The sequence below is a fragment of the Sphingomonas trueperi genome, assembly GCF_011927635.1.
Taxonomy (GTDB): Bacteria; Pseudomonadota; Alphaproteobacteria; order Sphingomonadales; family Sphingomonadaceae; genus Sphingomonas; species Sphingomonas trueperi.
In genome coordinates, this window is sequence record NZ_JAATJB010000012.1 from 1 (window position 1) to 57071 (window position 57071).

Below are 57071 nucleotides of genomic sequence, written 5' to 3' on the forward strand. Positions count from 1 at the left end.
GGCGCCGGCGGCCTTGGCCTGCTGCTTCATCGCGTCATCGCTCTCGGTGGTGAGGAACAGGATCGGCGTGCCGCACTGGGCGGGATCTTTGCGCAGCTCGCGGATCATCGTCAGCCCGTCCATGTTGGGCATGTTCAAGTCGGTGATGATCAGGTCGAACGTCGCGCCCTTGGCCTTGGCCAGGCCCTCGACGCCGTCGCCGGCCTCGGTGACGCTGTAGCCCGCGCCGGTCAGCGCGATCTTGATCGCCATACGCAGGCTGGGCGAATCATCGACGGTGAGGATCGAGGCGGTCATTGGGCACGTTCTCCGTGAAACCAGAAGTCGAGATCTTGGGGGGTGGCTGCGGCGAGAAAACCGGCACGCTCCAGCAGCGCAGCAACCGCCGCAGGGGCGGGGCTGCGCAGGCGAACCTCGCGACCCGTCTCCGCCGCGGCCGTGCGCAGCGCGCAGAGGATCTGGACGAAACTAAGATCAGCATCCGTTACGCCTGCGACATCAATGTGGATCGTGCCTTCTTCTGCCAGTGCATCGATGCATTGCTGACGAAGATCGGCAGCACTGCGCATGACGGCGGAAGATGCGACGTGGAGTTCTATTTCCATTTATCCCCCGGTAAGATTTCTTAGCGCGAGCTTCATGGTCCGCACCGGCGGTCTTGGATCCAACCGCGACATGGGAATTATAGGCAGAATACCGGAGGAACGTTCTGTTCAGGGAGCAAAAAATTCGCAGGATCCGGTCGTTCCCGCGTGTTGCTGCCGCCGATCGCCCCGCCGCGACCGCACTTTTCAAAGACGCACTAGGTAGTTACACAGGGGGAACAAACCTTTGCACCGATCGCTTTTGGCGCCGCGCTATGGCTGGCCCTGACGCGCCGCATCGGCTAGGCGCTGGCCGATCATGCTCAATCTGACCGACATCACGGTGCGCCTGGGTGGCCGCACGATTATCGACGGCGCCACCGCCAAGCTGCCGCCGCGCGGGCGCATCGGCCTGATCGGCCGCAACGGCGCCGGCAAGTCGACGCTGGTGAAGGTGATCGCCAGCCAGCTCGAACCCGATGGCGGCAGCGTCGACATGCCGCGCGGCGCCAAGCTCGGCTATATCGCGCAGGAAGCCCCCGGCGGCACCGCGACGCCGTTCGAGACGGTGCTCGCCGCCGATCTCGAGCGCGCCGCGCTGCTCGAGGAAAGCGAGACCAGCCACGATCCCGATCGCATCGGCGAGATCCACGAGCGGCTGATCGCGATCGACGCGCATGCCGCGCCCTCGCGCGCCGCGCGCATCCTCGTCGGCCTCGGCTTCGACGAGGAGATGCAGCATCGCGAGCTGGAGAGCTTCTCGGGCGGCTGGCGGATGCGCGTGGCGCTCGCCAGCCTGCTCTTCTCGCAGCCCGATCTGCTGCTGCTCGACGAGCCCTCGAACCACCTCGATCTCGAGGCGGTGCTGTGGCTGGAGGACTTCCTGAAGTCGTACCCGGCCACGATCGTGCTGGTCAGCCACGAGCGCGACTTCCTCAACAATGTCGTCGATCACATCCTGCACCTGGAGCGCGGCAAGCTGACGCTCTATCCGGGCGGCTATGACGCGTTCGAGCGCCAGCGCGCCGAGCGCCAGGCCCAGCTCGCCGCCGCGCGCGCCAAGCAGCAGGCCGAGCGCGAGAAGCTGCAGGATTACATCGCCCGCAACTCGGCCCGCGCCTCCACCGCCAAGCAGGCGCAGAGCCGTCAGAAGGCGCTCGCCCGGATGCAGCCGATCGCCGAGCTGGTCGACGATCCCTCGCTCAGCTTCGACTTCCCCAATCCGGACGAGCTGCGCCCGCCGCTGATCACGCTCGACATGGCGAGCGTCGGCTATGGCGACACGCCGATCCTCCAGCGGCTCAACCTGCGCATCGATCCCGACGATCGCATCGCGCTGCTCGGCCGCAACGGCAACGGCAAGACCACGCTCGCCCGGCTGCTCGCCGCGCAGCTGACGCCGATGGACGGCGCGATCAACAGCAGCGGCAAGATGAAGGTGGGATACTTCACCCAGTATCAGGTGGAGGAGCTCGACCGCGACGACACGCCGCTGCAGCACATGACGCGCAACATGGCGGGCGCCAGCCCCGGCGCAGTGCGCGCGCAGCTCGGCCGCTTCGGCTTTTCGGGCGACAAGGCGACCACCAAGGTCGGCAAGCTTTCGGGCGGCGAGCGCGCGCGGCTTGCCCTGGCGCTGATCACCCGCGACGCGCCGCATCTGCTGATCCTCGACGAGCCGACCAACCACTTGGACGTCGATGCGCGCGAGGCGCTGATCCAGGCGCTCAACGGCTATTCGGGCACCGTGGTCGTGGTCAGCCACGATCGCCACATGCTCGAGATGACCGCCGATCGGCTGGTGCTGGTCGACCAGGGCACCGCGAAGGAGTTCGACGGCAGCCTCGATGATTATATCGCCTTCGTGCTCTCGAAGGATTCGAGCGGCAGCGGCAAGGGCGGTGCCTCCAAGGCGGATCGCAAGGAAGCCCGCCGCGCCGCCGCCGAGGCGCGCGAAAAGGGCACCGCGCTGCGCAAGGCGGCAAAGGCGGCGGAAACCGAGCTCGCCCGGCTGCAGGCGCAGCTTTCGGCGCTGGAAAAGGCGATGTTCGATCCGGCCAATGCCGATGCGGCGCTCACCAAGCTGACGATGACCGATCTGATGAAGCGCCGCGCCGAGGTGAGCGCGCAGATCGAGACCGCCGAGCTGACCTGGATGGAAGCGAGCGAGGCGCTGGAAGGGCTGGGGGGCTGATAGCCTGAAGTCCTTCCCTCCCCCTGGCGGGCAGGGCTATCGCATTTGAACCCGAAGGATATCGGTGCATCGAAAACCATCGTCATCCCGGCTTCCGCCGGGATGACGGGAGTCCTTGGCCATATGCGATTGCCCTCCCCTGGCTGGGGAGGATCTCAATCTTGCCTCACGCGATCGTGGGCACGATTCCGCCTTCGACGCGGATCGCCGCGCCATTGGTGATCGCCCCCAAGGGACTCGCGAGCAGCGCCACCTGCGCGGCGATCTCCTCGGCCTCGATCAGCCGGCGGATCAGCGACAGCGGGCGCAGCTTGGCGAAGAACGCGGCCTCGCGCTCGGCTTCCGGCGCATCCCTGTTGTCGACCACCGAGCGGATGAACTCGACGATGCCTTCCGAACGCGTCGGCCCCGGCAGCACCGCATTGACCGTCACGCCCGTGCCGCGGGTCTGCTCGGCAAGGCCGCGGGAGATGGCGAGCTGCGCCGTCTTGGTCATGCCATAGTGGATCATCTCGCTGGGGATCACGAGCCCGCTCTCGCTGGCGATGAACAGTACCCGGCCCCAATCGCGCGCCAGCATCCGCGGGAAATAATGCCGCGCCAGCCGTGCGCCGCTGACCACGTTGACCTCGAACAGATGGTGCCAGTCTTCGTCGCTGATCTCGGTGAAGGGCTTGGCTTCGTAGATGCCGAGATTGTTGACGAGGATGTCGGTGTCGGGAACCGCCGCGATCAGCGTCGCCGCGCCTTCGGCCGTCGCGGGGTCGGCGAGGACGGGGTTTACGGTGCCGAGCTTGGCGATGCGCGCGGCGGCCTCGTCGAGCTTGGCCTGGCTGCGGCCGGTGATCGTCACCGCCACGCCTTCCTGGGCGAGCCGTTCGGCGATGGCGAGGCCGATGCCGGCGGTGGAGCCGGTGACGAGGGCGGTCTTGCCGGTAAGCTGCAGGTCCATGGGAGTATCTCCTTCCAATGTCGGAACGAGAAGTAGGCGTCGCCCGCATTGCTGAGTAGATTGCCAGGCAGCATCACAGAAGTGCATCGGAATCATGGATGGACAATCGGCTTGGCGAGATGGAGATGTTCCTGGCGGTGGCGGCCGAGGGCAGCCTTGCGGGTGCCGCCAAGGCGCTGCGCATCACCCCCTCCGCCGTCAGCCGCGGCATGACCCGGCTGGAAGCGCGGCTCGGCGTCCAGCTCGCCACCCGCACCACCCGCGCGCTGGCGCTGACCCCCGAGGGCCAAGCCTATCATGCCCGCGTCGCCGGGCTGATGGCGGAGATCGACGCGATCGAGCACAGCTTCGAGCGCGACCAGGTCCCGCGCGGGCCGCTCCGGGTCAATGCCTCGGTGCCGCTGGGCATGCAGTTCCTGATCCCGATCCTGCCCGCCTATCTGCGGGCGCATCCGGGGGTGACGGTGGACCTCACACTATCCGACGCGCTGGTCGAGCTGGTCGAGGAGCGTGCCGATGTCGCGATCCGCGTGGGACCGTTGCGCGATACCGGCATCAAGGCGGCGAAGCTCGGGCGCAGTACGATGGTGGTGGTCGCGAGTCCCGACTATCTCGCGCGCTGCGGCACGCCGCGGCACCCGAACGATCTGGATGCGCACACCTGCCTGCGCTTCAACTTCCGCCGCTCGATCGACAGCTGGCCGTTCCGCATCGACGGCGCCGTGGTGCAGCGGACGATGGACGGGCCGTTCCTCGCCAATTCGGGCGAGGCGGTGCGGCTGATGGCGCTGGCGGGCGGCGGCATCGCGCGCATGGGCCGCTTCCATGTCGCTGCCGACCTTGCCGCCGGGCGGCTGGTCGAGCTGCTCGCGGCGTTCAACCCTGGGGACGGGGAGGACATCCATGCGCTGTTCGTCGGCCATGCGCGGCTGGCGCTGCGGGTGCGTTCGTTCGTCGATTTCCTCAAGGCGGAGCTGGTGCTCTGAGGCACGCCTAACCCGCTGTTAACCTTGCCCCTGTAAGCCGCAACGGCCCTGCCGGGCGTGGTGCAAGGACCGGCCAGTTGAACGACATTCGCGTACTCGACAATTTCCTCGGCGATGCGCGCCGCCAGCGCGTCTGGGACTATCTCGACCAGCCGGGCTGGGCGCACGGCGCCTATTCCTCGGGCGCGCCCGATGCGCCGCGCTATTTCTACAAGCATTTCGCCGGCTATCAGAAGAGCGCGCAGGAGGATCGCGATCCCAATGCGATCGGCAACGAGTTGCAGGCCGCCGCGCCGCTGATCGCCGAGGTGTGGGAGGCGCTGCTGCACAAGCCGCTGCGCGCCCAGCGGCTGTCGCGCTGCTATGCCAACCGCATGCCGGCGGGGGTCGGCGGCGGCGTGCATCTCGATTCGGACTGCAAGGACCACCTCACCGCGATCTATTATCCCCAGGCCGGGTGGAACGCCGACCAGGGCGGGGAGACGCTGTTCTTCAACCGCAGCGGCAGCGAAGTGGTGAAGGCGGTGGTGCCCAAGCCCGATCGGCTGGTGATCTTCCCCGGCACCATTCCGCATGCCGCACGGCCGATCTACGCCGCCGGCCCCGATGCCGTGCGGATCACCCTCATGTTCAAGACGCTGGGGCGTCGCGCCTGACAGATTGCTCCCCCGTGCGACTCCTGTAGAAGCACAGCGAGACAGGCGGGGGACATAGAGGATGGCCGACGAGGTTTGCGAACCGAGCGCCAGCGAGATGCGGATGGTGATCGGCGCGTCGTCGCTGGGCACCGTGTTCGAATGGTATGACTTCTTCATCTGGGGCACGCTGACCGCCACCGGTGTCCTCGGCCGCACCTTCTTTCCCTCGGGCAACGAGAATCTCGCGACCCTGCTCTCCTGGGCGACCTTCGCGATCGGCTTCGGCTTCCGCCCGCTCGGCGCGGTGCTGTTCGGCTATCTCGGCGACCGGATGGGGCGCAAATATACCTTCCTCGTCACCATCACGGTGATGGGGCTGGCCACCGCCGGCATCGGGCTGATCCCCGGCTATCGCGAGATCGGGGCGACCGCGCCGATCGTCATCCTGGTGCTGCGCATCGCGCAGGGGCTGGCGCTGGGCGGCGAATATGGCGGCGCGGCGATCTTCGTCGCCGAGCATTCGCCCGAGGGGAAGGCGGGCCATTACACCAGCTTCATCCAGGCGAGCGTGGTGGGCGGGTTCATCCTCAGCCTCGCGGTGGTGCTGCTGTTCCGCTTCGCCGCTTCCGGCGTGTGGGAAAGCTGGGGCTGGCGGCTGCCCTTCCTCTTCTCGCTGCTGCTGCTCGTCATCTCGCTGTGGATGCGCGTGCGCCTCTCCGAAAGCCCGGTGTTCCGCGCGATGAAGGAAGCGGGCGAGACCGCGCGCAACCCATTCGTCGAGAGCTTCACCTATCCGGGCAACAAGAAGCGGCTGCTCGTCGCCTTGTTCGGCATTGCCGGCGGGCTGACCGTGGTGTGGTACACCGCGATGTTCTCGGTGCTCGCCTTCCTCTCGGGCCCGATGCGGCTCGACCAGACCGCGGCGCAGCTGATCACCGGCGCGGGCGCGGTGATCGGCGTGGGCTTCTTCATATGGTTCGGCAAGCTGTCGGACCGGGTCGGCCGCAAGCCGCCGATCGTGATCGGCTATGCGCTGACCCTGGTGCTGCTCTTCCCCTGTTTCTACGTGATCGGCAGCGCCGCGAACCCCGGCCTCGCCAAGGCATCGAAGCGGGAGCCGGTGATCGTCGCCGGGCCGCGCTGCGCCTATGACCCCTTCGCTACCACCCAGGCCGACGAATGCTGGCGGATGCTCGACCATCTCTCGCGGCTGGGGGTCAGCTACAAGACCGCCGAGGCGCCCACCGTGGTCGTCACCATCGGCGGCCAGGTCGTCGAGAGCAACGACCCCAAGGCGGTGAAGGCCGCGCTCGAATATGCCGGCTATCGCTTCGATCGCATCGTGCCCGAGCCGATCGACATCGCGATGATCCTGGTGGCGATGACGGTGCTGATGGCGCTGTGCGGCGCCACCTATGGTCCGGTCGCGGCGCTGCTGAGCGAGATGTTCCCCAGCCGCATCCGCTATTCGTCGATGTCGATCCCCTATCATATCGGCACCGGCTATTTCGGCGGCTTCCTGCCCTTCATCAGCCATTACATCGTCGCGCGCACCGGCAACCCCTATGCCGGGCTGTGGTATACCTTCGCGGTGGTGGCGATGGCGCTGGTGGTGACCGCGTTCGGGCTGCGCGAGACGGTGGCGCTTCGCGCGGCGCGGCGCTAACCGACGGGGGATGACCGACTCCCCCCTCCGCCTCCGCCTCGATGCTGCCGCCCTCACCGCCAACTGGACGCTGCTGTCGCACCTGAGCGGTGCGGCGGCGTGCGGCGCGGCGGTGAAGGCGAACGGCTATGGGCTGGGCGCACGCGGCGTGGTCGCGCGGCTGGCGGCGGCGGGCTGCCGCGACGTCTTCGTCGCCACCTGGGCCGAGGCGCGGGACGTCGCCGGTCTGGGCGTATCGATTTCGGTGCTGCACGGCGTGCGCGCCGAGGACCTGGCCGAGCGCCCGGCCAACGCGCGGCCGGTGCTGGCGAGCGTCGAGCAGGTCCGGCGCTGGCGCGACGCGGGCGGGGGCGCGTGCGACGTGATGGTCGATACCGGCATGAACCGGCTGGGCGTGTCCCCGCAGCACGTGGCGGACGGGCTGCTCGACGGGCTGACGATCGACACGCTGATGAGCCACCTCGTCTCCGCCGACGAGGACGTGCCGCTCAACGCCCGCCAGCGCGACAGCTTCGCTGCGCTCGCCGGGCGGACGTCAGCACGACGGATGAGCCTCGCCAACAGCGCGGGCATCGCCTTGGGACCGGACTATCATTTCGATCTCACCCGCCCCGGCATCGCGCTCTATGGCGGCCGCCAGCGGCAGGCGCATGCCGGCATCCGCCAGGTGGTCACGCCCGAGGCGCAGATCCTCCAGCGCCGGCGGGTGCCGGCCGGCGAGACGATCGGCTACAACGCCACCTACACCGCGCCGCACGACATGGAAGTCGCGATCCTCAACCTCGGCTATGCCGACGGCTATCTGCGCTGCTTCTCGAACAAGGGGGGCGCGCACGCTGGAGACGCTGTGTTGCCGGTGGTCGGCCGCGTCTCGATGGACCTGACCGCGCTCTGCGTCGATGCCGCGCCCGATCTCGCCGAAGGCGACTGGGTGGCGATGGACTATGCCCTGCCGCAGACCGCGGCGCTGAGCGGATTGTCGCAATATGAGCTGCTCACCGGGCTCGGCGCGCGGTTCGATCGGGTCTGGGCCTGATCAGCCCGCGGCGAGCGTCCAGGGATCGACCGGCGCCTGCCGGATCCAGCGCGTCGCGATCCATTTCGCCCCGGCTCGGACCGGCTCGCCGCTGTGCACCAGCTGCGGATCGGGTGACCCATCCGGCAGCAGCGTCTCGAACAGGATGGCATCGCCCGCACGCGGCTGGACGGTGACACCGATCGCCGGGAAGCTTGTCTCGCCGCCGGCAAAGCCCTGGTTGAGATAGAGGATCAGCGTCGCCATCCGCTGGTTGGCGGCCCCGGCGATCGTATCGAGGTGGCGGCGATATTGCTGGCCGGGCGCATAGCGCAGCACGGTCAGCGGCTCGCCGTTCTGCACGTCGGTGCCGGTTGCCGCCGCGATACGCAGGTTGATGGCGCGCACGACCAGATCCTCGCGCGTCGGCCCGATCGCGCCGCCGTCCGAGGTGCGGATCGGGTGCGGCATGGGCCGCCCGCTGCGCGGATCGAGCACGAAGGAAGGCTCGAGCAGCGGCTGCGCCGTCGTGGCGAGGTGGGCGCATTCCTCGGGGGTGAGCAGCCTTGGGAAGCGCTGCAGCCGGGGCGCGTCGTGGAGTATTTCGCCGACGGGTGTGGCCAGCGGGGTACCGTCGGGCCGGAGCGCCATGTTCGCGAGCAATGCCCGCTGTGCCGCCGCGACCGGATCGTTTTGCGCGGCGATGTCGAGCGCCCGCAGCGCGCGCGGCCAATCGGGCGCAGTCTGGCCGCCATTGCCGTTGGCGAGCAGCGCGATTTCCATCAGCGCACCGTCGACATGGCCGATCGCCACCGCCTTGGCGAGGCAGGTGCGCGCGCGATCGAGGTCGCGCGGAACGGGTGCGCCGATCAGGTACCAGACGGCCAGTTGCATCCAGGCCTCGGCGCTGCCCTGCGCACCGGCATCGGCGAGGAGCGCGCAGGCCTGCTCGGTCTTGCCGGCACTGGCGAGGGACAAGGCGAGGTCGATTGGGTTGCGGTGCATGGCTGCTTCTAGCCCGGCGGGGCGGCCAAAAAAAAGGCCGGAAGGATTGCTCCTTCCGGCCCGATGCTGCGGTTTCCGCGATCAGAAGTTGGCGCGGAAGCCCATGTAGAAGAAGCGACCACGGTTGTCGTAGAGGCCCGAGCCCGTGCCCACGCCGGTGAGGCCGTAGGGCGGGTTCTTGTCCGCAACGTTGTTCACGCCGCCATAGAGGTTGAAGCTCTTGTTCACCTCGAGCGCAAAGCGGACGTCGTTGTAGACGACCGAAGGATACATGCGGATGTCCGCATAGTCCGGGTTCTGCGGCGGCTCGCCGTTGACGCTGTTATAGTCCTCGAACGTGTTCAGGTACATGCCGCTGATGTAGCGCAGCGTGTGGCCAATCGTGAACTTGCCGAACGTCACATCGGTGTCGACGGTGAAGCGGTCCTGCGGATCGTTCAACTCGCCGGTGATGACGTTCGCGTAGTTCGGACGCGACGGATCGGTGAAGTTGTCGCGCTGGATCACATGGGTCCACTCGCCCCGCATCCGCACCAGGCCCCAGTCGAACCGGTGGTTGTAGGTGACGTTCGCGTCGATGCCGCGCGCCTTGTAGCGGGCATAGTTCTGGGGCGCGTCCTGATACGAACCCTCGATGATGCGGAACGGCTGCTCGCCGTTCGGACCACCATTGGCACCCGCACGCTGGAAGAGACCGCAGAACTGGTTGTTCAGCGACGGCGCGTCATAACAGGCGTTCAGTGCGGCCTGCACCGACGGCGACGTGATCACGTTCTTGACCGTGATGTCGTAATAGTCGCCCGAGATCGACAGACCCGGCACCCAGTGCGGCTCGAAGATGCCGCCCAGCGTCCAGGAACGCGAGCTTTCTTCCTTCAGGTTCGGATTGCCGCCGCTGAGAATCTGTAGCGACGAGGTGTAGACATAGTCGTACGAGGCCGGGATGCCAGCCGCAGCGCAGTTCGCCTTGCGGTTGGCCGACCCGGTGTTGATGTTGCGCAGCGAGCAGGGATCCGCCGGGGCGGGGGTGAAGTTCTGCCCCGCGACCGCGTAAAGATCGCCCACATACGGCGCACGCACCGCACGCGAATAGCTGCCGCGGAAGCCGAAATCGCGCACCGGGCGCCAGATCGCGTCGCCGCTATAGGTGAACACGGTGCCGGTCGCGCCACGATAGTCCGAGACACGGCCCGAACCGCTCGCGGTCAGTTCCTGGAAGAACGGCACGTCCTTGAGGATCGGGATCGAGATTTCGCCGAAGGCTTCCTTCACTTCGAACGCCGGCGAACGGAAGGACGGGATCGCGTTGTAGAACGCGTAGCCGGCCTGGGTCAGCGGATCGAGGTCGTAGCGCAGCGTCTCGCGACGATATTCGCCGCCGACCGCAAGGCTCACCGCGCCGCCGGGCAGTTCGAACAGGTTGCCGGCGACGTAGCCGTTGGCGACGAACTGCGTCGCGCTGCCGGTGGCGGTGGTGTTCATCAGCAGATAGTTGCGCGCTGCGCTGCTCACCGAGCCTTCGCCGAACGGATTGAGCGGCACGCAGGCCGCGACGTCCGCCGCGAGGACCGCCGGGTTGCCGGCGCGATCACTGCCGGCATAGGCCGGGGTGACCTGCGAACGGCAGACGATGTTGCCATTGGCATCGCGGGTCGTGTCGTTCGCGAGCAGGAAGCGCTGGCGATTGACGTTGCCCTGGATGACGTTGGTTTCGCGATGCTCGCTGTATTCGGCCGACACTTCATAGTGCCAGCTGCTGGCGATCTCGCCGCGGACGCCGCCGACGAAGCGGTACACCTCGCGCTTGATGTTCTCGTCGCGCGTACCGAGATCGACCCAGTTGCGACGCAGCGAGAAGCGATAGGTGCCCGCCGCGACCTGCGCCAGCGACGCCGCCTGCTGCGCAGCGTTGATCGCAGCGCCGGTGTTCGGATTGACGCCCGTTGCGATCGCTGCCTGCAGCTGTGCGGCGATCGTGCTCCGCGCGGCACTGTTGAGGTACGGGTTGTCGAGGCGGATGCCTTCGCGGTTCACGCGACCGTTGCTGAAATAGGACAGGTCGCTGAGGCCGGTGCCCGCGACCTGATCGCTGAGCGTCTGGCCCTGCGAGAAGAACGGTCCGCTCTGCGAACCGAAGGCTTCGGTGCGGACATACTTCGCTTCGAAGAACGGCACGAACGCGCTCGACACTTCGAAATGGCCCAGCGCATTGAACGCGTAGCGCTTCACGTTGGGCGACAACACCAGCAGCTTGCCTTCGCGGCTGGTCGAGCCGTTGCCGCCGACGAAGCTGCCGTTCGGGCCGAGGCCGACGCGCAGGCCGGTCTGCGGCGTGAGGGTACCGCCCGGCTGGAACAGATAGGCGCAGGTGAAGGCATTGCCGACCGCGTCGGTGCCGCACGGGCGGCTGCCGGCGTTGCCGTAGCGGAAGCCCAGCTGGCCGCCCAGCGAGATGGTGGTGCTGCGCAGATCACGGAAGAAGAGGCGATCCGGCACGTCGTCGGACGAGGCGCCAGTGTCGGTGTCGACCACGACGAACCCGTCGTTGTGGCGCAGCGCCGGACGGTCGGAAGCATAGTAATCCGACTGGTGCGAATATTCCGCAGCGACGACGATGTTGCCGCGGCCCTCGGCGAAGTTCTTGCCCGCCAGCAGCGAAACGGTCTGGTTGCCGGCATCGCCATAGTTGCTCACGCCGGCGCGGGCATTGAGCTGGAGACCGTCGAAATGATCCCGCAGGATGAAGTTGACGACGCCCGAGATCGCGTCCGAACCGTACACGGCGGACTTGCCGCCGGTGACGATCTCGACGCGCTCGATCAGGTCGAGCGGAATCGTGTTCACGTCGACGGCGTTGCCGTTGTTGATGATGTCGCTGGTGACCTGGCGACGGCCGTTGATCAGCGTCAGCGTGCGCGAGGTGCCCAGGCCGCGAAGATCGAGGAAGTTCTGGCCGCGGCGGCCGAGGCCCGAAGTCGAGTTCTGCGAACCGACGGTGCTGCGCAGCTGCGGCATCGTGTTGAGCACGTCGCCCACCGAGATGCGGCCGCTGTTGGCGATCTGCTCGGCGGTAACCGTGGTGATCGGAACCGGCGAATCCTGATTGGCCGAGCGCAGGCGCGAACCGGTCACGACGATCGACGTGTCTTCGTCGGCAGCGGCTGCACCGCTTTCATCCTGCGGCGTGGTCTGCGCCAGTGCCATGGTCGGGATCAGCATTGCGCTTCCGACCAGCGCCGTCGCGCCCAATAGCTTGGAAAATTTCATGAGTTGCCCCTCACAGGCGGGATGCCTGACGGGGCTTTGATCCTCTCCGGCACGATTCTTACAAGGGGTTTGGTTGCGAATTTTACATCTTTGTTACGGGCTGTTGCAGTGGTGCCACAGCTTGCAACGAATTGTTGCCAAAATGTCTAAAGGGGACGTAATTAAATTTCAAACACTTGCTTAAGAAATGGCGCACGTGTCGCCCGGCCGTGCCGCAACGAAAACAGCCGGGGCTTTCGCCCCGGCTCCATGCTGCTCGGTGCGGCGCTGAAGGCTCAATCGCGCTCGACGCACATCGCGATGCCCATGCCGCCGCCGATGCACAGCGTCGCCAGGCCCTTCTTGGCGTCACGCTTGTTCATCTCGTGGAGCAGGGTGGTGAGGATGCGCGCGCCCGAGGCGCCGATCGGGTGGCCGATCGCGATCGCGCCGCCGTTGACGTTCACCTTGTCCGCATCCCAGCCCAGCTCCTTGCCGACCGACAGCGCCTGTGCGGCGAACGCCTCGTTGGCTTCGATCAGGTCGAGGTCGGCGATCGTCCAGCCGGCCTTTTCCAGCGCCTTGCGGCTCGCGGTGACCGGGCCGATGCCCATGATCGACGGGTCGACGCCGGTGCTCGCCCAGCTGCGGATGGTGGCGAGGATCGGCGCGCCGCGCTTCTCGGCTTCCTCGCGGCGCATCAGCACCAGCGCCGCGGCGCCGTCGTTGAGGCCCGAGGCGTTGGCGGCGGTGACGGTGCCGTCCTTCTTGAACGCGGGCTTGAGGCCGGCGACGCTGTCCACCGTCGCGCCGGCGCGGATATATTCGTCGTCGGCGACGATCGTCTCGCCCTTGCGGGTCTTGACGGTGACCGGCGCGATCTCGTCCTTGAAGCGGCCGTCTGCACGCGCCTTCTCGGCGAGGTTCTGCGAGCGCACCGCGAAGGCGTCCTGCTCGCTACGGGTGACCTGGTACTGTTCGGCGAGATTCTCGGCGGTGATGCCCATGTGATAGCCGTTGAACACGTCGGTCAGGCCGTCCTTGATCATCGTGTCGACTAGGCTCAGGTCGCCCATCTTGGTGCCCGGGCGCAGCGACTGGGCGTGGGTGCTCATCGACATCGATTCCTGGCCGCCCGCGACAATGATGTCGGCGTCGCCGTTGCGGATCGACTGGAAGCCGAGCGCCACCGCGCGCAGGCCCGAACCGCAGACCTGCTGCACGCTCCACGCCGGCACTTCCTTGGGCACGCCCGCGTGCATCGATGCCTGGCGGGCGGGGTTCTGGCCCTGCGCGGCGGTGAGCACCTGGCCGAGAATGACTTCGGAGACTTCCTCGCCCGTCACGCCCGATTCGGCGAGGGCGGCCTCGATGGCGACGCGGCCAAGCTCGTGCGCGGGGGTGGCGGCGAAGGCACCGAGAAAGCTGCCCACCGGGGTACGCTTGGCGGCAGTGATCACGACGTCGGTCATGCTGGTCTCCTGGGGTGTGTTTGCTCGCTATCTAGTGCGGGGAAGCGCGGTTAACCAGTCGGCAAGCGGCGCCCACACCGCCTTTCGCGCGCGGCCGCCGACGATCATGCCGACATGGCCGAGCGTCATCTCGCGCACCTCGCCCAGCCGCGCGGCGCTGGCGGCGGGAACGATGCGATCGGTGGTGGAGATCAGCGAGAGGGCGGGGACGGTCAGCGTCTCGGGCCGCGCGGTGATGCCCGCGACCTCCCAGCGGCCGCTGCCGGGCAGGTCGGCCGAGAGGAAGTCGTCGAACAGCTGGCGACCGGCGCCGAAGCTGAGCGGCGCGCCGGCATTGGCCCAATCCTCGAGCACGACGAAGGCGCGCGCTTCCGGGTCGCGCGGGCGGAGGCGGCCGAAGCGCTCGTACTTCACGATCGTGCGGCGGGGGTCGAGCTGCCAGAAGCCGGCCTGCAGTACCTCCATCGGCACCACGCCCAGCCGCTCGCAGGTGGGATAGGCCCCGTCCCAGAGCGCCGCGAACCGCTCCAGTGCCGCGCCATAGCCGGCGAAGTGCCAGGGCGCGGCGATGGTGACGAGGCCGGCGGTCTCGATCGCCTGCGCCGCCGCGATCGCCATGGTGCCGCCCAGGCAATAGCCCGCCAGCACCGGCGGGCGCCGCAACTGCTGCAGCAGGGGGAGCAGCAAGCGCTCGACATGGCCGTTGACGTCGAGCTGGGCTTCGTCCGGCGCCGGGCTCCCCCAATCGACCAGCAGCGGGCGCACGCCCTGGCGCGAAAGCCAGCGCAGCAGCGAATTGCCGCGGGCGAGATCGAGCACCACCGGCGGGTTGATCAGCGAGGGGACGAACACGACGGGCTGCCCATGCCCGCCATAATCGCGCAGCACGGCGCGGCCGGCGCGCGCAATGATGGGCTTTTCGGGGCGCGGCGCGGGGCGCGGGGCACGCTGATAGGCGGCAAGACCTGCCAGTGCGGCTGCCCGCCTTTCCGGCGATGCTGCCGTTTCGTTGCGCAGCAATGCGAGAAAAAGCGGCAAAGGGCGCGGTCCGTGTTGCGGCGCGTCAGAAACTGTAGTTAGGTGCGCATCTGTCACGCGCGGGGTTCCCCATGAAGAAAGCTGCACCTGGAAGCGGTCCGGTCATTATCAAGAAATACGCGAACCGCCGGCTCTACAATACCGAGACTTCGTCCTACATCACGCTCGAGCATCTCGCAGCGATGACGCGCGAAGGCCGCGACTTCAAGGTCGTCGACGCCAAGACCGAGGAGGACATCACCCATAACGTCCTCACCCAGATCATCATGGAAGAGGAAGCCCGCGGCCAGACGATGCTGCCGGTGAACTTCCTGCGCCAGCTCATTTCGCTGTATGGCGATTCGATGCAGGCGATGGTGCCGGGCTATCTGGAAGCGTCGATGGACAGCTTCCGCCGCAACCAGGAACAGTTCAAGTCGGCGGTCGAGGGCGCCTTCGCCAACTCCCCCTTCGCCGAGATCGCCAAGCGCAACATGGCGATGTTCGAAGCGGCGGCGAGCGCGTTCCAGCCGGGCGGCGCAGCGAATCCGACGCCCGGTGCTGCGCCTGCCGCAGCGCCGGCTGCGCCCGAGGCGAGCAGCGACGGCGACGTGTCGTCGCTCAAGGCCGAGCTGGCCCGGCTGCAGGAAAAGATCGAGAAGCTGGGGAAGTAAGGGCAGCGCGGGCGTGGTGCCACGCGCGGTCCCGCCCATCAAAATCGGGAGTAGCGATGCATGACGCTATGGCTCGGTGCGCTGGTAACGCTGCTGTTGGGGGCGCCGGTCGTGCCGGATGACCCACGGGAGCGGGTGCATCAAGCCAAGGAACTGGTTTTTGCCAGAGCCAATGCTGAAATCGCGTTGAAGACCGAAGTCTTCCAGCACATGGTGGGTCGAGAGGCGTTCGACTGGAGCGTCGACCTCGACGAAGGGTTCATTCGCTTCACTGCCCCAAGTTATGTCGCCAGCGCGCCGGTTCAGGTCATCGGCACCTACAACACGCGCGACGGCACCTTCCTGTGGGCGTGGGACCATCCCTCGATACCGGAAAGCCGGCGCGCCGATGCGAAGCTGGCGCGGCAGTTCGGCGAACTGCAGAATCTTTCGCAATACACCACACGCAAGGTGTCGTGCACCGAAGGAGAGGCGTGGCAGTTTACCGCGGTGGCCTCGTACCTGGCAGGCGCAACGGGTACGTATCGCGGAAAGTCGGGGCCCACGCTGATCTACATGACCTTCGGGAAACTCACGGTCAGCCCGAAAAAACCTTCTTAGGCATGCCGCTACGCCATCCGCCGTTGCGGATGGCGTAGCGTGCAGCATCAGGGCTTGCGGAACTTGAGCGTCATGCGGTCGCTTTCGCCGATCGCGGCGTATTTGGCCCGGTCCTGGTCCTTCAGCGCATAGCTGGGCGGCAGCGTCCACACGCCGTTCGGCCAGTCGGCGGTATCGGCCTTGTTGGCATTCACTTCTGACGCGCCGACGAACTTGAAGCCCGCCGCCTCGGCGAGTCGGCGCACGGTCGAGACCTTGATATAGCCGCTCTTGGTCTCGCGCTCGTCGCTGGCGCTCTCGGGCAGGCGATGGTCCTCGATGCCGAGCGTGCCGCCCTTCTTGAGCATCGCGTACATCTGCTTGAACGCCTCGGGCGAATAATCCTGGCCGCCCTGCTGATAGCCCATCCGCCAGTTATGGACGTTGCGGAAGGTGAGGACCACGTCCGCCGTGCCGTCCGGCACCTTGGCCTGGCCCGCGGCGGCGGGGAAGCTCACCACGCGAATCGGGCCGTACAGCGCGGCGTCCTTCGCCTTCAGCGCCTCGACGCCCTTGGCGTTGCCGCTCGGCACCGCCGCATAGAGCGTGCCCTTGCCCTTGGTGAGCGGGGCGAGGATCTCGGTATACCAGCCGCCGCTCGGCCAGATCTCCACGACCGTGTCGCCGGGCTTCACGCCGAAAAAGGCGAGCGTTTCGGCGGGGTGGCGATATTTGTCGCGCGCGCTATTGGCGGGGGTGCGGCTGGGCGCCGCGACCGCGGCGTCGATCGCCTGGCGCAGCGACGCGGGTTGCTGCGCAGCAACGCTGGCGACGGCGGCGAGGGTGGTGATGGCGGCGACGGCTACAAGACGATGGCGCATACGCGATGGCTCCCTGCTATCGATGTGCGACTGTGACGCAACAAGGTGACGATGCAACTACAATTCTGGATCGCTGCGGGGGTTGCGTTGCTGATCGCGATTGTCGCCGGGGTGGCCGAGCATCGCCGCCGCACGCGGCGCAACCTCGAGCAGGTCGGCTGGGTGCCGTGGATGGCGATCCAGATGGCCGGACTGTTCGCCGCGCTGGTGCTGGTCAGCGTCGCCTTGCACGCGGGGTGAGGCTTCTGTCTCCCCTCCCGCAAGCGGGAGGGGGATTTTCAGAGGCACGCCTCGAGCAGCGCTTGGTCGAAGCCGAACTGCTTGGCCTTGTCGAGCGTATAGGGGCGCAGGCCCATCGAGCGATACTCGCCGATGATCTTCCCGTCGGTGCCCTCGTCGAGATATTCGAACTTGAACAGCTCCTGGGTGACGATCACCGGGCCTTCCATGCCGATCACTTCGGTGACGTTGGTCACCCGGCGGCTGCCGTCGCGCAGGCGCTTCACCTGGATGATCAGGTCGACCGAATCGGCGATCTGGCGGCTGATCGCTTCCTTGGGTACCTTGATGTCCGACATCATCACCATGTTCTCCATCCGCGCCAGCGCCTCGCGCGGGCTGTTCGAGTGGAGGGTGCACATCGAGCCGTCGTGACCGGTGTTCATCGCGGCGAGCATGTCGAAACACTCGGCGCCGCGGATTTCGCCGAGAATGATGCGATCGGGGCGCATGCGCAGCGCGTTCTTGACGAGGTCGCGAATCGAGATCTCGCCCTGGCCTTCCAGGTTCGCCGGCCGAGTCTCCAGCGGCAGCCAGTGCGGCTGCTGCAGGCGGAGTTCGGCGGCGTCCTCGATCGTCAGCACGCGCTCGCCGGGGTCGATCATCTTCGAGATCGCGTTGAGCATCGTCGTCTTGCCCGAGCCGGTGCCGCCCGAGATGACGATGTTGAACCGGCTGGCCCCCGCAATCTTGAGCGCGGTCGCCATCTTCTCGGACATCGATCCGCCCTTGGCCATCATGTCGAGCGTGATCGGCTTGGCGGAAAACTTACGGATCGAGATCGCGGTACCGCGCAAGCTGAGCGGGGGCACGATCACGTTGACGCGGCTGCCGTCCTTGAGGCGCGCGTCGGCGAGCGGGGTGGTCTGGTCGACGCGGCGGCCGACCGAATTGCAGATCCGCTGGGCGATCTGGAACAGATGCTCCTCGTCGCGGAACTGGATGTTGGCCAGCTCCAGCTTGCCCTTGCGCTCGACATAGGTCTGCTCGGGGCCGTTGACCATGATGTCGGTGACGGCGGCGTCGGCGAGCAGCTCTTCCAGCGGGCCCAGGCCGAGCAGCTCGTCGACCAGCACCTTTTCCAGCGCGAACTGCTCGCGCCGGTTGAGGGTCAGCTTGAGCTCGGCGAGCACCTCCCCGATGATCGGGCGGAATTCCTCGGCGAGTTCGTCCTTGCTCAGCGTCGCCGCCGCCTCGGGATCGACGCGCTCGAGCAGGCGCGGCAGCACCTGTTCCTTGATGCGGTGGATCGAGGCCTCGAAGCCCTCGTTGCGCGAGCTGCCCTGGTCGGCGGGCGCGGCCTGGCGATCGGCGAGCCGCTGCATCGCGTCGGCGCTGGCGGCGCTGGGGCCGAGCGGGTCGCGCTCGAGCATCGGGTCGGCGAAGTGCTGGCCGGGCAGGGGGACCGAATCGAGCGGGGGGAACTGCTCGCCGCCGAGCGGCAGCGGCTCGGGGCGCTGGAAGCCGCCGCCCTGCATCGGCCGCGCGACGCCAAAGGTCGGACGTCCGCCGGTTCCCCCCCCAATGCCGCCACGACGCCCGAACGCGCTCATCGAACTTCAGTCCTCCAGAAGACACGGGGACTAAAGGAGAAGCCTTGCGATTTGGCTAACTATGCGCGGCGCCCCAAACGCAAACAGCCCCGCTCGCGCGGGGCTGTTGCAGGCCGGCGACTGGGTGCCGGGCTTATTCGGCGCGTTCGGCGAGAACGGTCAGGCCGCGCTCGTTGACCTCGGCGAAACCGCCTTCGACGCGGATCAGTTCGGGCGTGGTCGCGCCGGGCTTGTAGAGCTCGATATTGCCGTCGCGGATCGTCGACATGATCGGCGCGTGGCCTTCGAGCACGCCGAAATCGCCCTCGCTGCCGGGGACGACGACCATATGGACCTCTTCCGAGCGGACGAGACGTTCCGGGGTGACGAGTTCGAAGTGCAGCATGTTCTTACCTTACTCCCTATCCCCATCGGGGAGAGGGTGGGGGAGAGGGGGAGAGCGATGCACCTCGTTACAGGCCCCTCTCCCCAACCCTCTCCCCGATGGGGAGAGGGAGATTGTCGTTACGCCTCGTCGGCGAGCTTCTTGGCCTTGGCGATCGCGTCGTCGATGCCGCCGACCATGTAGAAGGCCGCTTCCGGCAGATGGTCATATTCGCCGTCGACCACCGCCTTGAACGAACGCACCGTGTCTTCCAGCTGCACGAAGGCGCCCGGAATGCCGGTGAACACTTCGGCGACGTGGAACGGCTGCGAAAGGAAGCGCTGGATCTTGCGGGCGCGGGCGACGGTCAGCTTATCCTCTTCGGAAAGCTCGTCCATGCCCAGGATCGCGATGATGTCCTGCAGCGACTTGTACTTCTGCAGGATCGCCTGCACCGCACGTGCCGTCTCGTAATGCTCCTGGCCGACGACGCGCGGCTCGAGCACGCGGCTGGTCGAGTCGAGCGGATCCACCGCCGGGTAGATGCCCAGTTCGGAGATGGCGCGGTTGAGCACGGTCGTCGCGTCGAGGTGGGCGAACGACGTGGCCGGTGCCGGGTCGGTAAGATCGTCGGCGGGCACGTACACGGCCTGCACCGAGGTGATCGAACCCTTGGTGGTGGAGGTGATGCGCTCCTGCAGCGCGCCCATGTCGGTCGACAGGGTCGGCTGATAGCCCACCGCCGAGGGAATACGGCCGAGCAGTGCCGACACTTCCGCGCCCGCCTGGGTGAAGCGGAAGATGTTGTCGACGAAGAACAGCACGTCCTGGCCTTCGACGTCGCGGAAATATTCGGCGATCGTCAGGCCCGACAGCGCGACGCGGGCGCGGGCGCCCGGCGGCTCGTTCATCTGGCCGTAAACCAGCGCGACCTTCGAACCTTCCGAGATCGCGTTGCCGTCGGCGTCCTTGGCGATGACGCCGGCGTCGAGGAACTCGTGATAGAGATCGTTGCCCTCACGGGTACGCTCGCCCACGCCTGCGAACACCGAGGTGCCGCCATGGCCCTTCGCGATGTTGTTGATCAGCTCCTGGATGAGCACGGTCTTGCCCACGCCGGCGCCGCCGAACAGGCCGATCTTGCCGCCCTTGGCGTAGGGCGCGAGCAGGTCGATCACCTTGATGCCGGTGACGAGAATCGCGCTGTCGGTCGACTGCTCGATGAACTCGGGGGCCTTGGCGTGGATCGGCGCCTTGAGGTCGGTGGCAACCGGGCCGCGCTCGTCGATCGGCTCGCCGACGACGTTGAGGATGCGGCCGAGCGTCGCCGGGCCGACGGGCACCTGGATCTGGTTGCCGGTGTCGGTCACGGTCTGGCCGCGGGTCAGGCCTTCGGTCGCGTCCATCGCGATCGTGCGGACGGTGTTCTCGCCCAGATGCTGCGCGACTTCGAGAACCAGGCGGTTGCCGTTGTTCTGGGTCTCCAGCGCCGAAAGGATCGCCGGCAGGTTGTTCTCGAACGTCACGTCGACGACCGCGCCGATCACCTGGCTGATGCGGCCGACATTGTTGGTGCCCGTGGTCGGGGTGGTGTCTACAGCGGCGGTTGCCATTGTTGCTTTCCTTGCTTCGTGCAGCTTTTAGAGCGCTTCGGCGCCCGAAATGATTTCCACCAGCTCGGTCGTGATCGCGGCCTGGCGGGAACGGTTATACTGGATCGTCAGACGGTTGATCAGGTCGCCGGCGTTGCGCGTGGCGTTGTCCATCGCGGTCATCGACGCACCCTGCTCGCTGGCCTGGTTCTCCAGCAGCGCCTTGAAGATCTGCACCGTCAGGTTGCGCGGCAGCAGATCGGCGAGGATCGTCTCTTCGTCGGGCTCATACTCGACCGACGCACCCGCGCTCGCCACCGTCGTCTCCGGCACCGAGACCGGGATCAGCTGCTGCTCGGTCGGCACCTGGGCCAGCGCCGAGCGGAAGTGCGAGTAGAACAGGGTCGCCACGTCGAACTCGCCCGCGAAGAAGCGGTCGGTCACGTCCTTGGCGATCGCACGCGCCTCGTCGTACCCGGGGGTCCGCACGGCGGTCGTGTCGAACTGGCCGACGATCATGCCGGGGAAGGTACGGGCGATCACCGCGCGACCCTTGCGGCCGACGAGGTAGAACTTCACCGTCTTGCCCTCGGCGATCAGCGTGCGCGCCTTGAGGATCGCCGCCTTGACGATGTTGGCGTTGAACGCGCCCGACAGGCCCTTGTCGCCATTGGCGACGATGAGCAGCTGCGTGTCCGCCTTGCCGGTGCTGGCGAGGAGACGCGGCGCATTGTCGCTGGCCCCCACCTTGCTGGCGAGGCTGGCGACCACGCCCTCAAGGCGCTGGGCATAGGGGCGCGCGGCTTCTGCGGCGGCTTGCGCCTTCCGCAGCTTTGCCGCCGCGACCATCTGCTTGGCCTTGGTGATCTTCTGGGTCGACTTGACCGAGGCGATCCGGCCCTTGAGTTCCTTGAGGTTGGCCATCCGGCGGCAGTCCCTTAGGCGAAGGTCTTGGTGAAGGCGTCGAGCACGCCCTTCACCTTGTCTCGCGTACCGTTCTCGAAAGCCTTGGTGTCGCGGATCTCGGCGAGCACATCGGCATGCTGCGAACGGAAGTGCGCGAGCATCGCGGCTTCGAAGCGGACGACGTCCTTGACCGCGACATTGTCGAGGTAGCCGTTGGTGCCGGCGAAGATCGAGATGGTCTGCTCTTCGAACGACAGCGGGCTGAACTGCGGCTGCTTGAGCAGCTCGGTCAGGCGCGCACCGCGGTTCAGCAGCTTCTGGGTCGAGGCGTCGAGGTCCGAACCGAACTGCGCGAACGCGGCCATTTCGCGATACTGGGCGAGCTCGAGCTTGATCGAGCCCGACACCTTCTTCATCGCCTTGGTCTGCGCCGACGAGCCCACGCGCGACACCGACAGACCGACGTTGATCGCCGGACGGATGCCCTGGTAGAACAGGTTGGTCTCGAGGAAGATCTGGCCGTCGGTGATCGAGATCACGTTGGTCGGGATATAGGCCGACACGTCGCCTGCCTGGGTCTCGATGATCGGCAGCGCGGTCAGCGAGCCCGAGCCGTTGGCGTCGTTCATCTTCGCGGCGCGCTCGAGCAGGCGGCTGTGGAGATAGAACACGTCGCCCGGATAGGCTTCGCGGCCCGGCGGACGGCGGAGCAGCAGCGACATCTGGCGATAGGCGACGGCCTGCTTGGAAAGATCGTCATACACGATCACGGCGTGCATGCCGTTGTCGCGGAAGAACTCGCCCATCGCGCAGCCGGTATAGGGCGCGAGGAACTGCAGCGGCGCCGGCTCCGAGGCGGTGGCGGCGACGACGATCGAATACTCCATCGCGCCATTCTCTTCGAGCTGGCGGACGATCTGCGCGACGGTCGAGCGCTTCTGGCCGATCGCGACGTAGATGCAGTAGAGCTTCTTGCCTTCGTCGCCCGAGCTGTTCGGGCCCTTCTGGTTGATGAAGGTGTCGATTGCGACGGCGGTCTTGCCGGTCTGGCGGTCGCCGATGATCAGCTCGCGCTGGCCACGGCCGATCGGCACGAGGGCGTCGATCGCCTTCAGGCCGGTCTGCACCGGCTCGTGCACCGACTTACGCGGGATGATGCCCGGGGCCTTCACTTCGACGCGGCGACGCTCGGTATATTCGATCGGGCCCTTGCCATCGATCGGGTTGCCCAGACCGTCGACGACGCGGCCGAGCAGGCCCTTGCCGACGGGGACGTCCACGATCGTGCCGGTGCGCTTGACGGTGTCGCCTTCCTTGATCTCGGCGTCCGAGCCGAAGATCACGACGCCGACGTTATCGGCCTCGAGGTTGAGCGCCATGCCCTGCACGCCATTGGCGAATTCGACCATCTCGCCGGCCTGGACATTGTCCAGCCCGTGGATGCGCGCGATGCCGTCGCCGACGGACAGCACCTGGCCGATTTCCGAAACCTGCGCTTCGGTGCCGAAATTGGCGATCTGGTCCTTGATGACCTTCGAGATTTCTGCGGCGCGGATATCCATCTTCTTAGCCTTCAGCCTTTCATCGCGTGCGCGAGGGAGTTCAGTCGGGTCTTGATCGACGAATCGATCATCTGGCTGCCGATCTTCACGACCAGGCCGCCGAGCAGCGAGGGGTCCACCGACAGGTCGACCGAGACCTCGCGGCCGATACGGGTGCGGAGCTGCTGCTTGAGCGCGTCGACCTGTTCGGCATCGAGCGGGTGTGCCGAGGTCACTTCCGCGGTCGTCTCGCCGCGGTGGCTGGTGGCCAGCGCGCGGAAGGTGCGGATGATCGCGGGCAGCTGCGCCAGGCGACGGTTCTCGGCGAGCACGCCGAGGAACTTGGTCGTCGTCGCATCCAGGCCCATCGCGCCCGCCGCAGCGGCCACGGCCTTGCCGGCGTCCTTGCGGCCGATCAGCGGGCTGGTGGTCAGCGCCTTGAACTCGGGCGACTCGTCGAGCGCCGCCCGCACGGTCGCAAGGCTGGCTTCGACGGCCTCGATGGCCTTGGCGTCACGTGCCAGCTCGAACAGCGCGGTTGCGTAGCGTCCGCTTAGACTGGCCTGAATACCGCCGGAATTCTCCACGCGATTCGTTTCCTCTCGGAGGGTCGGAAGTGACCCCATGCACAAAAGGGGGGCGACGCATACTGCGCCCCCGATGGGTTGCCGGGCTGCTAGCATCGCGCTTGGCCGTATGCAACCCGAGTCGCCGAAACGTCACACGCTCGTTTCATCTTTGTGGTTCGGCGTGTCTGGATGCGGGCAAGAAAAAGGGCAGGCGATGCGCTCGCCTGCCCTGAAATCATGCACATAGAAGCTGTCAGGCGATGCGGGCGACCGCCACGCGCTTGCGCCGGAACATCCCGCCGACCAGCGCGAAGCCGCCGATCATCGTTGCCCAGCTGGAGGGTTCCGGCACCGCGCTCAGGAACACCTGGCTCTGCTGGTCCTTGGAGAAGAGCAGCTGCAGCTTGTGCCCTGCGATCGCGGTCCAGCCGCCCGTGGTGATCTGGGTCAGGTACGAATTGGCGAGCGCGCGCGCATCGTCGCTGTTGCCGCCGACGGTGTAGAACTGGCCGCTGGTGGTGTCGTAGCTGCCGCCATGCTCCTCGAGAATCTCCCACACCGCGAGCTGGGTGGCGGCGGAGATCGTCTTGCGGGCGAGCAGGTCCTGTTCGTTGCCGAGCAGGACGTCCGAGTGGGTGAGCAGGGTGAGCAGCTGCTGCTGGCGAGTGGTGTCGCTCAGCACGGCGGAAATGCCCGTGCGCTCGAAGCTGCCGGTGCCGATCGCGGTGAAGGCATCGGCGCAATAGGTGAGGAACGCCACCGCCTGGCCGTTTTCGGTGCCAGTGAAGCGGAAGCGGCTCATGCCCGGCCAATAGCCGACAAAGCCGGTGGGGGTGTAGACCATCGCGTCCGCGGCGAGATAGCCGGGATCGTCGTCATAGCCGGTGATCACCACCGTGGCATGGGCGGCTGCCGGCACCACCGCGCCGAGCGCCAGGGCTGCGGCCATCAGGGCATTGCGCATTATCGTCTGTTCCCACCTGTTGTGGGGACCAGCGCTAGCGGGCGCGCGGGGGAGGCCGCCAGCTTATCGAAATTGGTGAATGACCGGCTTTGGCACAGCCGTGCCGGGTTGGGACGAACGGCATTGCCTGCGCCCTAAAAGTCGTCATCCCCGCGGAGGCGGGGATCCATTTGCCAGGACGAGTCAGCAAACGCCGCGCCGTCTCCATCAATGGATCCCCGCCTTCGCGGGGATGACGATCGTCTAGGTGGACGCCGTCACCTGCAGCAGCAAGCGACGGCGCCCTTTGTCCTCAGCTCAGCGCGAACGACCCGCGCCGCCGCCCTGGCCGCGATTGCCGCCGGGGCGACCCTGGCCGCTGCTGGCCGGACGCGCGTTGAACTTGCGCTTGGGTGCACCCGGACCGCGACCCGCGCCGGCCCCGGCACCGGCATGGCCGGCACCTTCCTGGCGACGCGGCTGGTCGCTGCGCGGACCGCCTTCGGCCCGGCGCTGCTCGCCACCGCGCGGCGCATCGCTGCGCGGACCGCCACGCCCGCGACCGCCCGGCTGGCCGTCGCCGCGACGACCCTGGGCATGCTGCATCGCGCGGCCGTTGCGGCCGTTCTGCTCGTCGCGGCTCGCCGGCATCGGCGAGCGGGTCGACTTGATCTTGTCGGCCTCGGCCATGAAGTTCTCCGGCAGCGGCTGCACGGTGAGCTTCTGGCGGGTCAGCCGCTCGATGTCCTTCAGATACGGACGCTCGTCATCGGCGCAGTAGCTGATCGCGATGCCGTCCGCCCCGGCACGCGCGGTGCGGCCGATGCGGTGGACATATTGTTCCGGCACGTTCGGCAGCTCGAAGTTGAACACATGGCTCACCCCCGACACGTCGATGCCGCGCGCGGCGATGTCGGTCGCCACCATCAGCTTGACCTTGCCCGAGCGGAACTCGCCCAGCGCCCGCTCGCGCTGCGGCTGGCTCTTGTTGCCGTGGATCGCATTCGCCGCGATGCCGTTGCCGGCGAGCAGCCGCACGACGCGGTCGGCACCATGCTTAGTGCGGGTGAAGATCAGCGCGCGGTCGATCTCGAGGTTGCGCAGCTGCATCGTCAGCAGCGCCTGCTTCTCGGTCTGGTTCACATAGGTGACGAACTGCTCGACGCGCTCCGCCGTGGTGGCGACCGGGGTCACCTTCACTTCCACCGGGTTGTGGATGAACTGGCTGGCCAGCTCGCGGATCGACTTGGGCATGGTCGCCGAGAAGAACAGCGACTGGCGCTTGGCCGGCAGCTCCTTCACGATGCGGCGCAGCGCATGGATGAAGCCGAGGTCGAGCATCTGGTCGGCTTCGTCGAGCACCAGGATCTCGATGCCGAGCAGGATCATGTAGCACTGGTCGAGCAGGTCGACGAGGCGGCCCGGGGTGGCGACGAGGATGTCGACGCCGCGCGCCAGGTCGGTCTTGTTCTTGTGGACCGAGGTGCCGCCGAACACGGTGGCGATGCGCAGGCCGGTGCCGCTGGCATAATGCTTGGCATTGTCGGCGATCTGCGCGGCGAGTTCCCGCGTCGGCGCGAGGACGAGCATGCGGCAGCCGCGCGGCTGGGCACGCTTGCCGCTGGCGACGAGGCGGTCGATCGAGGGGAGCATGAACGCGGCGGTCTTGCCGGTGCCGGTCTGGGCGATGCCGAGCAGGTCGCGGCCTTCGAGCAGCGCGGGGATCGACTGCGCCTGGATCGGCGTAGCCTCGTTATAGCCCTTCGCCGCGAGCGCAGCGAGGACGGTCTCGGAAAGGCCGAGGTCTTTGAATAACATGGTAGTACCTTATGGATGCGGCCGGCGCGCACGCATCTTCAAAGGGCGCACGCGAAGGCGGGGTCAACAAGTGACGCCCCGCGTGATTTGGGAAGCCGATAAGCGACGAAGCAGAGCCTAGCGGAGCAGGTCCCCAGAAGGGGCGCGCCGCCGATCACGCTGCATGTAAATGCCTCGTCGTGATTTCGCATATGGCAGCGATGTTGCGCCGCGTCAAGGATGTGGTCGCCTGTTGGTCAGGCGTTAACCCCGATTGCGGTAGGTGTGGAGGTCTGGGGCAAGGGAACAGGTGCTGGTGCTCGTCGCGAGACTGGAAGTGTGGGGAAGCATGGATGCGCGCGGCGCGGTGCGCTTCCTGGTGAATCGGGAAACCACGGTGCGCGGCATGGACGGCCGCCCGTTCGACGCGGTGGTCGAGAATTTCTCGCGCACCGGCTTCCTGTTCACCGCCGATGTCGACTTGCCCGAGGGCACGCTGATCTGGATCGGCATGTCGGGCGCCGGCGCGCGCGAGGCGCGGGTGGTGTGGCGCGAAGGCCAGCGCCATGGCTGCCAATTCCTGATGCCGCTCGGCCAGCGCGACCTGCAGCATGCGTTTCGCAGCCGGGAGCGCATGGTGGAGGATCTGGAGGCGCGGCTGCGGCGGGCGAGCATGTTGCGCGAGGGGGAGTAGTGGGTTGGGTCGTCGAGGTTGAGCATCCAGAGGGCGCGCTCCTCTATGTCGTAGCCGTCGATGAGCCATCCGACGCCGAGGACAGGCTTCGTGCACTATTGGCCATCCCGGCTGATCGAGACGTTTGCGTGCACCGCCGCTTGGCGACTCTGCCGTTCGACATGGAGGCCGGTGCTATCAAGGGGCCGATGTAGGGCCGCAAATGTGCCGGGCGAGGCCTGCTGTGATTTATCCCGAGCCTACATAGGGACGTTGTCCCGAGACCTTTCGAAGAAGCCGGACATCTCGAAAAGGTACCTCGAAAGCGCCTCCACATCGCCGGAGAGATCCACGATCATCCGCACATCGCCCCACCTGCTGACGGCATACGCCCAGTCGGCCAGTAGCGACTGCTCCGGCGGGACCGAAATGTCCTTGGCCCGAAAGAAGAACCAGCAGTTGGGTGCTTCTGCATGTTCCTCACGGAGATATGCGTCACGATTCCCGGCGACGCTCCGCAGGCAGCCGCGAGCGTGCGCCTCGGCAAGAGCGCGCGCAGAGGCGATCTCGATAGCCATGATCTAGCTTATAGCCGGATCCACCACGAACGCCCGCTCGCGATACGCAAACCAATCGAAATCCGCCGGTGCGCCCGTGCCGCCCATGTCCTGGCAGGCCATGCCGATGAACGCGCCGGTGAAGTTGGGCAGGCCGGGGGCGCTCGCCTCGTCGGAGAGGATCGAGGCGTCGAACAGTTCGGGGAGCCAGTGCCAAGCCTCGCTGCCCGCCGTCCGCCAGCCGAAGCGCAGCCGCTCGTAATCCACCTCGCAGCGTAGCTCGACCGGCCCCGCCGGCAGCGGGATCGGCGCGGTGAAGGCGTCGCCCTGGGGCGCGTCGGGCAGCGCTGTCATCACGCGGAGATGGCGGCCCACGTCCTCGTCATGGCTGACATGCAGGTAGTGGAACTTGGTGCTGTTGTAATAGACCACCAGCCCCGCCGCCTGCTGGAAGTCTTGCGGCTCGAAGTCGAGCACGCAACTGGTCGAGGTGCAGAAGGCCTGGAGCCGCCGCGCGACCAGCGCCTGGGTGAAGACGCTGCCGATCGTCTCGCGCCCGAACAGGCGGAGATGGCCAGGCCGCGCGGTGAGGCTGAAGATCCGGTCGGGCTCGGGAGTGCGCAGCCATTGCAGATCGATCGGCAGCGTGGCCGAGTCGAAGTCGTGCCGCTCCTCGGTCTGCCGCCGCGGCGAGGGGGTGTTGCTGAGCGCGGGCACCTCCAGCTCGGGCAGGCCGCGGCCGTCGCGGGTGTAGAGCCAGCCGTCTTCGGCCCAGCGCATCGGCTGGATCGCGGTCTCGCGGCCGAGCACGCAGCGCCCGCGCCCCGGCAGCGGGCGCCCGCACAGATAGGCGAGCCAGGGTTCGCCGTCCGCCGTGTGGACCAGATCGGCATGGCCCGCGCGCGCCAGTACCGCGTCGGGGCGGGTGCGGCTGGAGAGGATATAGGTATCCGGGTGGAGCTCGTACGGCCCCGTGATCTCCCGCGACCGCGCCATGGTGACGGCATGATTCCAGCCGGTGCCGCCCTCGGCGGTGAGGAGGTAGTAGAACTCGCCGCGGCGATAGAGGTGCGGGGCCTCGGTCAGCCCCAGCGCGGTGCCGGGGAAGATGTTGGTGCGTGTCCCCACCAGCTTCTCCGCCGCAGGATCATATTCCTGCAGCACGATCCCGGCGAAGCGGTTGCGGCCGGGGCGGTGGTCCCAGAGCTGGTTGACCACCCATTTGCGGCCGTCCTCGTCGTGGAACATCGAGGGGTCGAACCCGCTCGAATTGAGGTGGATCGGATCGGACCACTCCCCGTCTATCGTGTCGCAGGTGACGAGATAATTGTGGAAGTCGCGCAGCGACGCGCCCGAGGCGCCGCCCATCGTGGTGCGGCCATAGCGCTTCACATCGGTGTAGAGCAGGTGGAAGCGCGCGCCGTCATGGGTGAGGCACGGCGCCCACACGCCGCAGCTGTCCGGATCGCCGCGCATGTCGAGCTGGGAGGCGCGCACCAGCGGCCGGGCGACCAGCGTCCAGTTGGCGAGGTCGCGGCTGTGGTGGATCTGCACGCCGGGGAACCACTCGAAGGTCGAGGTCGCGATGTAATAATCGTCGCCGACGCGGCAGATCGACGGATCGGGGTTGAAGCCGGGAAGGATCGGATTGCGGATCATCGGGGCGCCTTGACGAGGGTCCAGAGAAGAAGGGCGGCGACGAGGTCGAGCAGCCCGAGGGCGATGAAGAAGGGGCCATAGCCGAGCGAGGCGACCAGTCCACCGATCAGCAGCGAGAAGATGAGGATGCTGCTGTTGGCGAAGGTGCCGGCAAGGCCCGCGACGGTGCCGAGCTCGTTGCGCGGGAACAGGTCGCTGGCCATGGTGATGACGGTGACCGAAAGGGTCTGGTGCGCGAAGCCACCGAGGCAGAGCAGCGCGACCGCCAGCCAGGCGCTCTCGACGCTGGCGACGAACACCATGCCGGTCATCAGCAGCGCGCCGAAGGTGAAGGTCCAGCGCCGCGCGTTGATCAGGCTGATGCCGCGCCGCTGGAGGAACAGCGCCAGCGCGGGTCCGAACATGCAGCCCAGGTCGGCGGCGATGAACGGCAGGAAGGCGGAGACGGCGATCTCGCCCAGGTTGAAGCCGCGCACCTTCACCAGATAGAGCGGCATCCAGAAGGTCAGCGTCCCCCAGGTTGGGTCGGCGAGGAAGCGCGGCAGGGCGATGCCCCAGAAGTTTCGCTGGGCGAGCAGGCGCAGCGGCGAGGGGCGCTCGGCGCGTTCCTGGATATGCGCTTCCTGGCCGCTGAGGATCAGGTCGCGCTCCTGCTCCGAGATGCTGGGATGGGTCTGCGGGGTGCGATAGTTGAGCAGCCACAGCAGCGCCCAGAGCAGCGCCAGCACGCCGGTGACCACGAAGGCCGCGCGCCAGTTCCACAAGGCGATCGATCCCGCGACCAAGGGTGCCGCCAGCGCCGCGCCCGCCGAGGCGCCGAGATTGTAGATGCCGCCGGCAAAGCCGCGTTCGCGCGCCGGGAACCACTCGGAGACGACCTTGAGGCCGCCGGTGTGCGAGGTGCCCTCGGCAAAGCCCAGAAGCCCACGCAGCGCGAACAGCCACTGCCAGCTGAACGCCAGGCCGTGCGCCATGCTCAGCAGGCCCCAGCCGGCGGCGAACAACGCCATGCCCGAGCGCAGGCCGACCACGTCGAGGATGTATCCCACCACCGGCTGCAGCATGATGCCGGCCTGGAAGGCCGCGGTGATGTAGGAATATTGCTGCTCGTCGATGTGGAGATCGACCATGAAGCTCGGCGCCGCGACCGCCAGCGTGCTCCGCGTCAGATAGTTGAGCATCGTGCCCAGCATGACGATGCCGATGATCCACCAGCGCAGCGCGCTCGTGCGGTGCCAGAAGGACATGCACTCTCCCTTTTCCGCGCCAGCACGCGTGTTAACGTTAACGTTGCCAGCAAAGCGCGCCGACTGCAAGAGCCCGGGCGGCTTTGCGCGCAAGCAGCGGGATGCTTCAACTACGCCAATGGGCGTATAGCGCTTGCATGACCGATATCGCTGCCATCCACGATGCCCGCTGGAACGCCTTCGCCGCGCGCGACCGGGCGCAGGACGGGCGCTTCGTCGTCGCGGTGACCACCACCGGCATCTACTGCAAACCGAGCTGCCCGGCGCGGCGACCCCGGCCGGAGAATGTCCGCTTCTTCGATGCAGGGGCGGAGGCGGCGGCGGCGGGCTTCCGCGCGTGCCTGCGCTGCAAACCGGACGAGGCGGCGCGCGATGCCACGGCGGTGGCGCGGGCCACCGCGCTGCTCGATGCGGCGGAGGAGCCGATCGGGCTCGAGGCGCTGGCAGCGGCGGTCGGCTATGCGCCGCACCATTTCAATCGGCTGTTCAAGCGCGCGACGGGCGTGACCCCCGCCGCCTATGCCCGGGGCTTGCGCGCACGCCGGGCGGCGGCGGCACTCGACGCGGAGGACAGCGTGACCCAGGCGATCTACGCCGCCGGCTATTCGGCCCCCAGCCGCTTCTATGCCGAGGCGGGCGCGCGGCTGGGCATGGTGCCGAGCGCATGGCGTGCCGGCGGGGCGGGGGTGACGATCCGCTGGACGCTTGCCGACACCAGCCTCGGCCCGCTGCTGATCGCCGCGACGGACAAGGGCCTGTGCCGCATCGCCTTCGACGAGGATGCCGCGATGCTCGCCCGCCGCTTCCCCGCCGCGACGGTGGTGCCTGGCGACGCGGACTTCGCCGCGCTCGCGACGCACGTGGTGGCGCTGGTCGAGGACCCCAACCGCCAGCGCGACCTGCCGCTCGACGTGCAGGGCACCGCCTTCCAGGAGGCGGTGTGGCAGGCGCTGCGCACCATCCCGCCCGGCGAGACGCGCAGCTACGCCGAACTCGCGGCGATGGCGGGAAATCCAGCGGCGGTGCGGGCAGCGGGCACCGCGTGCGGGGCGAACCCGGTCGCGCTGGCCATTCCCTGCCACCGCGCCCAGCGCGGCGACGGCAGCATGGGCGGCTATGCCTATGGGCTGGAGCGCAAGCGGGCGCTGCGATCGCGCGAGGGCGTGCGCGAGCGGAAATAGGCGGCCGTGGTCGGTTTGGTAAAGCCATCGGCCGCACCATACCCTTCGTCATCCCCGCGAAGGCGGGGATCCATTGGCGCTGTTGCCGCGGTTCTCTCCCCAGCGTCCTGGCAAATGGATTCCCGCCTTCGCGGGAATGGCGATCCTCTGTGAAGTCCGCGCGCGCCTGTCCGGGCCGCGCTTACTCCGCCCCGCCAGGCGCGCAGTGATAGACCAGCTTCTCGTTATAGGCCGGCGGCAGCGTCGCGCGCATCAGCTGCTGGAGGCTGGCGAGGCTCGCCCGCTTGGCCTGGTCGGCGGTGCACTGGGCGACCGGCACCACCGGCTTGACGTCGCGCACCTTCTGCATGTCGGCCGCCGAGAGGAAATAGCGCGTGTCGGTGAGCGTACCGCTGTCGGGATCGAATTCGCGCACCGTCACCGTCTGCTCGTCGGCGGGGACGAGCACGCGCTGCCAGCGGCGGCCGGATTCGGCATATTGGGTGCCGCCGTCGAAGCAGCCGTCGGGCCCGACATTGAGCTGCACCGCCTGACCCGGCGAGACCGTGATGCGGCTGCGATCGGGCTGGAGCGTGCAGACCAGCGGACCCTCCGCGGCATCGGCCGGCAGCTTGGCCTCGGCACTTTGGTTGCCCTCGCCCGGCGCGGCGATGCTCGCCTCGTCGAAGCTTGGCCGCAGCACGAACAGCGCGACGGCGCCGAGCAGCAGCGCGCCGCCGCCGACCGCGGTCCACACGCCCGGGCGCTGCCGGTCGCGCGAGAGCAGCAGCCCCGCCGCCCCCAGCGCCAGCGCGCCGAACACCAGCAGCACCGCGGCGCCGGCCATGTAGGTCTCGCGCGCGGACTCGTTCGCCGCGCGGGCCTTGTCGATCGCCGCCTCGCGCGCACGCGCCGCAGCGGATTCGGCCTGGGCATTGCGGTTGGCGATGTCGGCGCGGTCCTTCTCCTCGGCCGCCTTGTCGAGCGCGTTGCGCTGCTCGACGCTGATGCACGGCGCCGCGATCGAGACGAAGGGCTGCTTGGCCTGGGTGAGGAAGGCGGTCAGCTCCGGATAGGCGATCGCGAAGGCAAAGGTCGAATCGCCTTCCTCACTGTTGGTGATCGCCGAGTTGACGCCGAGCACCCGCCCGCACGCATCGAGCAGCGGTCCGCCCGAATTGCCGCGCGCGATGTTGGCGGTGTGGAGCAGCACCGAAATGCCCTCCAGCGTCCGCGTGCCGGCAAAGCCCCCCTGCGAGCGGACCGGCGATTGCGGGGTGATGAAATCGGCGGCGGAGCGCGCCGTGGCGATGTCGACATTGCCGGGATAGCCAAGCGCGAACAGCGTCTCGCCATCGGTCACTGCCGCGCTGGACAGCGCCAGCGTCGGCAACTTGGCGCCGCTGAACTCGATCAGCGCCAGGTCGCGCTTGGTGTCGATCGCAATCAGCTTGCCCTGGAACGACTTGCTGCCCTCGGACGGCACCACCCCGATGACGACGTTGCCGGGATAGCGCGAGGCGAGCTCGACGACATGCGCGTTGGTGACGATGCGGTTCGGCGCCACCGCGAAGCCGCTGCCATGGCCGAAGCCGACCACCTCGTCATCGGCGACCGCGATGGTGACGATCCGCACCACCCCGCGCCCCGCTGCGGAAATGTCGTCGGCACGCGCCGGCACACTCCAGGCGAGCAGCATCGCCACCAGCATGATCACCTGCCGCATGCGCGGAAACACCCCGGTTCTAGCCATGGTCCGCGCTTTCGGCGAAAAGTGCCGCGGGTTCAAGCGGCGCCGCGCCAACGCCGCTACTTCGCACCGGCAGGCGCCGATGCAGCGTCGACACCCGCCTTGATCCGCGCGTCGATCGTGTCGATCATCTTGGAGGCAGCCGCACCGATGCCGGAGGCATGCGGATCATAGGTAAGCACCAGCAGCATCGCGCGCGCCTCGGCCAGCTTCTTCTCTCCGATCAGCATACCGGCGACCTGCATCCGCAAGCCCCGATCCTGCGGCGCCAGGGCATAGGCGTGCATCAGGCCGTCGCGCGCGATCTGGGGCGGCCATTGCCGGCGATCGGCATAGCTGCGGAAGAACAGGATCAGCGGGCGCGGATCCTCGGTATCGAGCCGGTTGGCGCGGCCGATCGTGCGGCGGATCTCGGTCCAGGTTTCGGGCTTCTCGTCCTTCGCGGCCTCGGCGATCGCCATCTGCGCCATCGCGCGGTAGCACTGCGCCTCGACCAGCTTCGGGTCTGCGGCGATGGCGCGATCGGCGGCGGCGAGCGCGGCGGCATAGTCGCCTGCGTCATAGGCAGCCTCGGCCAGCGCGCGCTGGACCGCGGGATCGTCGGGGAAGCGCGTCGCGATCTTCTTCGCCTCCGCATAGACGCCCGGCGCGGTCTTTTTGTCCACACCCGCATCGGATCGGATCCGCACCGGCAGGATAGCGGCTTCGCCCGGCCGCAGCAGTCGGAGCGTCACGGCCGGGACGGCGAGGTTTTCCGCGCGGATGCGGAAGCCGGTGATCTTGGGCTGCTGGAGGAAGCGCTCCAGTTCCTTGTTCAGCGCGCCGAGATCGCCGAACGCGGCCGCCGCCGCTTCGGGCGATTTCCGTTCCTTGGTGATCGCGTCGAGATAGGCACTCAGCTGGCCTTTGCGGCTCGGCGCGAAGGTCAGGTAATGGACCAGCGCCCAGCCGCGCCCGTAGAGCGCGTCGCGCTGGTCCGCGCGCAGCTTGCCCGCCGCGCCGGCGAGGATCTGCTGGATCGGCAGCGGATTGCCGGTCAGCAAGCCATGGGCGCGATAGAGCGGAGCCCCGCCGAACTGCAGGTTGCCCTCGCGATCGAAGCTGGCGGTGGCGTGAAACTCGGCCCAGCCTTCGGACACCCAGGACGGGAAGGCCGCATCCGGCCAGGTGGTGGCCATGAAATGATGGGCATATTCATGCTGCAGCACCTGCTGCGAACCGAGCGCGAGCGGCCCGTCGCCGAAAAGATCGTCCGGCACGAATGCCACCGAGGCCCCGGCGCGCGGAATGTAGAAGCCGGCGACATTGGCGCTGCCGGCAAGGGCGGCGACGCGGTCCTCGCTGCTGACGAAATAGACCGCCACCCGCCCGGCCTTGCCCAGCGAGGATTCCGGGATGCCGCGCGACAGGCGCAGTGCCTTGTCGAACTTCTCCAGCCGTTCGGCATTGCGGCGCAGCGTCGCTTCGGACGCGTTGGCATAAACGATGAAATGCGCCGTTTCGGCCACCCGCCAGTCCGCACAGGCCGGTCCTGCGACGAGGCTCGCCAGAAGCGCCAGCAACGTCAACCACTTCATGCGCAATCCCCGCCGTCCCCCCGCCGCTACGATATCGCGTGTGCAGGTGATGGCAAATTCGAATCGGCGGGGTCAGACGAAGCTGTAGGGGTCCACGTCCACCGCCACCCGCACGCGCGGGCTCCAGCTCAGCCCGCCCAGCCAGTCGCGGATCACGTCCTGCACGTCGAAGCTGCGCTTGGCGTGGACGAGCAGGCGGAAGCGATGCCGCCCGCGCAGCATCGCCAGCGGGGCAGGCGCGGGGCCGTAGACGTGCATCTCGGCAAGCTCGGGCGCCGATCGGCCGATCATCCGCGCGGTTTCCTCCGCCGCGGCCTTGTCCTCCGAGGAGACGATGATCGCCGCATAGCGGCCGAAGGGCGGTGCATCGGCCTCGCGCCGCGCCTCGGTCTCGGCGGCGTAGAAGGCCTCGGCATCGCCCGAGACCAGCGCCTGCATCACCTGCGCCTCGGGGGCGTGCGTCTGGATAAACACCGTGCCCGGCTTCTCGCCGCGCCCGGCACGGCCGGAGACCTGCATGATCTGCTGGAAGGTGCGTTCCGACGCGCGCAGGTCGCCGCCGTCGAGCCCGAGATCGGCATCCACGACGCCGACCAGCGTGAGGTTGGGGAAGTGATAGCCCTTGGTGACCAGCTGGGTGCCGACGACGATGTCGATCGCGCCATGCTCCATCCGCGACACGAACTCGGCGGCCTTGGCGGGGGACCAGAGCGTGTCCGAGGTGACGATGGCGGTGCGCGCCTCGGGCCACAGCGCCGCGACCTCGTCGGCGATCCGCTCGACGCCGGGGCCGCAGGCGACCAACGTGTCGTCGGACTTGCACTCGGGGCACATGCTCGGCGTTGGCATGGTGTGGCCGCAATGGTGGCAGGAGAGGCGGTGGAGCAGCCGGTGCTCGACCATCCACGCCGTGCAGTTCGGGCACTGGAAGCGGTGGCCGCAATGGCGGCAGAGCGTCAGCGGCGCATAGCCGCGCCGGTTGAGGAACAGGAGCGACTGTTCGCCGCGCTTCAGCGTCTCGTCGATCGCCGCGACTAGCCGGGGGGCGAGCCAGCGGCCGCGTTCCGGTGGCTCGCGGATCAGGTCGATCGCCTCGATCCTGGGCAGCTCGGCGGCGCCGTAGCGACCGGGCAGCTTCAATTCGGCATAGCGGCCGACCTCGACCTGGTGCCTGGTCTCGATCGCCGGGGTGGCGGAAGCGAGGACGACCGGGCAGCGCTCGAACATGCCGCGCATCACCGCCACGTCGCGGGCATGGTAATGCACGCCCTCTTCCTGCTTGAAGCTGGTCTCGTGCGCCTCGTCGACCACGATCAGGCCGAGCTTGGGATAGGGCAGGAACAAGGCCGAGCGCGCGCCTACCGTCACCAGCGCCTCGCCCCCGGCGATCGCGCGCCAGGCGCGACGGCGCTCGGAACTGCGCAGGCCGGAGTGCCAGGCGACCGGCTCGCAGCCGAAGCGGCGGGCGAAGCGGGTGAGGAAGGGTTCGGTCAGCGCGATTTCGGGGAGCAGCACGAGGGTCTGCTTGCCGGCCGCGATCGCCTCGGCGACCGCCTCGAAATAGACTTCGGTCTTGCCCGATCCGGTGACGCCGTCGAGCAGGAACGGCTGGAAGGCGGCGGTCTCCACCGCGGTGCGCAGGCCGCCCGCCACCGCCGCCTGGGCGGGGTTCAGCTCGGGGGGCGCGAAGGCCGGGTCGGGGAGCGGGTAGGGCGCCTGGGTGTCGACCGTCACCGCCTCGATCGCGCCGGTCTTCACCAGCCCGCGGATCACCGCGTCGGACACCTCGGCGATCGCGGCGAGTTCGCGGACCAGCCCCTGGCGCTCGCCGATCCGCTCCAGCGCCTGGGCGCGCTGCGGGGTCAGGCGATCGGGAACCTGGCCGGTCGCGCGATATTCGGTGATCGTCGGCGCCGCCTCGAACGCGGCCGAGGTGCGCAGGGTCATCGCCAGCACCGAGGAGGGCGGGGCGAGATAGTAATCCGCGGTCCACTCGATCAGCCGCCGGACGGGGGCGGGGATCGGGGGGGCGTCGGCGACGGCGAGAATGGCGCGCAGCCGGTTATCGCCAATCTCCTCGGTGGGCAGGCGTTCGGGCTCCCAGACGACGCCGGCGAACTGGCGCGGGCCGATCGGCACGATGACGATGCTGCCGGGCTCGACCGCCATGCCGTGCGGCACGCGATAGTCGAGCGGCCCCAGAGCCGGATGGAGGACGAGAATGCGCGCGCGGGACATGATCGGCCCCTCATATGGGCATTTTCGGCGGAACGGGAATCCCGTATCGCCGGTTGGTCGCGTGAGGAGACCTGCCGATGCTGTTGCTCGCCCTGCTGCTCGCCCAGACCGTGCCCGCCCAGGCGACCACCGCGTGCAAGGCGCCCGACGCCAGCCTGCCGGTCGCGCTCGCGGGTTGGAGCACGCCCGGCGACGAACTGGTGACGGACAAGGCGGTGTTGCTGGCGACGGTCGACGCGTCGACGCTCAAGGGCCTGCCCAAGAGCGCCAAGCCTGGGCGCGCGACGATGATCGAGTTCCGCATCGCCAAGGCGGGCACCTATGGCATTGCGCTCGACCAACCGGGCTGGATCGACGTGCTGCCCGGCGCCGCGGGCGGCGCGCCGCTCACCTCGGTGGCGCATGGGCACGGGCCCGATTGCTCGACGATCCGCAAGATCGTGCGGTTCGAACTGGCGCCGGGAACGTACCGCGCGTTCGCCAGCGGTCTTGCCCAGCCCAAGGCCAAGCTGATGCTGGTGCCGAATTGAATCGGCTTGTTCTGTGGCTGGAACGAATATAGAACGGCGACTCGCTGAACAGGGGAGTCGGCGATGCTGATACTGATAGCTGGACTGGCCATGACGGTGCCGCAATGCGCCGAGCTTCCGCGATCCCTGTCGGGCTGGGAACGCAGCGCCGATGGGCTCGATACCCGCCACGCCACGACGATCCTTGCGAAGAACGGCGTGGCGGAAACGCAGGTGACGATCCGCAAGGCCGGCACCTTCGGCATCGCGGCGGATCAACCGGCCTGGATCGACGTGGCCAGGGGAACCGGCCGCCCCTTGCGCATGGCCGCCCGCGCGCCGGGTGTCACATGCGCGAAGATCGCAAAGATCGTCTATTACCGCCTCGAACCCGGCACCTACCGCGTCTCCATCGGCAAGCTGCAGAAGCCGCAGGTGAAGCTGATGCTGGTCTACGGCAACCCGTCGCAGGGGTTTGCCCGGCGCGGCCGCGTCGGCTAGGCGGGCGGCGACACTCCAGTGGAAGGTTCTGCCATGAAGTTCTTCGCCGACACCGCCATCATCGACGACATCCGCGACCTGGCCGATGCCGGGCTGCTCGACGGCGTCACCACCAACCCGTCGCTGATCGCCAAGTCGGGCCGCAACTTCCTCGAAGTGGTGGCGGAGATCTGCGAGATCGTCGAAGGCCCGGTCTCGGCCGAGGTCGTCGCGCTCGATTTCGAGGGCATGATGCGCGAGGCGGAGATCGTCCGCAAGATCGCTGACAATGTCGCGGTCAAGCTGCCGTTGACGATCGACGGTCTCAAGGCGTGCAAGGCCCTGACCGACGATGGCACGATGGTCAACGTGACGCTCTGCTTCTCGGCCAACCAGGCGCTGCTCGCCGCCAAGGCGGGCGCCACCTTCATCTCGCCCTTTGTCGGCCGGCACGACGATATCGGCTTCGACGGCATGGACCTGATCGAAGACATCCGCCTGATCTACGACAATTACGATTTCGGCACCGAGATCCTGGTCGCCAGCGTCCGCCATCCGATCCACGTGCTGCAGGCCGCCAAGATCGGCGCCGACGTGATGACCGCCCCGCCGGCGGTGATCAAGCAGCTGGTCAAGCACCCGCTGACCGACAAGGGCATCGAGTCGTTCATGGCCGATTGGGCCAAGACCGGCCAGACGATCGGCTGACGCTGATTTGACGCGCAAATCCCCCTCCCGCTCGCGGGAGGGGTTAGGGGAGGGACTGACGTGGAAGTTTCGGACTCCGCTGCGGCCTTCCTCTCCCCCGTCCCCTCCCGCGAGCGGGAGGGGTGCACAGGGAGCGAGCGCCGGGCAGCACCATGACCGACCTGCCCCTCCCGCGCCGCTTCGCCGAGCATCTCGGCCGCGACCGGCGGCGCTCGGTGCACACGATCCGCGCCTATGAGGCGACCGCGATCCGCCTGCTCGGCTTTCTCCAGCAGCATTGGGGCGGTCCGGTCGCGCAGGATGCGCTCGCCAAGGTGGGCGCTGCCGATCTCCGCGCCTATCTCGCCCATCGCCGCCGCGATGGGCTGTCCAACGCCTCCGCCGCGCGCGAGCTTTCCGCCGTCCGCGCCTTCCTGAAGTTCGCCGGCGGCGACGATGCCCAGCTGCCCCGCCTGCGGGGGCCCAAGGTTAAGAAGGGCCTGCCGCGCCCGATCGCGCCGCACGAGGCGGTGGCGCTTGCCGAATGGGCGTCGGACGAGGCGAGCGAACCCTGGATCGCCGCGCGCGACTGGGCGGTGTTGTTGCTGCTCTACGGCGCGGGCCTGCGCATCGGCGAGGCGGTCGCGCTGACCGGCGCGGCCTTGCCGCTCGGAGCGACGCTGCGCGTCACCGGCAAGCGCGACAAGACGCGTGACGTGCCGCTGCTGCCGGAAGTCCGCACCGCGGTCGAAGCCTATGTCGAGGCCTGCCCCTGGGGCACCGCGCGCGACCTGCCGCTGTTCCGCGGTGCCAAGGGTGGGCCGCTGCCGCCGGGGGCGATCCGCAAGGCGGTGCGCTCGGCGCGGACCAGCCTGGGGCTGTCCGATCGCACCACCCCGCACGCGCTGCGCCACAGTTTTGCGACGCATCTGCTGGGGCGGGGCGCGGATCTGCGCGCGCTGCAGGAACTGCTCGGCCATGCGAGCCTGAGTTCGACCCAGGTCTATACCGGGGTCGATGCGGCGCATCTGCTCGACGTCTACCGCGCCGCACACCCGCGCGCCTGATCGCGGGAAGGTTGGAGATCAGGCTGGGGCAGGTCCTGCCCGCCCCAGCCCGAACAACTCAGCGCTTGGCCGAGTCGGCCGCCTCGCGCTTGGCATAGTCGCTGGCGAGCACGTCGAAGGCGAGCTTGTGTTCGCCGGTCTCGGAGATCAGCCCCTTGCGGTTCCAGCCCTGCTGGTAGAGCGGGTGCTGGCGCCGCGGCGAGCGGAAGTCCTTGAGGATCCAGGGGCTCATGCCGCGCAGGAACGGCACCTTGGCGGCCATGGCGAGCGTCGCCCGGTAATAAGCCGCCTGATATTCCTCGCTGTACTTGTGCGGGCTGGCGACCGGATCGTGATAGCCGGCGCGCGCGTCCGCCCCGAACTCCGAGAAGATCAGCGGCTTGTTCGCCGGCCCGCGCCATTCCTGGCTGGCGAGGTCCTCGAGCGCGTCGTCGGTGTACCAGCCATTATAGGTGTTGATCGCCATGACATCGAGATCGGCGGCGAGCGGATCGTCGATCTTCATGATCTTGTTGCCCTCGCGTCCGCTGAGCAGCGCGGCGGTTACGAGGCGACTCGAATCGAGGCTGCGGACATCGCCGATCATCGTGCGCAGGAAGGCATTGCGCGCATCGTTGGTGGGCGTTTCGTTGGCAACGCTCCACAGCACGATCGACGAGCGGTTGCGATCGCGGCGGATATTCTCGGCGAGGATGCGGCGGGCATCGGCCAGCGTATCCGGGTTGTTCCAGTTGACCAGCCAGTAGAGCGGGATCTCGCTCCACACGAGCAGGCCCATCTCGTCGGCGAGGCGGGTGGTCAGTTCGCTGTGCGGATAGTGCGCCAGCCGCACGAAGTTGCCGTGCAGGCCGTATTTGATCTCGCTCAGCAGCGCGCGCGCGGCGGCAGGCGTCATCGCGCGCACCGGATTGGCGCCCAGCTCTTCCTCGTGCATCGAGATGCCGCGCAGGAAGATCGGCTTGCCGTTGAGCAGGATGTCGGTGCCCTTCACCGCGATCGTGCGGAAGCCCATCCGGTCGGCGAAGTGATCCGCACCGGCATCGATGCTGATGTCGTAGAGCTTGGGGTTCTCGGGCGACCAGCGGACGAGATTGCGCGGCACCGGCAGCGTCGCTTCCCACTTGCCCGCGTCATCGGTCTTGCCGTCGAGCGTCGCGCCCAGCGTCGGGATGCGGAACTTGAGGGCGGTGTTCGCCGCCTTCGGCCCTTCGAGTTTCACCGACACGGCGATATGGCTGCCGTCGGGCGTCAGGCGCACGAACGCATCGTCGACATAGGTGTCGGGCACCGTCACCAGCGTGATGCTGCGGGTGATGCCGCCATAGGTCTCCCAGTCGGTCACCGGCGGCGGCACGTCATTGGCGGTGCGCACCGAATCGACGCCGATGGTGATCTGGTTGCGACCCGGCCGCAGCAGCTTGGTCACCTCGAAGGCGAAGGGGGTATAGCCGCCGCGATGCTCGCCCAGCGGCTTGCCGTTGAGATACACGTACGAGCGATATTCGGCCGCGCCGATGCGCAGGAACACGCGGGTCCCGGGCTTGGGCGCCGTCGCGGGGAATTCGCGCTGGTACCAGACCAGCCCCTGATACAGCCGCATCTCGGGCGAATGGCCGATCCACGAGCCGGGCAGGCTCACCACCGGCGATAGCTGCATGTCTTGTTCGAAGAAGGTGCGCGGCTTGGCCTGCATCACGTCGGCAGCGATCACGTCGGCGGCGCGGTTGGTGCGCGCGTTCGGGGGTTCACCGTGGAAGCCCGCGAGGCCGTCGCGATACGGGTCGATCGACCAGTGCCACGGGCCGTCGAGGCTTTGCTGCTGGCGCATGTCCGCCGCGACGAGCACGGGCTGCGCCCAGGCCGAGGATATTCCGAGAACCGCGAGCCCCATGGCCGCGAGCAGGCGCAAAGGCCGCATGATTGTCTCCCTGTTCCTCCGGGAAATCCCGGAGCCCAAGGGCATTTTAGAAGCGCGGAGTTGGACTTACAACGTGGTCTGATCAATCTGCTCCGTGGCCCTTGGCGAGATAGTCGTCGGATTGCATCTCGAGCAGGCGCGAAACGGTGCGGTCGAACTCGAAGCGGCCGTCGCCGCTTTCGTAGAGATGCTCGGGCACCGCATCGGCCGCGGCGAGCAGCTTGACCTTGTGCTCGTACAGCGCATCGACCAGCGTGACGAAGCGCGCCGCCTCGTTGCGATTCTCCGGGCCCAGCTTGGGGATGCCGACGAGGATGACGGTGTGGAAGCGCCGCGCGATGGCGAGATAGTCGGGGGCGCCCCGCGCCTCGCCGCACAGCCGCTTGAACGAGAAGACCGCGACGCCCTTCACGCATTTGGGCACCAGGATCTCGCGCCCCCCGGGAATCGGCACCTCGCAGGTGGGGACGCGGGCGCGGTCCTCCACCGGATAGTCGGTGAGCCGGAAAAAGGCGGCGGAGAGCGTCGCGGTCGCCTCAGGGCCATTGGGCACGAGCCAGGTGTCGACGCTGCCCAGCCGATCGCGGCGATAGTCGACCGGGCCGTTGAGCGCGAGCACGTCCATCCGCTCGCCGATCAGGTCGATGAAGGGCAGGAACAGCTGGCGGTTGAGCCCGTCCTTGTAGAGATCCTTGGGCGGCCGGTTGGAGGTGGCGACCACGGTGAGGCCATGCGCCATCATCGCGGTGAACAGCCGCGAGAGGATCATCGCATCGGGCGGGTTGTTCACCACCAGCTCGTCGAAGGCGAGCAGCCGCGTGTCGCTGGCCAGCGCATCGGCGACCGCGACCACCGGATCGGCGGTATCTCTCTGGCGCTCGACGTTGAGCCGCTCGTGCACTTCGAGCATGAATTCGTGAAAGTGGACGCGGCGCTTCCGGCGGATGTCGAGGCTGTCGAAGAACAGGTCCATCAACATCGACTTGCCGCGCCCGACCCCGCCCCACAGGTACAAGCCCTGCGGCACCGCCGGCTTTCGACCGGTGAGCTTCCACAGCACGCTGCCCTTGCGCGGCGCAGCCTGCAACTCCTGCGCCAGCGCATCCAGCCGGGCGGCGGCGGCCTCCTGCTCGCGATCGGGGCGAAGCTCGCCGGCGGCGACGAGGGCGCGGTAACGATCGAGAACGCGGGTCATGGGGCAGGTCTACCAACGAAAACGAGCTGCCGGCCGGAGGGCCAGGCAGCTCGGTGTCTCTCAAAATCGTGAAGAAAGGGCGTTCAGAGCACGCGCTCGGCGGCCAGCTTCTTCACTTCGGCGATGGCCTTGGCCGGGTTCAGGCCCTTGGGGCAGGCGTTCGCGCAGTTCATGATCGTGTGGCAGCGGTACAGGCGGAACGGATCCTCGAGCTGGTCGAGCCGCTCGCCGGTCATCTCGTCGCGCGAATCGGCGAGCCAGCGATAGGCCTGGAGGAGGATCGCCGGGCCGAGGAACTTGTCGCTGTTCCACCAATAGCTCGGGCAAGAGGTCGAGCAGCAGGCGCACAGGATGCACTCGTACAGGCCGTCGAGCTTCTCGCGGTCCTTGGGGCTCTGCAGCCGCTCCTTGCCCGAAGGCGTGGTGGTGACGGTCTGCAGCCACGGCTTGATCGAGGCGTACTGCGCGTAGAAGTGCGTGAAATCGGGGACCAGGTCCTTGATCACGTCCATGTGCGGCAGCGGGGTGATCTGCACCTCGCCCTTGATGTCCTCGATCGCCGTCGTGCAGGCGAGGCCGTTCTTGCCGCCGATGTTCATCGAGCAGGAGCCGCAAATGCCCTCGCGGCACGAGCGGCGGAAGGTCAGCGACGAATCCTGCTCGCCCTTGATCTTGATCAGCGCGTCGAGGACCATCGGGCCGCAATCGTCGAGGTCTACCTCGAACGTGTCGTAGCGCGGGTTCTCGCCCGAATCGGGATCGTAGCGATAGATCTTGAACTTCTTCACCCGCGTGGCTCCGGGGCTCGCCTTGTGCTCCTGGCCCTTGGTGATACGGCTGTTCTTGGGCAGGCGGAATTCGGCCATTCCTGAAACTTCCTCTTTCGCTTCGGCGCGACGCGTCTTTGGGGGGCGAGCTATGCCTTTCGCATCCGCAGCGCAAGTGCCCTTTGGGCCGCGCCCCTCAGATCACGTCGAGCACAAGCCCCAGATCGCGCGCCTCTTCGGCCTCGATATACCAGTTATAGGGCGCGCGGCGGCGCAGCTCCTCGAAATCGACGCGCGCGCCGGCGACGAGGGCGCGGAAGCCCTCTTCCTCGATCGCGATCGAATGCTCGATTTCATTCAGTTTGGCCTTGAGGATCGCCGGCAGCATCCGCAGCGGACCGGACAGGTCGATGCTGGAATGCATCTGCCGCTCGTGCAGCATCAGCCGCGTGCCGCGGGTGAGGAAGCGCTTGTCGGCCGGGAATCCCGACATGAAGGTGGCGCCGGCGGAATAGACCGCGACCTTGCCGAGGAACAGCAGTTCGCGCCCCGTCGCCTCGCGGAGCAGCCGGAGCTCGTCGGCCATGAGCCGCGCGACTTCGGGATCGCCGCCGAGCGTGGAGAGCGCGATCACCAGCGGGCCGTCGCTCGGTGCCGCCAGCAGCTGGTCGCGGAAGCTTTGGTACATCGCGTCATCTACGGTGCCCTGCAGCCGCAGATGCGGGGTGGCGAGCAGCGGGTAGCGCTGAAGCGGGCTCTGGGAATCGGACATGCGCCGCCAACCGGCGAGGGGCAGGGGAGTTCCGCTATTCCCAACTCCCCCTCCCGCTTGCGGGAGGGGGGTAAGGTTCAAGGTTTCAGCGCATCCGTTGCCGGTGCGCCCACCGGTGCCGTGGCCGTCTGCGGCATCCGCGCCTCCAGCGGTGCCAGCCATGCGCCCACGCCCTCGCCGATCGTCACCTGCGGCATCGACGGATCGAGCCGGCCCGCGCGCTCCCAGCCGATGATCGTCTTGCGCGCCTCCGAAGCCGCGTCGGCGAGCGGCTGGGGTTTGCGCAGCGCATGGTTGACCAGCGCGTCGCCGAAAAAGGTCCAGTCATTCTCGGCGCGGCAGCCGAAGGATGAGCGCGTCGCCGAGGCGGCGGTGAGGATCGCGGTGGTGTCGCTCATCAGCCGCTTGACGAAGGTGCCCGAATAGCAGGCGGAGACCAGCAGCAGCCGGTTGCGGATGCCGAGCCCGTCGAGCAGTTCGGCGAGCCGCTTCGGCGGCAGCACGCCGAAGCCCTGGTCGCCGTCATGATAGGCGATTCCCGCATCGGGGGCGCCATGCGCCGTGACGTAGAGGACCAGCACGTCCTGGTTGCGGTCCATCAGCTCGGCGACGCGGGCGAGCGCCAGCGTCAGCGCGGTGAGGCTGCCGGCGGGGAGGATCGCGCCGCCGCGCCCGTCGGCTCCCGCCAGCACCAGCGTCCGCCCCTCGGCATCATAGCGGCGGGTGAGCACGCGTCCGCTCTCGCGCGCCTCGCGGGCGAACACCGGATCGCTGTCGAGCGCGACGCTCAGCACATAGGCGTCGACCACATTCTTGCGCTCGGGCTGGAGGGCGGCAAGCGCGGTGTGCAGCCGGCGCTGGTCCGCCAGCATCGCCCGGGGCTCCCGGCCGCGCTGCAGCTCCGGGCCGCTCTCCAGCCCATCGATGCCGTCGTCGCCGGAAACGAGCCCAGGCCATTCGGTGCGATGCTCGGGCGGCTGTTGCTGCGCAAGGGCGGGAGAGGCGCTGGACAAGGCCAGCATCACGGCAGACGCACGCAACCAGAACCGCATTCGGGCCGATCCCCCCGGAACAGGTGAGCCGATACTCTTGCTTGGCGCGAAGCGAAGTCAAGCACCGCCCGCAGAATCGCGTTGGATTCACGCGCGCTGCCCCCTATCGCTGGCGGCATGCTCAAGCGCCTCCTGATCGCCCTCGCCCTTCTGATCGTCGCCGGTGGTGCCGCCTGGTACTGGCTCAGCCGTCCGGACATCGCCATGCTTCCCGAGATCGCCGTGACCGGTCGCGCGCCGGAGATCAGCGAACCGCGCTACCAGAATATCCCAACGATTGGCGTCGCCAAGGCGGTCGGCTGGCCGGCGGGGGCGACGCCGAAGGCGGCGGCGGGCCTGAAGGTACAGGCCTTCGCCGAAAAGCTCGACCATCCGCGCTGGCTGTACCAGCTGCCCAATGGCGACATCTTGGTGGCGGAAAGCAACTCGCCGCCGCGCGACAAGGGCGGGATCACCGGCTGGGTGATGGGCATCCTGATGGACAAGGCGGGCGCGGGCGGTGCCTCGGCCAATCGCATCACCCTGCTGCGCGACAGCAACGGCGACGGCGTCGCGGACATTCGCACCGTGTTCCTCACCGGGCTCAACTCGCCGAGCGGCATGACTCTGGTGAACGGCGCGCTGTACGTCGCCAACACCGATTCGCTGGTCCGCTATCCCTATCTGGAGGGGCAGACCAAGATCACCGCCAGGCCCGAGAAGATCCTGTCGCTGCCCGGCGGCGGCAATCACTGGGCGCGCAACGTGGTGGCGTCGCTCGACGGCAAGCACCTCTATGTCAGCATCGGCTCGGCCTCGAACATTGCCGAGGACGGGCTGGAGGCGGAGGGCCCGATCTACACCGCCGAAAGCCCTGCGCAGCTGGCCGCCGCCGCTGCGCAGCCGACCAACCGCGCGGTGATCCTCGAGGTCGATCCCGCGACCAAGACCAGCCGCATCTTCGCCTGGGGTATCCGCAACGCCAACGGCATGGCGTTCGAGCCCAAGACCCAGGCGCTCTGGGCAGTGGTCAACGAGCGCGACATGCTCGGCTCGGACATGCCGCCGGACTATATGAGCCGGGTCGATCTCGGCGGCTTCTTCGGCTGGCCCTGGCAATATTGGGGCGGGTATGAGGACAAGCGGGTGGAGCCGGGCCGCCCGGACCTGCGCGAATATGTCCGCCGTCCGGACTTTGCGCTCGGCGCCCACACCGCGCCGCTGGGGCTGACCTTCGCCGATGGCGCGCGGCTGGGCGGCGCCTACGCCAATGGCGCGTTCGTCGGCTTGCACGGCTCGTGGAACCGCCAGCCGCCGTCGGGCTACAAGGTCGTGTTCGTGCCGTTCGGCGACAATGGCTTCCCCGCCAAGGGCGCCAAGCTCCAGGACGTGCTGACCGGCTTCCTCAACGCCAAGGGTGAGGCGCAGGGCCGCCCCGTCGCGGTGATCACCGGCGCGGGCGGCGCGCTGCTCGTGGCGGACGATGTCGGCAACACCGTGTGGCGGGTGAGCGCGGGCCGCTGACCCGCAAGGCCCTCAGGCGAGCAGTCGGGGGCCTTCCTTCGCCAGCATCTCGCGGACCTTGCCGGCGAACAATGCGAGCATGCCGGGCAGCGCGATCTCGGCATGGACCTGCGCGTCCTGCACGTCGAGCCGGCTGACCACCTGCTGGCCCATCGCCGCGACGGTGAAGTGCAGGCTGTCGCCTTCCCAGCGATGCTCGACGGTGGCGCCGCCGGGGATCTTGTCGGCGAGCCGGCCGATCTTCGAATCGATCCGTGCGCGGGCGCCCTCGCGGCCGAGTTGGTGCGGAATGTCGACGCTGATCGTCTGCGGAATCATTTTGCGAATACCATGGCGTCATCGGCGAACGCCTTGAATTCCAGCGCGTTCCCGCTGGGGTCGCGGAAGAACATCGTCGCCTGCTCGCCCACCTGGCCCTGGAAGCGGATATGCGGCGCGATGCCGAAGGCGACCCCGGTGGCTTCCAGCCTCGCGGCGAGGGCGTGCCAGTCGTCCATCGCCAGTACCACGCCGAAATGCGGCACCGGCACGTCATGGCTGTCGACCGGATTGGTCGTCGCGACCGGCTTCGCGGCGGGATCGAGATGCGCGACGATCTGGTGACCGAAAAGATCGAAGTCGATCCAATGGTCGGAGGAGCGCCCCTCGGGGCAGCCGAGCAGTTCGCCGTAAAAGGCGCGTGCGGCGGCGAGGTCGTGGACCGGGAAGGCGAGATGGAAGGGGCGTGGCATGGACTTGGCTTAGCCGCCTGCAACGGTACCGACAACGCTCAGGCGTCTGCCGCGATCTCGCCGCGATGCCACCGCCGCAGGTTCGCCCGAGCTTCCTGCACGAACGCCGAGCGACGCAGCACGCCGAGCAGCGTGTCGGCGATCCAGCGGCCGGGATTGCGCAAGGGGCGGCGGAACTGGATCAGCAGCACGATGCGGGTATGCGCGCTGTCGTTCCACACCTCATGATCATAGGTGTCGTCGAATACCAGCGTCTCGCCCTCGGCCCAGCGGACGGTGCGGCTGCCGATCCGCATCCGCACGTCGCCGTCGCGCGGCACCACCAGTCCCAGATGGCAGGTGATCAGCCCCTTGGTGACGCCGCGATGCGTCGGGATGTGGGTGCCCGGCGCGAGGATCGAGAACATCGCGCTGTTGAGCCCGGGCACCTGCTCGATCAGCCGCGAGGTATGCGGGCAGCGCGCGAGGTTCTCGTCGACCCGGTAGCCATAACCGCACAGGAACAGGCTGCGCCATTTGCCGAGCGGCGCGATCGCGCGGTGATCGGGGGAAATGGCGGCGAGCGACGGCGCCCCCGGCTGGGTGCCGATCGCCGCGATCGCCTCGTCGCGGATCGCTTCCCAGTCTGCCCGCAGCGCCGCGGTCCAGGGAAAGGCGCGCATGTCGAGCACCGGCGTGTTGGGCACCAGCGAGGAGGTGGCGATCAATCGATCGCAGGTGCCGCGGAGATGCTTGCCCCAGCGCAGCAGCAGCGGGCGGGGGCGCGGGCGAGAGTCGGGGAGCGGGACATTGTCGCCCATCCGCCCGACCGGCGCCTCGCTGGTGGCAATGTCCACGCGCAACTTCCCCGCAGCTTCCACGTTACGCCCGAAGTTCGGTGCTGCAACGCAACAATCCATGCCCCGGGTCTAGGCCGTCACTTGGGTCCAAAACATGGCGGGTCCATGGATTCTTGTGGCGTACATCCGGCAGAAAGGTTGCCGGTGGCATGCCGCGCCACTCGCCTCTAGAAAGGGCTACATGTTCTCACGTCCGCGCATGCCGCGCTTCGCCCTGCTTCTCCTCGCACTCGCTGCCCCGTCGCTGCCCACCCCGGTGCTGGCGCAAGGCCGGCCCGAGGGTGTCCAGACCGCCGAGGATCCCTGGCTCTACAAGGGCAGCGACCTCGTCCATGACGACAAGTGGAAGTTCGGGCGGTTGTCCAATGGCGTGCGCTATGCGGTGCGCAAGAACGGCGTGCCACCGGGGCAGATTTCGATCCGCGTCCGCATCGACGCAGGCTCGCTGATGGAGCGCGACTCCGAACGCGGATTCGCCCACCTGCTCGAGCATCTCAGCTTCCGCGGCTCGACCTATGTGCCCGACGGCGATTCGAAGCGGATCTGGCAGCGGCTGGGCGTGACCTTCGGCTCGGACAGCAATGCCGCCACGACGTTCATCAGCACGACGTACAAGCTCGACCTGCCCAATGCGACGCCGGAGGGGCTGGACGAGAGCTTCAAGATCCTCTCCGGCATGATGGCCAATCCGGCGATCACCCAGGCCTCGCTCACTGCCGAGCGTCCCGTAGTGCTCGCCGAAGGCCGCGAGCAGCCTGCGCCGCAGAAGCGGATGCAGGATGCGCTCTACCAGCTGATCTTCGCCGGTCAGCCGCTCGCCGATCGCGAGCCGATCGGCACGGTGGAGGCGCTCAACGCCGCCACGCCTGCCAGTGTGCAGGCCTTCCACGACCGCTGGTACCGCCCCGAACGCGCCACGGTGATCGCGATCGGCGACGTCGACCCGGCGGTGCTCGAGGCGATGATCAACAAGTATTTCGCGAGCTGGCAGGGCAAGGGCGAGGCGCCCAAGACGCCCGATTTCGGCAAGCCCGAGGCCGATCACCCGATCGCTGCCAGCATCGTCGAGCCGGCGTTGCAGCCGGTCGCGCTGATGGCGATCGTGCGGCCCTGGACGGTCTATGCCGACACGGTGATCTTCAACCAGAAGCGCATGATCGACATGGTCGCGATCCGCATCCTCAACCGTCGCCTCGAATCGCGCGCGCGCTCGGGTGCCTCGTTCATTGGGGCGGGGGCGGATCTCGACGACATCGCCCGCTCGGCCAACGTCACCACGCTCACCGTGCTGCCCACCGGCGACGATTGGGAAAGCGCGCTGCGCGACGTCCGCGCCACCGCCGCCGAACTGATGGCCGCGCCGCCGAGCCAGGCGGAGATCGACCGCGAGCTCGGCGAGATCGACGCGGTGATGCGCAACCGCATTTCCACGGCGCCGGTCGAATCGGCGGTGTCGCTGGCGGACGACCTTGTCCAGGCAGTCGACATCAACGAGACGGTGACCACGCCCGAGGCCTCGTACGCGATCTTCAAGGGCGCGATCGCGGCGCGGATGTTCACGCCGGCGGCCGTCCAGGCCTCGGCCAAGAAGGTGTTCGAAGGCACCGCGACGCGCGCGCTGGTCAACACCCATGCGCCTGATCCCGACGTGGTCCGCAAGGTGACTGCCGCGCTGCAGGCAGACGTCAAGGCGGCGGTGATGAAGCGCCGTTCGCTCAACGTGAAGTTCGACCAGCTGCCGCGCATCGGCGCGCCGGGTAAGGTTGTCGAGCGCAAGCGCGTCGACCCCGATCTCGCGATCGACGAGGTCACCTATGCCAACGGCGTGAAGCTGCTGATGCGCGAGGACACCTCCGAGACCGGCAAGGTGTGGGTCAATATCCGCTTCGGCCGCGGCCTGCGTGCGCTGCCGGGCGACAAGCGCGTGCCGGGCTGGGCGGGTAAGACCGCGCTGATGGCCAGCGGCATCGGCAAGTTCGGCCAGGAGGAGCTCGATGCGCTGACCGGCAACCGCCAGATCGGCCTCGGCTTCGACATCGAGGAGGACGCTTTCGTCTTCCAGGCGCAGACCAACAAGGACGATCTTGCCGACCAGCTCCGCCTGTTCGCTACCAAGCTGGCCGCGCCGGGCTGGGATCCCAACCCGATCACCCGCGCCAAGGCGGCGACGCTCGCCTCTTATGCGGGCCTCTCGGCCTCGCCCGACGCGGTGCTCGGCCGCGACCTCGATGCCCTGCTCCACGACGGCGATCCGCGCTGGGGCGTGCCCAGCCGCGAGGAAGTGGCGGCGCTCACCCCGAAGGCGTTCCGCGCACTGTGGGAGCCGCTGCTCCAGACCGGCCCGATCGAAGTCGAGATCTTCGGCGACATGAACGCCGATGCGACGGTGCAGGCGGTGGCGGCGAGCTTCGGCGCGCTCAAGCCCCGCGCCGACGGCAAGGAAAGCGGTGCGCCGGTGCGCTTCCCGGCGCATGTCGCCACCCCGGTAGTGCGCACGCATACCGGTGCGGTCGATCAGGCCGCGGCGGTGATCGCCTGGCCGACCGGCGGCGGCAGCGCCGGCGTCGCCGAGAGCCGCAAGCTCGAGATCCTGACCGCGGTGTTCCGCGACCGGCTGATCGAGCAGCTGCGCATCCAGGCAGGGGTGAGCTATTCGCCCAATGTGCTGAGCGACTGGCCGCTGGGCCTGCCGACCGGCGGCAAGATCGCCGCGCTGGGCATGGTGCCGCCGGACAAGACCGACTTCTTCTTCAAGCTCGCCCGCGACATCGCGGCGGACCTGGTGGCGAAGCCGATCGACGCTGACGAGCTCAACCGCGCGCTGACCCCGCTCAAGCAGCAGCTGCTGCGCATGTCGAGCGGGAACATGTTCTGGATGAACCTGGTCGAGGGCGGCACGCAGGATCCGGCACGGATCGCGGGCATGCGCAGCCTCGCCCGCGATTATGCCGCGACGACGCCGGCCGAGCTGCAGGCGCTGGCGGCCAAGTATCTGCGGCCGGACAGGGACTGGACGATGGTGGTGCTGCCGGAGAAGGCGGCGAAGTAACGCCGGCGATGCGAAGATAGGCCGGGGGCGAGCGGATCGCCTCCAGCCTTTTTCGTGTCCGTTGTTGGTGCGCGGCCCCCACCATCGTCATTCCGGCGAAAGCCGGAATCCATTGGGGTCTCCGTCGCCGCTCCTGCTGTAGCGGAGAGGCGAATGGATCCCGGCTTTCGCCGGGATGACGGATGTATGGCTTAACCCCGCGCAAAACCCACGATATCGGGCAGCGCGCCGGCCAGCCGGTCCATGTCGGCCATGCTGTTGAACAGCGCAGGCGTTACGCGCACGCAGGCGCCGGCCGCGATGCCGTCGCGGTGGACGGTGAAAATCCTGTGCTGGTCGAGCAGCCGCGCAGCGAGCCTGGCATTGGCCTCGCTGCTGGTCACGCCGCGCACCCGGAACGAGGTGATCGCGCCGTGCGAGGCGGGATCGTCGGGCGTCAGCACCTCGATTCCCTCGACCTGCCGCGACCGCGCTACCCAGCGATCCCGTAGCGCCCGCAGCCGCGCGGCACGATGCGCGCCGCCGATCGCCTGCTGGAAGGCGAGCGCCGCCGGCACGGTGAGGCTCGCGGCGAAGTCATAGGTGCCGAGATGCACCTTGGAGAACAGCGTGTCCGGCCCGCCCGCCGCGTTGGCCGGATGGCGATCGATCTTGCCGAGCGCCGCCTTGCGGACGTGGAGGAAGCCGACGCCCAGCGGCGCCCCCAGCCATTTATGGCCGTTGATGGCCACGAAATCGCAGTCGAGATCGGGTACGGCGAAGTCGATTTGGCACCAGCTATGTGCGGCATCGACGATCACGTCCGCGCCTTGCGCTCGTGCCAGCGCCGCGATCTCGCGCACGGGCAGCACCAGCCCGGTGCGGTGGCTGAGATGCGTCAGCAGGATCAGCTTGAGCCGCGGGTTTGCCGCCAGCGCGGCGGCATAGGCGTCGATCAGCCCTTGGCGGCTGGCGGGCTCGGGCAGCGCGATCTTCACCAGTTGCACGCCGCGCGTACGGACAAGGCTCGCCATGCACGCCTGCGCGCTGTCATAGTCGAGGTCGGCGATCAGCACCGCGTCGCCTGGCTGCAGCCGGTTATAGCCGAGGATCAGCGTCTCCAGCGCCTCGGTGGCGTTGCGGGTGAGGACCAGTTCGTCCGGCCCCACGCCCATCGCCGCGGCTGCCTGGTCGCGCACCGCCACCAGATCCTTGGTGAGGCCGCGCCGGGCATAAAAGCTGGTGTCGCGGTTCACCCGCGCGAGCTGTTCCTGATAGGCGGCGAACACGGGCCGCGGCATCATCCCCCAATTGCCGTTCTCCAGCTGGATCACGTCCGCCGGCGGCGTGAACTGTGCCGCGATGCCGCGCCAATAGGGATCGTCGTCCATCGCCCATGCTCCGCTGGAGAGGCCCAGGGCGGGAAGCGCAATGCCCCCCGCGAGCAGCGAACGACGATCCATGCGGTGCATCAGAAGCGCAGCTCCACCCGGCCATAGTACTGGCCGCCATCGGTATCATAGGGGGCGTTGCGCGAGTAGATCAGGCCACGATTGGCCTGATTGGTCGCCTCCGCCGGATAGGTGTCGAAGACATTCTCCGCGCCCGCGCGCAGCGTCAGCATCTTGGTGACGTGGACGCTCACCGAGGCATCGAACAGCGCGATGCCGCCGAAGCGCTGGAACAGCTCGCCGGTCGAGTTACCGGTCACGTCGGTCCAGGCGCCGTAATAGCGGCCGCGCACCATCACGCCGACCTTGCCGAGATCGTAGTTGAACGTGCCGGTGGCGTTGTGCTGCGGAAGGCGCTCCTGGAAGATCCGGCGCTGGGTGGCATTGGCGATCGACGCGCTGTTGCCGCCGCGCACCTTCGTCTCGTTATAGTTGTAGGCGAGGCTGAGGTTCGCCTTGCCGGGCCCGACCTGCCGCGCATAGCTCACCACCACGTCGACGCCGCGCGTGCGCGTGTCGAAGTCGTTGGTGAAATAGCTGACCGAGGTGAAGCGATCCGGGTTCGCGAAGGTCGCCGGCACCGCGAAAGTGGCCGACTGGCCGAAGCGATCGTCGACGTCGATCTGGTAGAGATCCACCGTCGCGCCCAGGCCGAAATCGGTCTGGCCGACCAGGCCCGCGGTCAACGTGCGCGACTTCTCGGGCTTGAGCGGCTTGGCGCCCAGCGCCACCGCGATCGGATCGGTCGGCGACAGGCGGCCCTGGTTGAACACCTGCAGCGTGCGGGTGTCGAGGCCCTGGGTCACCTGGCGGGTATTGAGCTGCGCCGGCGTCGGCGCGCGGAAGCCGGTCGAATAGGTCAGCCGCGCGGCGAGGCCGTGCACCGGCTCGAAGCGGCCGGCGAGCTTGTAGGTGAAGGTGTCGCCGAACGCCGAGAAATCCTCGTAGCGGCCGGCCGCGCCCAGCGTCACCTTTTCGATCGGCGCCCATTCGAGATCGACATAGCCGGCGTAGCTGCGCTGGCTCCACTGGCCCGCCTGGGCCGGGCTGAAGCCGGGGAAGCCGTTCGAGTTTGGCGCCAGGCCGGTCGCCGCGCCCGGGCCCACCGCATAGGAGGCAGGGTCGCCGGTGCCGACGCGATAGGTCTCGACGCGGCGCTCGCCGCCGAACGCGACGTTCACCGGATCGCCCAGGCCGACCGGCAGGCGGTAGACGAAATCGGCGTTGAGGTTGAATTCGCGCTGGGTCAGCCGGCCAAGATAGAAGCTGGTCGGGCTGTTCGGGCCCATCGAGGCGTTGAGGCTCTCGCCCAGCGTATAATCGATCCGGCTCTCGCCCTGCGAGACGCTGAGGTCATAGTGGAAACGGTCGCTGGCGTCGCCGCGCAGGCCGCCCACCGCCTGGTGGTCGGCGAAGCGCGTGCCAAAGCGCGGGGTGAAGCCCGCCGGGTAGAGCTTGGTGAAGGAGAAGCCGGGGAAGGCGCTGCTCGCGCCGTAGACCGAGGCGGTGCCCACCGGGTTGCGCCAGTTGAAGTCGGTCACGCCTTCGCCGCTCTGCGCGGTACCGAAGGCGTAGAGCGTCGCGCCCTCGACCAGGTCGACATGCGCGTTGACCGATCCGGCGATCCGCTCCTGATCGGGCTGGCCCCAGCGCTGCACCGGGTTGGGCACGGCGAGGGTCGGGTTGGCGGCCTGGAAGGCGATCGCATCGGGGCGCTGGCGGGTGCGCGAGGTCGCCTCGGCATGGTCATACTGGCCGGTGAACACGATCGAGCCGCGGTCGCCCAGCGCGATGCCGCCGCGCAGGCCGCCCTGATATTCGTTGCCGTCACCGGCATAATAGCTGGAGGCCTGGCCGAACACCGCCATGCCCGGCTTGTCGTCGAGCAGCAGGTTGATCACGCCGGCGATGGCATCCGAGCCATACTGTGCCGAGGCGCCGTCGCGCAGCACCTCGACGCGGCCGATGCCGTGGGCGGGGATCGCGGCGAGGTCGGGCGCCTGGGCGCCGCGCGTGCCGAGCAGCGCCGAGCGGTGGAAGCGCTTGCCGTTGACGAGCACCAGCGTCTGATCGGCGGAGAGGCCGCGCAGAGTCGCGGGCCGGACGAACGCCTGGCCGTCGGCGGCGGGGAGGCGCTGGACGTTGAATGAGGGCAGCAGCTGCGCCAGCGTATCGTTGAGGTCGCCCGAGACGCTCGATTCGAGCATCGCGTTCGACAGCACGTCGACCGGGGCCAGCGTATCGAACTGGGTGCGGGCGCGCTCGCGGGTGCCGGTGACGACGATCTGCTCGCCGCTATCCGGTGCGGCGGCGGGATCGGTCTGCGCCTGGGCGAAGGCGGCGGGCATGCAGGCGAGCTGCAGCGCGATCAGCGCGCCGCCGGTGCGGAAGTTCATCGGTTTCCCCTTGGTGGCCGGGGCGTCCTGCCGGACGCTTCTCAACCCCGGCCGCTAGGCGTGCGCGATGACGCGGAAGCGACAATACCAAGACGGTTCGATGAAAATACCAATTCATACCCAAGTTGGACGGATGTTCAATAAAGCGCGTCGAGACGCTCCGCATAGACGGCTTTCAGCACGTGCCGCCGGATCTTCATGCTCGGCGTCAGCTGCTCGTTCTCGATGGTGAAGGCCTCGTCGGCGAGGATGAACTTGCGCACCCGCTCGATCACCGAAAGGTCGCGGTTTACCCGTTCCACCGCCGCGCCGATCGTCGCCTTGAAGTCGGCGTCGCGCGAGAGGTTGCGGAACTTGCACGGCGTCGCGGTCTTGGCGCAGAATTCCTGCACCCATTCGGGATCGGGGACGATCACCGCGGTCATGTAGGGCCGCTTGTCGCCATAGAGCATCGCCTGCAGGATCTCGGGCTGTAGCGTCAGCATGCCCTCGATCTTCTGGGGCGAGACATTGTCGCCCTTGTCGTTGACGATGATGTCCTTCTTGCGATCGGTGATCTTGATGCGGCCCTTGGCGTCGATCTCGCCGATGTCGCCGGTGTGGAGCCAGCCGTCCTTGAGCACCCGCTCGGTCTCAGCCTCGTTACGCCAATAGCCGTGCATCACCAGCTCGCCGCGCACCAGGATCTCGCCATCTTCGGCGATGCGGACCTCGACGTCGTCCATCGGGGGGCCGACCGTGTCCATCTTGAGACCCACCTTGGGCCGGTTGCACGAGATGACCGGCGCCGACTCGGTCTGGCCATAGCCCTGGAGGAAGGTGAGGCCGAGCGATTCGAAGAAGATGCCGACTTCGGGATTGAGCGGCGCGCCGCCCGAGACCAGCGCCTTGATCCGCCCGCCGAAGCGCTTGGCGAGCTTGGGCCGCAGCGTGGCGTTGAGCAGCAGGTTCATCGGCGCGTCGGCGATGCCGGACTTGCCCGCCGCCTTGCGCCCGCCGATCGCCACGGCCTTTTCCAGCAGGTAGGTGGCGAAGCTGCCCTGCTTCTCGACCTGCTTGGTGATGCGGGTGCGCAGCACCTCGAACAGCCGCGGCACGACGACCATGATGGTGGGGCGCACTTCCTCGATGTTCGAGGCGAGCTTTTCCAGCCCCTCCGAATAGTAGATCTGGCCGCCCAGCGCGATCGGGAAGAACTGGCCGCCGGTATGTTCATAGGCGTGCGAGAGGGGGAGGAAGGACAGGAACACCTCGTCCGCCCAGCCGAAATCCTCCGAAATGATCGCGGTGCAGCCCTGGCAATTGTGCAGGATCGCGCCGTGATGCTGCATCACCCCGCGCGGCGACCCGCCGGTGCCGCTG

At 67.9% G+C, this 57071-nt stretch carries 49 protein-coding genes (1 of these 49 running past the window's edge); 16 read left to right on the forward strand and 33 right to left on the reverse strand.

Annotated features, from left to right (window positions below; translation table 11 throughout):
- Positions 1-297, reverse strand: a 297-nt coding sequence (locus tag GGR89_RS16435) for a response regulator (protein WP_167713009.1), incomplete at its 3' end; no start/stop codon positions are given.
- The gene (locus GGR89_RS16440) at positions 294-605 is read right to left on the reverse strand and encodes an STAS domain-containing protein (RefSeq protein ID WP_125977468.1); all 312 of its coding nucleotides are present in this window, start codon (positions 603-605) and stop codon (positions 294-296) included. The genes GGR89_RS16440 and GGR89_RS16435, both read right to left, overlap by 4 nt.
- 298 nt (positions 606-903) lie before the next feature.
- Between GGR89_RS16440 and GGR89_RS16445 the strand changes: the two genes are divergently transcribed.
- A complete protein-coding gene (locus GGR89_RS16445) occupies positions 904-2778 on the forward strand; it encodes an ABC-F family ATP-binding cassette domain-containing protein (protein ID WP_125977469.1) in 1875 nt (624 codons plus the stop codon).
- 166 nt (positions 2779-2944) lie between these two features.
- On the opposite strand, the gene GGR89_RS16450 is transcribed toward GGR89_RS16445, so the two are convergent.
- Entirely contained in the window at positions 2945-3730 is a 786-nt protein-coding gene (locus GGR89_RS16450) for an SDR family NAD(P)-dependent oxidoreductase (RefSeq protein ID WP_125977470.1), read from the reverse strand.
- Positions 3731-3828: 98 nt separating this feature from the next.
- On the opposite strand from GGR89_RS16450, the gene GGR89_RS16455 reads away from it, so the two are divergent.
- From GGR89_RS16455 to GGR89_RS16470, 4 genes are all read left to right on the forward strand, one after another.
- On the forward strand, positions 3829-4716 hold the full coding sequence (locus GGR89_RS16455) for a LysR family transcriptional regulator (RefSeq protein ID WP_125977471.1): 888 nt from the start codon (positions 3829-3831) through the stop codon (positions 4714-4716).
- 77 nt (positions 4717-4793) lie between these two features.
- A complete protein-coding gene (locus tag GGR89_RS16460; RefSeq protein ID WP_125977472.1) occupies positions 4794-5372 on the forward strand; it encodes a 2OG-Fe(II) oxygenase in 579 nt (192 codons plus the stop codon).
- A gap of 61 nt (positions 5373-5433) precedes the next feature.
- A complete protein-coding gene (locus tag GGR89_RS16465; RefSeq protein ID WP_125977473.1) occupies positions 5434-7020 on the forward strand; it encodes an MFS transporter in 1587 nt (528 codons plus the stop codon).
- A gap of 10 nt (positions 7021-7030) precedes the next feature.
- Entirely contained in the window at positions 7031-8056 is a 1026-nt protein-coding gene (locus GGR89_RS16470; protein ID WP_125977474.1) for an alanine racemase, read from the forward strand.
- Here the strand turns inward: GGR89_RS16470 and GGR89_RS16475 are convergent, their stop codons facing one another.
- The 4 genes from GGR89_RS16475 to GGR89_RS16490 form a co-directional block, all read right to left on the reverse strand.
- Positions 8057-9040, reverse strand: a complete 984-nt coding sequence (locus tag GGR89_RS16475) for a 2OG-Fe(II) oxygenase (RefSeq protein WP_125977475.1) — start codon at positions 9038-9040, stop codon at positions 8057-8059.
- 81 nt (positions 9041-9121) lie between these two features.
- The gene (locus GGR89_RS16480) at positions 9122-12307 is read right to left on the reverse strand and encodes a TonB-dependent receptor domain-containing protein (protein ID WP_125977476.1); all 3186 of its coding nucleotides are present in this window, start codon (positions 12305-12307) and stop codon (positions 9122-9124) included.
- 275 nt (positions 12308-12582) lie between these two features.
- The gene (locus tag GGR89_RS16485; protein WP_125977477.1) at positions 12583-13758 is read right to left on the reverse strand and encodes an acetyl-CoA C-acetyltransferase; all 1176 of its coding nucleotides are present in this window, start codon (positions 13756-13758) and stop codon (positions 12583-12585) included.
- A gap of 27 nt (positions 13759-13785) precedes the next feature.
- Complete coding sequence (locus GGR89_RS16490) at positions 13786-14796, reverse strand: alpha/beta fold hydrolase (protein ID WP_125977478.1); 1011 nt, start codon at positions 14794-14796, stop codon at positions 13786-13788.
- 71 nt (positions 14797-14867) lie between these two features.
- Here GGR89_RS16490 and phaR point away from each other — a divergent pair, with 71 nt between their 5' ends.
- The gene (gene phaR, locus GGR89_RS16495; protein WP_125977479.1) at positions 14868-15449 is read left to right on the forward strand and encodes a polyhydroxyalkanoate synthesis repressor PhaR; all 582 of its coding nucleotides are present in this window, start codon (positions 14868-14870) and stop codon (positions 15447-15449) included.
- A gap of 60 nt (positions 15450-15509) precedes the next feature.
- Complete coding sequence (locus GGR89_RS16500) at positions 15510-16049, forward strand: DUF6882 domain-containing protein (RefSeq protein WP_125977480.1); 540 nt, start codon at positions 15510-15512, stop codon at positions 16047-16049.
- 47 nt (positions 16050-16096) lie between these two features.
- Here GGR89_RS16500 and GGR89_RS16505 read toward each other — a convergent pair whose 3' ends face one another.
- Positions 16097-16909, reverse strand: a complete 813-nt coding sequence (locus GGR89_RS16505; protein WP_125977481.1) for a class I SAM-dependent methyltransferase — start codon at positions 16907-16909, stop codon at positions 16097-16099.
- 51 nt (positions 16910-16960) lie between these two features.
- Between GGR89_RS16505 and GGR89_RS16510 the strand changes: the two genes are divergently transcribed.
- The gene (locus tag GGR89_RS16510; RefSeq protein ID WP_125977482.1) at positions 16961-17149 is read left to right on the forward strand and encodes a hypothetical protein; all 189 of its coding nucleotides are present in this window, start codon (positions 16961-16963) and stop codon (positions 17147-17149) included.
- 38 nt (positions 17150-17187) lie between these two features.
- Here the strand turns inward: GGR89_RS16510 and GGR89_RS16515 are convergent, their stop codons facing one another.
- From GGR89_RS16515 to GGR89_RS16550, 8 genes are all read right to left on the reverse strand, one after another.
- Entirely contained in the window at positions 17188-18741 is a 1554-nt protein-coding gene (locus tag GGR89_RS16515) for a TadA family conjugal transfer-associated ATPase (protein WP_125977483.1), read from the reverse strand.
- Between the two features lie 133 nt (positions 18742-18874).
- Complete coding sequence (locus tag GGR89_RS16520) at positions 18875-19126, reverse strand: ATP synthase F1 subunit epsilon (RefSeq protein ID WP_121072229.1); 252 nt, start codon at positions 19124-19126, stop codon at positions 18875-18877.
- A gap of 119 nt (positions 19127-19245) precedes the next feature.
- Positions 19246-20718, reverse strand: coding sequence for a F0F1 ATP synthase subunit beta (atpD, locus tag GGR89_RS16525; RefSeq protein ID WP_125977484.1), 1473 nt, complete (start codon positions 20716-20718; stop codon positions 19246-19248).
- 27 nt (positions 20719-20745) lie between these two features.
- The gene (locus GGR89_RS16530) at positions 20746-21621 is read right to left on the reverse strand and encodes a F0F1 ATP synthase subunit gamma (protein WP_126000590.1); all 876 of its coding nucleotides are present in this window, start codon (positions 21619-21621) and stop codon (positions 20746-20748) included.
- A gap of 14 nt (positions 21622-21635) precedes the next feature.
- Positions 21636-23165: a F0F1 ATP synthase subunit alpha gene (atpA, locus tag GGR89_RS16535; protein WP_125977486.1), complete on the reverse strand. Its 1530-nt coding sequence runs from the start codon at positions 23163-23165 to the stop codon at positions 21636-21638.
- Positions 23166-23176: 11 nt separating this feature from the next.
- Complete coding sequence (locus GGR89_RS16540) at positions 23177-23731, reverse strand: F0F1 ATP synthase subunit delta (protein ID WP_125977487.1); 555 nt, start codon at positions 23729-23731, stop codon at positions 23177-23179.
- Between the two features lie 235 nt (positions 23732-23966).
- The gene (locus GGR89_RS22070) at positions 23967-24677 is read right to left on the reverse strand and encodes a PEPxxWA-CTERM sorting domain-containing protein (protein ID WP_209092317.1); all 711 of its coding nucleotides are present in this window, start codon (positions 24675-24677) and stop codon (positions 23967-23969) included.
- Between the two features lie 297 nt (positions 24678-24974).
- On the reverse strand, positions 24975-26474 hold the full coding sequence (locus tag GGR89_RS16550) for a DEAD/DEAH box helicase (protein ID WP_125977488.1): 1500 nt from the start codon (positions 26472-26474) through the stop codon (positions 24975-24977).
- 289 nt (positions 26475-26763) lie between these two features.
- Here GGR89_RS16550 and GGR89_RS16555 point away from each other — a divergent pair, with 289 nt between their 5' ends.
- A complete protein-coding gene (locus tag GGR89_RS16555; protein ID WP_125977489.1) occupies positions 26764-27147 on the forward strand; it encodes a PilZ domain-containing protein in 384 nt (127 codons plus the stop codon).
- Between the two features lie 239 nt (positions 27148-27386).
- Here GGR89_RS16555 and GGR89_RS16560 read toward each other — a convergent pair whose 3' ends face one another.
- The 3 genes from GGR89_RS16560 to GGR89_RS16570 are packed head-to-tail and all read right to left on the reverse strand — an operon-like array spanning position 27387 to position 30589.
- Positions 27387-27704: a hypothetical protein gene (locus GGR89_RS16560; protein ID WP_125977490.1), complete on the reverse strand. Its 318-nt coding sequence runs from the start codon at positions 27702-27704 to the stop codon at positions 27387-27389.
- A 3-nt stretch (positions 27705-27707) separates the two neighbouring features.
- Positions 27708-29342 carry a glycoside hydrolase family 43 protein gene (locus GGR89_RS16565; RefSeq protein WP_125977491.1) on the reverse strand — a complete coding sequence of 545 codons (1635 nt, stop codon included), beginning with the start codon at positions 29340-29342 and terminating at the stop codon, positions 27708-27710.
- Positions 29339-30589, reverse strand: a complete 1251-nt coding sequence (locus GGR89_RS16570; protein ID WP_125977492.1) for an MFS transporter — start codon at positions 30587-30589, stop codon at positions 29339-29341. The genes GGR89_RS16565 and GGR89_RS16570 overlap by 4 nt, the downstream gene beginning before the upstream one ends.
- A gap of 137 nt (positions 30590-30726) precedes the next feature.
- Here GGR89_RS16570 and ada point away from each other — a divergent pair, with 137 nt between their 5' ends.
- Positions 30727-31770, forward strand: a complete 1044-nt coding sequence (ada, locus tag GGR89_RS16575) for a bifunctional DNA-binding transcriptional regulator/O6-methylguanine-DNA methyltransferase Ada (RefSeq protein WP_125977493.1) — start codon at positions 30727-30729, stop codon at positions 31768-31770.
- 181 nt (positions 31771-31951) lie between these two features.
- On the opposite strand, the gene GGR89_RS16580 is transcribed toward ada, so the two are convergent.
- From GGR89_RS16580 to GGR89_RS16590, 3 genes are all read right to left on the reverse strand, one after another.
- Complete coding sequence (locus tag GGR89_RS16580; protein WP_241218057.1) at positions 31952-33502, reverse strand: S1C family serine protease; 1551 nt, start codon at positions 33500-33502, stop codon at positions 31952-31954.
- Between the two features lie 56 nt (positions 33503-33558).
- On the reverse strand, positions 33559-35076 hold the full coding sequence (locus tag GGR89_RS16585) for a hypothetical protein (RefSeq protein WP_125977494.1): 1518 nt from the start codon (positions 35074-35076) through the stop codon (positions 33559-33561).
- Positions 35077-35148: 72 nt separating this feature from the next.
- Complete coding sequence (locus GGR89_RS16590; protein WP_167713010.1) at positions 35149-37314, reverse strand: primosomal protein N'; 2166 nt, start codon at positions 37312-37314, stop codon at positions 35149-35151.
- A gap of 77 nt (positions 37315-37391) precedes the next feature.
- Between GGR89_RS16590 and GGR89_RS16595 the strand changes: the two genes are divergently transcribed.
- The 4 genes from GGR89_RS16595 (at position 37392) to GGR89_RS16610 (ending at position 40057) form a co-directional block, all read left to right on the forward strand.
- Positions 37392-37844 carry a hypothetical protein gene (locus GGR89_RS16595; RefSeq protein WP_125977810.1) on the forward strand — a complete coding sequence of 151 codons (453 nt, stop codon included), beginning with the start codon at positions 37392-37394 and terminating at the stop codon, positions 37842-37844.
- Between the two features lie 63 nt (positions 37845-37907).
- On the forward strand, positions 37908-38324 hold the full coding sequence (locus tag GGR89_RS16600; protein ID WP_125977808.1) for a hypothetical protein: 417 nt from the start codon (positions 37908-37910) through the stop codon (positions 38322-38324).
- A gap of 33 nt (positions 38325-38357) precedes the next feature.
- Complete coding sequence (fsa, locus tag GGR89_RS16605) at positions 38358-39011, forward strand: fructose-6-phosphate aldolase (protein ID WP_125977806.1); 654 nt, start codon at positions 38358-38360, stop codon at positions 39009-39011.
- A 152-nt stretch (positions 39012-39163) separates the two neighbouring features.
- Positions 39164-40057: a tyrosine recombinase XerC gene (locus GGR89_RS16610; RefSeq protein ID WP_125977804.1), complete on the forward strand. Its 894-nt coding sequence runs from the start codon at positions 39164-39166 to the stop codon at positions 40055-40057.
- Between the two features lie 58 nt (positions 40058-40115).
- Here the strand turns inward: GGR89_RS16610 and GGR89_RS16615 are convergent, their stop codons facing one another.
- The 5 genes from GGR89_RS16615 to GGR89_RS16635 all read right to left on the reverse strand — a co-directional run bounded on the left by GGR89_RS16615 (position 40116) and on the right by GGR89_RS16635 (position 45761).
- The gene (locus tag GGR89_RS16615; protein ID WP_241218068.1) at positions 40116-41975 is read right to left on the reverse strand and encodes a glycoside hydrolase family 2 protein; all 1860 of its coding nucleotides are present in this window, start codon (positions 41973-41975) and stop codon (positions 40116-40118) included.
- Positions 41976-42057: 82 nt separating this feature from the next.
- Positions 42058-43170 (reverse strand): cell division protein ZapE, encoded by a 1113-nt coding sequence (zapE, locus tag GGR89_RS16620; RefSeq protein ID WP_125977802.1) that lies wholly within the window; start codon positions 43168-43170, stop codon positions 42058-42060.
- Positions 43171-43253: 83 nt separating this feature from the next.
- Positions 43254-44036: a succinate dehydrogenase iron-sulfur subunit gene (locus GGR89_RS16625; protein WP_125977800.1), complete on the reverse strand. Its 783-nt coding sequence runs from the start codon at positions 44034-44036 to the stop codon at positions 43254-43256.
- Positions 44037-44133: 97 nt separating this feature from the next.
- The gene (locus GGR89_RS16630) at positions 44134-44709 is read right to left on the reverse strand and encodes an ATP-dependent Clp protease proteolytic subunit (RefSeq protein ID WP_125977798.1); all 576 of its coding nucleotides are present in this window, start codon (positions 44707-44709) and stop codon (positions 44134-44136) included.
- 77 nt (positions 44710-44786) lie between these two features.
- Positions 44787-45761 (reverse strand): C13 family peptidase, encoded by a 975-nt coding sequence (locus GGR89_RS16635; protein ID WP_125977796.1) that lies wholly within the window; start codon positions 45759-45761, stop codon positions 44787-44789.
- A gap of 117 nt (positions 45762-45878) precedes the next feature.
- Here GGR89_RS16635 and GGR89_RS16640 point away from each other — a divergent pair, with 117 nt between their 5' ends.
- Positions 45879-47264 carry a PQQ-dependent sugar dehydrogenase gene (locus tag GGR89_RS16640; RefSeq protein ID WP_125977792.1) on the forward strand — a complete coding sequence of 462 codons (1386 nt, stop codon included), beginning with the start codon at positions 45879-45881 and terminating at the stop codon, positions 47262-47264.
- Positions 47265-47276: 12 nt separating this feature from the next.
- Here GGR89_RS16640 and GGR89_RS16645 read toward each other — a convergent pair whose 3' ends face one another.
- From GGR89_RS16645 to GGR89_RS16655, 3 genes are read right to left on the reverse strand one after another with little or no spacing between them, the layout of a single operon-like run.
- Positions 47277-47582 carry a polyhydroxyalkanoic acid system family protein gene (locus GGR89_RS16645; RefSeq protein ID WP_206431061.1) on the reverse strand — a complete coding sequence of 102 codons (306 nt, stop codon included), beginning with the start codon at positions 47580-47582 and terminating at the stop codon, positions 47277-47279.
- The gene (locus GGR89_RS16650; protein ID WP_125977790.1) at positions 47579-47995 is read right to left on the reverse strand and encodes a VOC family protein; all 417 of its coding nucleotides are present in this window, start codon (positions 47993-47995) and stop codon (positions 47579-47581) included. Before GGR89_RS16650 ends, GGR89_RS16645 begins: the two co-directional genes overlap by 4 nt.
- A gap of 38 nt (positions 47996-48033) precedes the next feature.
- Positions 48034-48831: an aspartyl/asparaginyl beta-hydroxylase domain-containing protein gene (locus tag GGR89_RS16655; protein ID WP_206431062.1), complete on the reverse strand. Its 798-nt coding sequence runs from the start codon at positions 48829-48831 to the stop codon at positions 48034-48036.
- Between the two features lie 184 nt (positions 48832-49015).
- Here GGR89_RS16655 and GGR89_RS16660 point away from each other — a divergent pair, with 184 nt between their 5' ends.
- Positions 49016-51883, forward strand: coding sequence for a M16 family metallopeptidase (locus GGR89_RS16660; protein WP_125977788.1), 2868 nt, complete (start codon positions 49016-49018; stop codon positions 51881-51883).
- A gap of 191 nt (positions 51884-52074) precedes the next feature.
- Here the strand turns inward: GGR89_RS16660 and GGR89_RS16665 are convergent, their stop codons facing one another.
- The 3 genes from GGR89_RS16665 to GGR89_RS16675 all read right to left on the reverse strand — a co-directional run.
- The gene (locus GGR89_RS16665) at positions 52075-53334 is read right to left on the reverse strand and encodes an aminotransferase class V-fold PLP-dependent enzyme (protein WP_125977786.1); all 1260 of its coding nucleotides are present in this window, start codon (positions 53332-53334) and stop codon (positions 52075-52077) included.
- Positions 53334-55709, reverse strand: a complete 2376-nt coding sequence (locus GGR89_RS16670) for a TonB-dependent receptor plug domain-containing protein (protein ID WP_125977784.1) — start codon at positions 55707-55709, stop codon at positions 53334-53336. Before GGR89_RS16670 ends, GGR89_RS16665 begins: the two co-directional genes overlap by 1 nt.
- A 137-nt stretch (positions 55710-55846) precedes the next feature.
- Positions 55847-57071, reverse strand: the 3' portion of a protein-coding gene (locus GGR89_RS16675) for an AMP-dependent synthetase/ligase (protein ID WP_125977782.1). 560 nt of this gene lie beyond the right edge of the window; the window shows 1225 of its 1785 coding nt (coding positions 561-1785); its start codon lies off the right edge, out of view; its stop codon occupies positions 55847-55849.

Bases quoted from the DNA above. Each gene is read 5' to 3' on its own strand.
- GGR89_RS16450 (WP_125977470.1), bottom strand. From the start codon at position 3,730: ATGGACCTGCAGCTTACCGGCAAGACCGCCCTCGTCACCGGCTCCACC.
- GGR89_RS16485 (WP_125977477.1), bottom strand. From the start codon at position 13,758: ATGACCGACGTCGTGATCACTGCCGCCAAGCGTACCCCGGTGGGCAGC.
- GGR89_RS16635 (WP_125977796.1), bottom strand. From the start codon at position 45,761: ATGCGGTTCTGGTTGCGTGCGTCTGCCGTGATGCTGGCCTTGTCCAGC.
- phaR (WP_125977479.1), top strand. From the start codon at position 14,868: ATGAAGAAAGCTGCACCTGGAAGCGGTCCGGTCATTATCAAGAAATAC.
- GGR89_RS16625 (WP_125977800.1), bottom strand. From the start codon at position 44,036: ATGGCCGAATTCCGCCTGCCCAAGAACAGCCGTATCACCAAGGGCCAG.
- GGR89_RS16475 (WP_125977475.1), bottom strand. From the start codon at position 9,040: ATGCACCGCAACCCAATCGACCTCGCCTTGTCCCTCGCCAGTGCCGGC.
- GGR89_RS16530 (WP_126000590.1), bottom strand. From the start codon at position 21,621: ATGGCCAACCTCAAGGAACTCAAGGGCCGGATCGCCTCGGTCAAGTCG.
- atpD (WP_125977484.1), bottom strand. From the start codon at position 20,718: ATGGCAACCGCCGCTGTAGACACCACCCCGACCACGGGCACCAACAAT.
- GGR89_RS16610 (WP_125977804.1), top strand. From the start codon at position 39,164: ATGACCGACCTGCCCCTCCCGCGCCGCTTCGCCGAGCATCTCGGCCGC.
- GGR89_RS16590 (WP_167713010.1), bottom strand. From the start codon at position 37,314: ATGTCCCGCGCGCGCATTCTCGTCCTCCATCCGGCTCTGGGGCCGCTC.
- GGR89_RS16665 (WP_125977786.1), bottom strand. From the start codon at position 53,334: ATGCACCGCATGGATCGTCGTTCGCTGCTCGCGGGGGGCATTGCGCTT.
- GGR89_RS16515 (WP_125977483.1), bottom strand. From the start codon at position 18,741: ATGAGCGCGTTCGGGCGTCGTGGCGGCATTGGGGGGGGAACCGGCGGA.
- GGR89_RS16645 (WP_206431061.1), bottom strand. From the start codon at position 47,582: ATGATTCCGCAGACGATCAGCGTCGACATTCCGCACCAACTCGGCCGC.
- GGR89_RS16670 (WP_125977784.1), bottom strand. From the start codon at position 55,709: ATGAACTTCCGCACCGGCGGCGCGCTGATCGCGCTGCAGCTCGCCTGC.
- GGR89_RS16630 (WP_125977798.1), bottom strand. From the start codon at position 44,709: ATGTCCGATTCCCAGAGCCCGCTTCAGCGCTACCCGCTGCTCGCCACC.
- GGR89_RS16520 (WP_121072229.1), bottom strand. From the start codon at position 19,126: ATGCTGCACTTCGAACTCGTCACCCCGGAACGTCTCGTCCGCTCGGAA.
- GGR89_RS16445 (WP_125977469.1), top strand. From the start codon at position 904: ATGCTCAATCTGACCGACATCACGGTGCGCCTGGGTGGCCGCACGATT.
- zapE (WP_125977802.1), bottom strand. From the start codon at position 43,170: ATGACCCGCGTTCTCGATCGTTACCGCGCCCTCGTCGCCGCCGGCGAG.
- GGR89_RS16650 (WP_125977790.1), bottom strand. From the start codon at position 47,995: ATGCCACGCCCCTTCCATCTCGCCTTCCCGGTCCACGACCTCGCCGCC.
- ada (WP_125977493.1), top strand. From the start codon at position 30,727: ATGACCGATATCGCTGCCATCCACGATGCCCGCTGGAACGCCTTCGCC.
- GGR89_RS16470 (WP_125977474.1), top strand. From the start codon at position 7,031: ATGACCGACTCCCCCCTCCGCCTCCGCCTCGATGCTGCCGCCCTCACC.
- GGR89_RS16570 (WP_125977492.1), bottom strand. From the start codon at position 30,589: ATGTCCTTCTGGCACCGCACGAGCGCGCTGCGCTGGTGGATCATCGGC.
- GGR89_RS16560 (WP_125977490.1), bottom strand. From the start codon at position 27,704: ATGGCTATCGAGATCGCCTCTGCGCGCGCTCTTGCCGAGGCGCACGCT.
- GGR89_RS16510 (WP_125977482.1), top strand. From the start codon at position 16,961: ATGCAACTACAATTCTGGATCGCTGCGGGGGTTGCGTTGCTGATCGCG.
- GGR89_RS16640 (WP_125977792.1), top strand. From the start codon at position 45,879: ATGCTCAAGCGCCTCCTGATCGCCCTCGCCCTTCTGATCGTCGCCGGT.
- GGR89_RS16480 (WP_125977476.1), bottom strand. From the start codon at position 12,307: ATGAAATTTTCCAAGCTATTGGGCGCGACGGCGCTGGTCGGAAGCGCA.
- GGR89_RS16465 (WP_125977473.1), top strand. From the start codon at position 5,434: ATGGCCGACGAGGTTTGCGAACCGAGCGCCAGCGAGATGCGGATGGTG.
- GGR89_RS22070 (WP_209092317.1), bottom strand. From the start codon at position 24,677: ATGCGCAATGCCCTGATGGCCGCAGCCCTGGCGCTCGGCGCGGTGGTG.
- GGR89_RS16580 (WP_241218057.1), bottom strand. From the start codon at position 33,502: ATGGCTAGAACCGGGGTGTTTCCGCGCATGCGGCAGGTGATCATGCTG.
- GGR89_RS16505 (WP_125977481.1), bottom strand. From the start codon at position 16,909: ATGCGCCATCGTCTTGTAGCCGTCGCCGCCATCACCACCCTCGCCGCC.
- GGR89_RS16550 (WP_125977488.1), bottom strand. From the start codon at position 26,474: ATGTTATTCAAAGACCTCGGCCTTTCCGAGACCGTCCTCGCTGCGCTC.
- GGR89_RS16595 (WP_125977810.1), top strand. From the start codon at position 37,392: ATGCTGTTGCTCGCCCTGCTGCTCGCCCAGACCGTGCCCGCCCAGGCG.
- GGR89_RS16455 (WP_125977471.1), top strand. From the start codon at position 3,829: ATGGACAATCGGCTTGGCGAGATGGAGATGTTCCTGGCGGTGGCGGCC.
- fsa (WP_125977806.1), top strand. From the start codon at position 38,358: ATGAAGTTCTTCGCCGACACCGCCATCATCGACGACATCCGCGACCTG.
- GGR89_RS16440 (WP_125977468.1), bottom strand. From the start codon at position 605: ATGGAAATAGAACTCCACGTCGCATCTTCCGCCGTCATGCGCAGTGCT.
- atpA (WP_125977486.1), bottom strand. From the start codon at position 23,165: ATGGATATCCGCGCCGCAGAAATCTCGAAGGTCATCAAGGACCAGATC.
- GGR89_RS16585 (WP_125977494.1), bottom strand. From the start codon at position 35,076: ATGAAGTGGTTGACGTTGCTGGCGCTTCTGGCGAGCCTCGTCGCAGGA.
- GGR89_RS16600 (WP_125977808.1), top strand. From the start codon at position 37,908: ATGCTGATACTGATAGCTGGACTGGCCATGACGGTGCCGCAATGCGCC.
- GGR89_RS16615 (WP_241218068.1), bottom strand. From the start codon at position 41,975: ATGCGGCCTTTGCGCCTGCTCGCGGCCATGGGGCTCGCGGTTCTCGGA.
- GGR89_RS16565 (WP_125977491.1), bottom strand. From the start codon at position 29,342: ATGATCCGCAATCCGATCCTTCCCGGCTTCAACCCCGATCCGTCGATC.
- GGR89_RS16500 (WP_125977480.1), top strand. From the start codon at position 15,510: ATGACGCTATGGCTCGGTGCGCTGGTAACGCTGCTGTTGGGGGCGCCG.
- GGR89_RS16660 (WP_125977788.1), top strand. From the start codon at position 49,016: ATGTTCTCACGTCCGCGCATGCCGCGCTTCGCCCTGCTTCTCCTCGCA.